52 protein-coding genes, 5 tRNA genes and 1 other RNA gene (1 of these 58 running past the window's edge) are annotated in these 57,671 nt (G+C 57.6%); 36 read left to right on the top strand and 22 right to left on the bottom strand.

Annotation, left to right across the window (positions count from 1 at the left end; translation table 11 throughout):
• The 7 genes from dxs to typA all read left to right on the top strand — a co-directional run.
• A protein-coding gene (gene dxs, locus SMC3_RS04470) for a 1-deoxy-D-xylulose-5-phosphate synthase (RefSeq protein ID WP_119089871.1) crosses the window boundary here: on the top strand, window positions 1-1,534 show its 3' portion. 314 nt of this gene lie to the left of the window's left edge; only the last 1,534 of its 1,848 coding nucleotides appear in the window; its start codon lies off the left edge, out of view; its stop codon occupies window positions 1,532-1,534.
• A 42-nt stretch (window positions 1,535-1,576) separates the two neighbouring features.
• The gene (locus tag SMC3_RS04465) at window positions 1,577-2,407 is read left to right on the top strand and encodes an NAD(+)/NADH kinase (protein WP_119087274.1); all 831 of its coding nucleotides are present in this window, start codon (window positions 1,577-1,579) and stop codon (window positions 2,405-2,407) included.
• 2 nt (window positions 2,408-2,409) lie between these two features.
• A complete protein-coding gene (recN, locus tag SMC3_RS04460) occupies window positions 2,410-4,119 on the top strand; it encodes a DNA repair protein RecN (protein ID WP_119087275.1) in 1,710 nt (569 codons plus the stop codon).
• Window positions 4,120-4,140: 21 nt separating this feature from the next.
• Window positions 4,141-5,199, top strand: coding sequence for a butyrate kinase (buk, locus tag SMC3_RS04455; RefSeq protein ID WP_119087276.1), 1,059 nt, complete (start codon window positions 4,141-4,143; stop codon window positions 5,197-5,199).
• A gap of 10 nt (window positions 5,200-5,209) precedes the next feature.
• Window positions 5,210-6,112 carry a bifunctional enoyl-CoA hydratase/phosphate acetyltransferase gene (locus SMC3_RS04450; RefSeq protein ID WP_165846570.1) on the top strand — a complete coding sequence of 301 codons (903 nt, stop codon included), beginning with the start codon at window positions 5,210-5,212 and terminating at the stop codon, window positions 6,110-6,112.
• A 10-nt stretch (window positions 6,113-6,122) separates the two neighbouring features.
• Window positions 6,123-7,025: a phosphate acyltransferase gene (locus SMC3_RS04445; protein WP_119087278.1), complete on the top strand. Its 903-nt coding sequence runs from the start codon at window positions 6,123-6,125 to the stop codon at window positions 7,023-7,025.
• Window positions 7,026-7,096: 71 nt separating this feature from the next.
• Complete coding sequence (gene typA, locus SMC3_RS04440; RefSeq protein WP_119087279.1) at window positions 7,097-8,926, top strand: translational GTPase TypA; 1,830 nt, start codon at window positions 7,097-7,099, stop codon at window positions 8,924-8,926.
• A gap of 66 nt (window positions 8,927-8,992) precedes the next feature.
• Here typA and SMC3_RS04435 read toward each other — a convergent pair whose 3' ends face one another.
• A complete protein-coding gene (locus tag SMC3_RS04435; RefSeq protein ID WP_279386330.1) occupies window positions 8,993-9,718 on the bottom strand; it encodes a TIGR03936 family radical SAM-associated protein in 726 nt (241 codons plus the stop codon).
• 163 nt (window positions 9,719-9,881) lie between these two features.
• Here SMC3_RS04435 and SMC3_RS04430 point away from each other — a divergent pair, with 163 nt between their 5' ends.
• Genes SMC3_RS04430 through scpB form a run of 4 tightly spaced genes read left to right on the top strand, consistent with a single transcriptional unit; the run spans window position 9,882 to window position 12,735 of the window.
• Window positions 9,882-10,511, top strand: coding sequence for a site-2 protease family protein (locus SMC3_RS04430; RefSeq protein WP_207799662.1), 630 nt, complete (start codon window positions 9,882-9,884; stop codon window positions 10,509-10,511).
• Window positions 10,512-10,518: 7 nt separating this feature from the next.
• On the top strand, window positions 10,519-11,502 hold the full coding sequence (gene trpS / locus SMC3_RS04425; protein ID WP_119089875.1) for a tryptophan--tRNA ligase: 984 nt from the start codon (window positions 10,519-10,521) through the stop codon (window positions 11,500-11,502).
• Window positions 11,503-11,504: 2 nt separating this feature from the next.
• Window positions 11,505-12,197 (top strand): segregation/condensation protein A, encoded by a 693-nt coding sequence (locus SMC3_RS04420; protein ID WP_119087282.1) that lies wholly within the window; start codon window positions 11,505-11,507, stop codon window positions 12,195-12,197.
• Complete coding sequence (gene scpB / locus SMC3_RS04415) at window positions 12,190-12,735, top strand: SMC-Scp complex subunit ScpB (RefSeq protein ID WP_119087283.1); 546 nt, start codon at window positions 12,190-12,192, stop codon at window positions 12,733-12,735. The genes SMC3_RS04420 and scpB overlap by 8 nt, the downstream gene beginning before the upstream one ends.
• On the opposite strand, the gene SMC3_RS04410 is transcribed toward scpB, so the two are convergent.
• A complete protein-coding gene (locus tag SMC3_RS04410) occupies window positions 12,715-14,613 on the bottom strand; it encodes an ABC-F family ATP-binding cassette domain-containing protein (protein ID WP_119089870.1) in 1,899 nt (632 codons plus the stop codon). The genes scpB and SMC3_RS04410 overlap by 21 nt on opposite strands.
• A 154-nt stretch (window positions 14,614-14,767) precedes the next feature.
• On the opposite strand from SMC3_RS04410, the gene SMC3_RS04405 reads away from it, so the two are divergent.
• Entirely contained in the window at window positions 14,768-16,054 is a 1,287-nt protein-coding gene (locus SMC3_RS04405) for a hypothetical protein (protein WP_119087286.1), read from the top strand.
• A 54-nt stretch (window positions 16,055-16,108) separates the two neighbouring features.
• Here SMC3_RS04405 and SMC3_RS04400 read toward each other — a convergent pair.
• The 8 genes from SMC3_RS04400 to rplU form a co-directional block, all read right to left on the bottom strand.
• Window positions 16,109-16,195 (bottom strand) — tRNA-Leu (locus SMC3_RS04400).
• A gap of 21 nt (window positions 16,196-16,216) precedes the next feature.
• A tRNA-Cys gene (locus SMC3_RS04395) sits at window positions 16,217-16,291 on the bottom strand.
• A 2-nt stretch (window positions 16,292-16,293) separates the two neighbouring features.
• Window positions 16,294-16,368: transfer RNA gene (locus SMC3_RS04390), tRNA-Gly, on the bottom strand.
• A 43-nt stretch (window positions 16,369-16,411) separates the two neighbouring features.
• Complete coding sequence (gene yqeK / locus SMC3_RS04385; protein WP_119087287.1) at window positions 16,412-16,996, bottom strand: bis(5'-nucleosyl)-tetraphosphatase (symmetrical) YqeK; 585 nt, start codon at window positions 16,994-16,996, stop codon at window positions 16,412-16,414.
• Between the two features lie 20 nt (window positions 16,997-17,016).
• On the bottom strand, window positions 17,017-17,604 hold the full coding sequence (gene nadD / locus SMC3_RS04380) for a nicotinate (nicotinamide) nucleotide adenylyltransferase (protein WP_119087288.1): 588 nt from the start codon (window positions 17,602-17,604) through the stop codon (window positions 17,017-17,019).
• Window positions 17,601-18,881, bottom strand: a complete 1,281-nt coding sequence (gene obgE / locus SMC3_RS04375) for a GTPase ObgE (protein ID WP_279386329.1) — start codon at window positions 18,879-18,881, stop codon at window positions 17,601-17,603. Before obgE ends, nadD begins: the two co-directional genes overlap by 4 nt.
• Before the next feature lie 41 nt (window positions 18,882-18,922).
• Complete coding sequence (gene rpmA, locus SMC3_RS04370; RefSeq protein WP_119087291.1) at window positions 18,923-19,219, bottom strand: 50S ribosomal protein L27; 297 nt, start codon at window positions 19,217-19,219, stop codon at window positions 18,923-18,925.
• Between the two features lie 15 nt (window positions 19,220-19,234).
• A complete protein-coding gene (gene rplU / locus SMC3_RS04365) occupies window positions 19,235-19,543 on the bottom strand; it encodes a 50S ribosomal protein L21 (RefSeq protein WP_119087292.1) in 309 nt (102 codons plus the stop codon).
• Between the two features lie 147 nt (window positions 19,544-19,690).
• Here rplU and pth point away from each other — a divergent pair, with 147 nt between their 5' ends.
• The 11 genes from pth to tpiA are packed head-to-tail and all read left to right on the top strand — an operon-like array spanning window position 19,691 to window position 35,033.
• On the top strand, window positions 19,691-20,290 hold the full coding sequence (gene pth, locus SMC3_RS04360) for an aminoacyl-tRNA hydrolase (RefSeq protein WP_165846569.1): 600 nt from the start codon (window positions 19,691-19,693) through the stop codon (window positions 20,288-20,290).
• Window positions 20,290-23,727, top strand: coding sequence for a transcription-repair coupling factor (mfd, locus tag SMC3_RS04355; protein ID WP_119089868.1), 3,438 nt, complete (start codon window positions 20,290-20,292; stop codon window positions 23,725-23,727). Before pth ends, mfd begins: the two co-directional genes overlap by 1 nt.
• A gap of 4 nt (window positions 23,728-23,731) precedes the next feature.
• Entirely contained in the window at window positions 23,732-24,877 is a 1,146-nt protein-coding gene (gene mazG, locus SMC3_RS04350) for a nucleoside triphosphate pyrophosphohydrolase (RefSeq protein WP_119087296.1), read from the top strand.
• A complete protein-coding gene (locus tag SMC3_RS04345) occupies window positions 24,853-26,118 on the top strand; it encodes a lysylphosphatidylglycerol synthase transmembrane domain-containing protein (protein ID WP_119087297.1) in 1,266 nt (421 codons plus the stop codon). The genes mazG and SMC3_RS04345 overlap by 25 nt, the downstream gene beginning before the upstream one ends.
• Complete coding sequence (locus SMC3_RS04340) at window positions 26,115-27,278, top strand: phosphopentomutase (RefSeq protein WP_119087298.1); 1,164 nt, start codon at window positions 26,115-26,117, stop codon at window positions 27,276-27,278. The genes SMC3_RS04345 and SMC3_RS04340 overlap by 4 nt, the downstream gene beginning before the upstream one ends.
• 33 nt (window positions 27,279-27,311) lie before the next feature.
• On the top strand, window positions 27,312-29,771 hold the full coding sequence (gene recG, locus SMC3_RS04335) for an ATP-dependent DNA helicase RecG (RefSeq protein WP_165846568.1): 2,460 nt from the start codon (window positions 27,312-27,314) through the stop codon (window positions 29,769-29,771).
• Window position 29,772: 1 nt separating this feature from the next.
• Window positions 29,773-30,381, top strand: coding sequence for a 16S rRNA (guanine(966)-N(2))-methyltransferase RsmD (gene rsmD, locus SMC3_RS04330; RefSeq protein ID WP_165846567.1), 609 nt, complete (start codon window positions 29,773-29,775; stop codon window positions 30,379-30,381).
• Window positions 30,365-32,452, top strand: coding sequence for an HD family phosphohydrolase (locus SMC3_RS04325; RefSeq protein WP_119087301.1), 2,088 nt, complete (start codon window positions 30,365-30,367; stop codon window positions 32,450-32,452). Before rsmD ends, SMC3_RS04325 begins: the two co-directional genes overlap by 17 nt.
• Complete coding sequence (gene ybeY, locus SMC3_RS04320; protein WP_119087302.1) at window positions 32,439-32,948, top strand: rRNA maturation RNase YbeY; 510 nt, start codon at window positions 32,439-32,441, stop codon at window positions 32,946-32,948. Before SMC3_RS04325 ends, ybeY begins: the two co-directional genes overlap by 14 nt.
• Window positions 32,945-34,231, top strand: coding sequence for a hemolysin family protein (locus tag SMC3_RS04315; protein WP_119087303.1), 1,287 nt, complete (start codon window positions 32,945-32,947; stop codon window positions 34,229-34,231). The genes ybeY and SMC3_RS04315 overlap by 4 nt, the downstream gene beginning before the upstream one ends.
• Window positions 34,232-34,271: 40 nt before the next feature.
• Window positions 34,272-35,033: a triose-phosphate isomerase gene (gene tpiA / locus SMC3_RS04310; RefSeq protein WP_119087304.1), complete on the top strand. Its 762-nt coding sequence runs from the start codon at window positions 34,272-34,274 to the stop codon at window positions 35,031-35,033.
• A gap of 98 nt (window positions 35,034-35,131) precedes the next feature.
• Here tpiA and rnpB read toward each other — a convergent pair.
• From rnpB to SMC3_RS04270, 8 genes are all read right to left on the bottom strand, one after another.
• An RNA gene (gene rnpB, locus SMC3_RS04305) (RNase P RNA component class A) lies at window positions 35,132-35,451 on the bottom strand.
• Window positions 35,441-36,169, bottom strand: a complete 729-nt coding sequence (locus SMC3_RS04300; protein ID WP_119087305.1) for a hypothetical protein — start codon at window positions 36,167-36,169, stop codon at window positions 35,441-35,443. The genes rnpB and SMC3_RS04300 overlap by 11 nt, the downstream gene beginning before the upstream one ends.
• A 30-nt stretch (window positions 36,170-36,199) precedes the next feature.
• A tRNA-Ile gene (locus SMC3_RS04295) sits at window positions 36,200-36,274 on the bottom strand.
• A 65-nt stretch (window positions 36,275-36,339) separates the two neighbouring features.
• Window positions 36,340-38,946 (bottom strand): CBS domain-containing protein, encoded by a 2,607-nt coding sequence (locus SMC3_RS04290; protein ID WP_165846566.1) that lies wholly within the window; start codon window positions 38,944-38,946, stop codon window positions 36,340-36,342.
• Complete coding sequence (locus SMC3_RS04285; RefSeq protein ID WP_119087313.1) at window positions 38,943-40,286, bottom strand: thymidine phosphorylase; 1,344 nt, start codon at window positions 40,284-40,286, stop codon at window positions 38,943-38,945. Before SMC3_RS04285 ends, SMC3_RS04290 begins: the two co-directional genes overlap by 4 nt.
• On the bottom strand, window positions 40,283-41,116 hold the full coding sequence (locus SMC3_RS04280; protein WP_119087307.1) for a purine-nucleoside phosphorylase: 834 nt from the start codon (window positions 41,114-41,116) through the stop codon (window positions 40,283-40,285). The genes SMC3_RS04285 and SMC3_RS04280 overlap by 4 nt, the downstream gene beginning before the upstream one ends.
• Window positions 41,116-42,753 carry a DAK2 domain-containing protein gene (locus tag SMC3_RS04275; RefSeq protein ID WP_165846565.1) on the bottom strand — a complete coding sequence of 546 codons (1,638 nt, stop codon included), beginning with the start codon at window positions 42,751-42,753 and terminating at the stop codon, window positions 41,116-41,118. Before SMC3_RS04275 ends, SMC3_RS04280 begins: the two co-directional genes overlap by 1 nt.
• A 20-nt stretch (window positions 42,754-42,773) precedes the next feature.
• Window positions 42,774-43,136, bottom strand: a complete 363-nt coding sequence (locus SMC3_RS04270) for an Asp23/Gls24 family envelope stress response protein (RefSeq protein ID WP_119087309.1) — start codon at window positions 43,134-43,136, stop codon at window positions 42,774-42,776.
• A 103-nt stretch (window positions 43,137-43,239) separates the two neighbouring features.
• Here SMC3_RS04270 and rpmB point away from each other — a divergent pair, with 103 nt between their 5' ends.
• The 4 genes from rpmB to SMC3_RS04250 all read left to right on the top strand — a co-directional run bounded on the left by rpmB (window position 43,240) and on the right by SMC3_RS04250 (window position 46,083).
• Complete coding sequence (rpmB, locus tag SMC3_RS04265; RefSeq protein ID WP_119088999.1) at window positions 43,240-43,425, top strand: 50S ribosomal protein L28; 186 nt, start codon at window positions 43,240-43,242, stop codon at window positions 43,423-43,425.
• A 16-nt stretch (window positions 43,426-43,441) separates the two neighbouring features.
• On the top strand, window positions 43,442-44,470 hold the full coding sequence (gene mtnA, locus SMC3_RS04260) for an S-methyl-5-thioribose-1-phosphate isomerase (RefSeq protein WP_119089867.1): 1,029 nt from the start codon (window positions 43,442-43,444) through the stop codon (window positions 44,468-44,470).
• A 230-nt stretch (window positions 44,471-44,700) separates the two neighbouring features.
• On the top strand, window positions 44,701-44,910 hold the full coding sequence (locus tag SMC3_RS04255; protein ID WP_119089866.1) for a hypothetical protein: 210 nt from the start codon (window positions 44,701-44,703) through the stop codon (window positions 44,908-44,910).
• A 357-nt stretch (window positions 44,911-45,267) separates the two neighbouring features.
• Window positions 45,268-46,083 (top strand): tetratricopeptide repeat protein, encoded by an 816-nt coding sequence (locus tag SMC3_RS04250; protein ID WP_119089865.1) that lies wholly within the window; start codon window positions 45,268-45,270, stop codon window positions 46,081-46,083.
• 356 nt (window positions 46,084-46,439) lie between these two features.
• On the opposite strand, the gene nth is transcribed toward SMC3_RS04250, so the two are convergent.
• On the bottom strand, window positions 46,440-47,096 hold the full coding sequence (gene nth, locus SMC3_RS04245; RefSeq protein WP_207799661.1) for an endonuclease III: 657 nt from the start codon (window positions 47,094-47,096) through the stop codon (window positions 46,440-46,442).
• A gap of 197 nt (window positions 47,097-47,293) precedes the next feature.
• Between nth and SMC3_RS04240 the strand changes: the two genes are divergently transcribed.
• The 7 genes from SMC3_RS04240 to SMC3_RS04210 all read left to right on the top strand — a co-directional run bounded on the left by SMC3_RS04240 (window position 47,294) and on the right by SMC3_RS04210 (window position 53,991).
• A tRNA-Val gene (locus tag SMC3_RS04240) sits at window positions 47,294-47,368 on the top strand.
• Window positions 47,369-47,390: 22 nt separating this feature from the next.
• Window positions 47,391-49,316: a threonine--tRNA ligase gene (thrS, locus tag SMC3_RS04235; RefSeq protein ID WP_119089863.1), complete on the top strand. Its 1,926-nt coding sequence runs from the start codon at window positions 47,391-47,393 to the stop codon at window positions 49,314-49,316.
• Between the two features lie 216 nt (window positions 49,317-49,532).
• Window positions 49,533-50,183, top strand: coding sequence for a translation initiation factor IF-3 (gene infC / locus SMC3_RS04230; RefSeq protein WP_207799660.1), 651 nt, complete (start codon window positions 49,533-49,535; stop codon window positions 50,181-50,183).
• Between the two features lie 12 nt (window positions 50,184-50,195).
• Window positions 50,196-50,555: a 50S ribosomal protein L20 gene (rplT, locus tag SMC3_RS04225; protein WP_119085720.1), complete on the top strand. Its 360-nt coding sequence runs from the start codon at window positions 50,196-50,198 to the stop codon at window positions 50,553-50,555.
• A 7-nt stretch (window positions 50,556-50,562) separates the two neighbouring features.
• On the top strand, window positions 50,563-51,672 hold the full coding sequence (gene dprA / locus SMC3_RS04220) for a DNA-processing protein DprA (protein WP_165846564.1): 1,110 nt from the start codon (window positions 50,563-50,565) through the stop codon (window positions 51,670-51,672).
• 1 nt (window position 51,673) lies between these two features.
• Window positions 51,674-52,996 (top strand): methylenetetrahydrofolate--tRNA-(uracil(54)-C(5))-methyltransferase (FADH(2)-oxidizing) TrmFO, encoded by a 1,323-nt coding sequence (trmFO, locus tag SMC3_RS04215; RefSeq protein WP_119087457.1) that lies wholly within the window; start codon window positions 51,674-51,676, stop codon window positions 52,994-52,996.
• Window positions 52,969-53,991, top strand: coding sequence for a 4Fe-4S cluster-binding domain-containing protein (locus tag SMC3_RS04210; RefSeq protein ID WP_119087456.1), 1,023 nt, complete (start codon window positions 52,969-52,971; stop codon window positions 53,989-53,991). The genes trmFO and SMC3_RS04210 overlap by 28 nt, the downstream gene beginning before the upstream one ends.
• A 65-nt stretch (window positions 53,992-54,056) precedes the next feature.
• Here SMC3_RS04210 and SMC3_RS04205 read toward each other — a convergent pair whose 3' ends face one another.
• From SMC3_RS04205 to SMC3_RS04195, 3 genes are read right to left on the bottom strand one after another with little or no spacing between them, the layout of a single operon-like run.
• On the bottom strand, window positions 54,057-54,626 hold the full coding sequence (locus tag SMC3_RS04205) for a GTP-binding protein (RefSeq protein WP_119087455.1): 570 nt from the start codon (window positions 54,624-54,626) through the stop codon (window positions 54,057-54,059).
• A gap of 21 nt (window positions 54,627-54,647) precedes the next feature.
• Window positions 54,648-55,127 (bottom strand): roadblock/LC7 domain-containing protein, encoded by a 480-nt coding sequence (locus SMC3_RS04200; protein ID WP_119087454.1) that lies wholly within the window; start codon window positions 55,125-55,127, stop codon window positions 54,648-54,650.
• On the bottom strand, window positions 55,128-55,670 hold the full coding sequence (locus SMC3_RS04195) for a DUF4388 domain-containing protein (protein WP_119087453.1): 543 nt from the start codon (window positions 55,668-55,670) through the stop codon (window positions 55,128-55,130).
• A 94-nt stretch (window positions 55,671-55,764) separates the two neighbouring features.
• Here SMC3_RS04195 and SMC3_RS04190 point away from each other — a divergent pair, with 94 nt between their 5' ends.
• Complete coding sequence (locus SMC3_RS04190; RefSeq protein ID WP_119087452.1) at window positions 55,765-57,153, top strand: aminopeptidase; 1,389 nt, start codon at window positions 55,765-55,767, stop codon at window positions 57,151-57,153.
• A 140-nt stretch (window positions 57,154-57,293) separates the two neighbouring features.
• Window positions 57,294-57,671 (top strand): 30S ribosomal protein S6 (gene rpsF / locus SMC3_RS04185; protein WP_119124234.1); only part of this gene is annotated, 378 nt, incomplete at its 3' end.

Genomic DNA, 57,671 nt, shown 5'->3' with positions numbered 1-57,671 from the left:
CCCGTATGACACATTTCTGGCGGGACATGCCTCGACGTCGCTTTCCATAGCAGCCGGCCTCCTTGCGGCGCGGTACCTGGATGGCGGGAACCAGCGCGTGGTAGCAGTCATCGGCGATGGCGCGCTGTCCGGTGGCATGGCCCTGGAAGCACTCAACAACCTCGGACGGGCGCACGGCCAGTGCCTGGTTATCGTCAACGACAACGCCATGTCCATCTCCCGCTCCGTAGGAGGCATGGCGTGGGCGCTCAACCGGCTGCGGACGCGCGCGTGGTACCTGCGCGTGCGCGAATCTCCGCTGGTGGGACGCGGACTTCGCTGGCTGAGGACCCTGCTGAAGCGACTGTACCTGCCTACGATCTTCTTCGAGGAGCTCGGGTTCCGGTACTTCGGGGTCGTGGACGGGCATGACATCGGCAAACTCATGGAAGCGATCAACATGGTCAAGGATATCCAACAACCTGTCGTCCTGCAGGTCGCGACCATCAAGGGCAAGGGATATGATCTGGCCGAACGACAGCCGGCTCATTTCCATGGCGTCGCACCGTTCCTCATCGAAAATGGGCTGAGCAAGGAGGAGAAGTCCATGCCGACCTACTCCGACGTCTTTGGCGAAACGCTGATACGGCTCGCGGAGACAGACCAGCGCATCGTCGCCATCACGGCTGCGATGATGGACGGTACTGGTCTTGCCGAGTTTGCCAGGCGCTTTCCCGATCGCTGCTATGATGTCGGCATTGCCGAGCAGCATGCTGTCGGCATGGCGGCGTCGCTGGCCAGCCGAGGGTACAAGCCGTACGTCGCGGTCTACTCGACGTTCCTCCAGCGCGCATACGATCAAATCGTCAACGATGTCGGCATCGGCAATCTGCCGGTGCGGTTCGCGGTCGACCGGGCTGGACTGGTCAGTGATGACGGGCCGACCCACCAGGGTGTCTTCGACGTCGGCTTTCTGAAGAGCGTTCCCGGCATGACCGTGTGTTCCCCGGGCGACCACAGGGACTTCCTGCGCATGCTGGAACTGTCAGTTGCTGCCACCGGGCCATTTGCTATCCGGTATCCCAAGGACGTCGCCTACGACCTCAGTGAAGAGATTGGTGAGCGCCCTCCCATGATTGCCGGGACTGGTGCTCTTGTGGCGGAAGGGAGTGATGTTGCCATTGTTTCGCTGGGACCTGTGCTTCGCTCGGCCCTGGAAGCCCGGAAGATCCTTGCAGGCGATGGAGTCCAGGCGTGTGTTGTGGACCTCCGTTTCGCCCAGCCGCTGGACACTGGTCTCCTCACACGACTAGCCGGCACGTGTCAGGCAGTGCTGGTTGCTGAAGAGACGACACGTTCCACAGGTGTCTACGACGCGGTCGTCGAAGTGCTCGTGCATGCGGGCATGAACATTGCGTACATCGGACGGTGTGGTGTTCCCGATGTGTTCCCTGTCCAGGACAAGCGGGCACACCTTCTCAGCTCCCATCAACTCGACGCCCAGGGGCTGGCGGGCGCGGCGCGGGCCCTCCTCGCCGGGGCAGAGAGACGGTAGCGGCTTGAAGCGTCGCACATCCGTCGTACACTGTACAGCGTGATGAAGAGCATCGTCTACTACCCCGCGGACTCGAAGGACGCGCGCGAAGTCGAGCGTGAGATTCGGCCCTACCTGACTGGCAAGGGGGTCGAGGTCGTTACTGTGACCTCGAAGGACGACCTGTCCACCCTCCCGTCGGGAGCGGCGGACGGTTCCTTCATTCTGAGCCTGGGTGGTGACGGGACCTTCCTGCGCGCCGCACAACTCAGCACCCAGCTGGGTCTGCCTGTCCTCGGTATCAACCTGGGCTCTCTCGGTTTTCTCACGGACGTCGAGGAGAACGAGGTCTATGCGTCGCTTGACGCTGTCCTCGCGCATTCGTACACGGTGGAGCACCGTCTCGTCCTTGAGGCCCGTGTTGTGCGGGAGGGTCAGGAGATCCTCACTACGACAGCTATCAACGACATTCTGGTGGTCCGGGACCTTACGGGCAAGATCCTCACGTTCGAGGTCTTTATCGGTGGCGTGCGCGCAGGGCAGATCACAGCAGACGGCATCCTGGTATGCACACCCACTGGTTCGACAGGATACTCCCTGTCCGCTGGAGGCCCTATCCTGGATCCTACCGTCGAAGCACTTGTACTCACTGCTCTTGCGCCACACGACTTCACGTCGAGGCCTCTGGTCATATCGGCAGGCAGTGAGATCACCCTCAAGGTGAAGCCCTCGCGAGACAAGGCGGCTTTCATACGTGACGGAGAGCGTGTCGGCGACATCCACAGCTTTGACACGATAGGCGTGAAGAGGTGCCCCCAGGACGTTGCTATCATCCGGTTGCGCGAGAAGAACTTCTACAAAGTCCTGGGTGCCAAGTTCCACTGGGGTGCCTGACGATGCTGCTGGAGCTGGACATCCACAATCTGGCCATCGCGCACGACGTTCACGTATCCTTCGATGACGGGTTGAATGTCATCACCGGCGAGACGGGCGCGGGCAAGACTATCCTCGTGCGAGCAATCAGCGCAGTGCTGGGGGGCAAGCTGACCAGTGACTTCATCAGCGTGGGGGCGGACAGTCTGCGACTGGATGCAGAGTTCGCGCTTCCGCGTGTCTGTTCACAGCGGGATATGCTGGGCGACCTCGTGATGGACGCCGATATGACCGTCGTGGCAACGCGCGAGGTGGACCGGACCGGCAGGCACAAGTATCGCATCAACGGACGCATCGTCCCCATCAGTACGCTGAGATTGCTCGGCGAGAGTCTTGTGGACGTCCACGGGCAGCACGAGCCACAGTCGTTGCTGGTACGTGAGAATCACCTCCAGCTTCTGGACTCTTTTCTGGGGCATGACACCCAGACTGCGCGGGAGCTCTTTGGCACGAGGCTCGCAGAATTACGCGCGGCACGCCGTGAACTGGAACAGATGGAGACGCGCCGGACAGAATGGGACAATGAGACCGCCTATCTGGAGTTCGCGTCGGAAGAGCTTGAACGTGCGCAGCTGAGGGTGGGAGAGGACGGCCTGCTCGTCGCAGAACAGCGGCTTCTGGAGAACGTCCGTGAGCTGCAGGAACAATTGGGCCAGGCGTCGACCGCTCTTGTCGGAGACGAATCCCGGGACAGCGAAGGGATCGTGCGGCAGGTTGGAAGACTGCACCACACCATCGATGCCCTGTGTACGATCGACCCGCGTCTGAACGATGTGGCATCCCTGCTGGATGGGGCGCAGGCGAGTCTCAAGGAAGCCGGATCCACTCTGAGTGACTACCTCAGCAGGCTTGAGCTGGATGACGCGCGACTGGCGCAGGTAACTGAACGGCTGGACGCCATTGCCAGGCTCGAGGAGAAGTATCACAAGGACCTCAATGGTCTGCTTGCATTTGAGACGGAGATCGACGGCAAGTTACATGAACGCCACGAGCGGGCGGGCGACGAGGCCGGCATGCGTGGCCATATAGCGCAGCTGGAGAACGAGCTTTCGACCATCGGCGCATCGCTGACGGCGAAACGCAAGCAAGGTGGGCCCGTCCTTGCGCGCAAGGTCGAGGAACAGTTTGCTGAGCTGGCCATGTCCAATGCCCGGTTCGTCTGTTCCATCGAGGAGAGTGTCGACGAGCAGGGCATCGCTGTTGGGGATGAGCGGTTCAGAGCATCTGAGACGGGTCTGGACGTGGTCGAGTTCCTTATTGCTCCCAACCCGGGAGAGGGACTGCGTCCTCTCAGGGAGATCGCATCCGGCGGAGAGCTTTCGCGTGTCATGCTCGCGCTCAAGACGGTGTTCGCCGAGACCGATCAGATTCCTACCATGGTGTTCGACGAGGTAGATGCCGGCATCGGTGGTGCAACGGGACTTGCAGTTGCCAGCAAGCTGGACAGCCTCGGCAAGCGTCGCCAGGTCATCGTCATCACTCATCTGCCCACCATCGCGGCCAGGGCTGGAACGCACCTCGTCATCTCCAAGGAACAGAGTGAGGATTCGACCACGGTGGCAGTGCGCCGCGTCACGGGTGAGGAGCGAGTCCATGAGCTGGCGCGGATGGTGTCAGGCGATCGGGCGTCCGAGGTCGCGCTGGCCAATGCCCGCGAGTTACTGTTTCCCTAGTAATCTGCGGAGATATAGCGCATGATCCTTGCTATCAATCCTGGTTCCACTTCCACAAAGGTTGCCCTGTACGAGGGAAGCGAACTTGCCGCCCAGGAGTCTTTGAACCACAGTGCTGAAGAGGTCGCGAAGTTTCCGCACATCGTGGATCAGCTGGGCATGCGGACGCAGGCCGTTATGGATTTCCTGGACCGACAGCATGTAGCAGTGTCTTCTCTGGAAGCGATCATGGCTCGCGGCGGCTTGCTGCATCCCGTGCCTGCGGGCATCTACTCAGTCAATGATCGCATGCTGCAGGATTCGCGCGAGATGCGCGCAGCCGAACACGCGTCCTTCCTGGGTGCCCTCGTCGCACATGAACTGGCTGCCGGCACGAACATTCCCTGTTACATCGCCGACCCCGTGTCGGTGGATGAATTCGATGATGTCGCCCGGATATCCGGTCTCAAGGAACTGCCACGCTTCTCGTTCCTGCATGCCCTTAACATCCGCAAGGTGGCGTACAAGACGGCGGAACGGCACGGCAAGGACCTGAGCGATATGAACATGATCGTGGCGCATCTGGGAGGGGGCGGTTCCATCGCCGCACTTCGCCATGGCCGCATGGTTGACGAGAACGACGCCAACAATGGGGGGGCTTACGCGCCCGAACGATCGGGATGCCTGCCTGCGTGCTCGCTTGTGAAGTTATGCTTTTCTTCCGGAGCGACGGAACAGGGCATCCTGCGCCAGGTGACGCAACAGGGGGGACTGGTCTCCCATCTTGGAACGAGTGATGCGCGGGAGGTGCGTCGCCGTATTGATGCGGGAGAAGCCGAAGCCAAGCTGGTCTATGAAGGCATGGCATATCAGATCGCGAAACAGATCGGTGGCATGGCCACAGTGCTTGAGGGTGATGTGGATGTCATCGTGCTGACAGGCGGGCTGGCTCATGATGACGTGCTCATGCAGTGGGTGACTGATCGGGTGGGCTTCATCGCTCCCGTCGAGATCATGCCGGGAGAGAATGAGCTGGAGGCTCTCAACGAGGCGTACTTGCGTCTCAAACAAGGGCTTGAGGCGGAAAAGACGTACGAGTAGAGGAGGTTCCATGGAGATCAGGACGTTTGACCAGTTGCTGGAAGAGGCGAAGAAGCGCGGCCGGAAGAAGCTGGCGGTCGCATTCCCCGAGGAAGTCTCGCTACATGCGGCTCTGCTGGCGCATGAGGCAGGTATTGCGGTACCTATCCTGGTGGGCGTGCCCGAGAAGATCCGGGAGCTGCTGGTGCAGGCCGGAGCCGACTCCGGCGCATTCGAGATCGAGGAAGCCGGCTCGCCTGCCGAGGCGTGTGCTGTCGCGGTGGCGCTTGCGCGCGACGACAAGGTGGACGTCATCCTCAAGGGTGGGGCGCAGACGGCCCAGATGCTGCACGCAGTGCTGGACAAGGAGAATGGCATCCGGGCCAGCAAGGTGCTGTCCGAGTGCTCGCTGTACGAGGATACCCGCGTGCGCCACTCGCTGCTGGCTGTCGTCGACGGCGGCATCCTGATTGCTCCGACGCTGGAAGAGAAGGTGGAGGCGATCAGGAATACGGTAAACGTGTACCACAAGCTGGGGTACGAGAACCCCAAGGTAGCAGTGCTGGCTGCCGTCGAGACAGTGACTGACAAGATGCCATGCACGGAGGACGCAGCAATCATAGCGCGGATGTGGGAGCGCGGACAGATCAAGGGATGCGTCGTGGACGGACCTCTTGCGCTGGATAACGCTATCTCCGAGCGTGCGGCAGCCATCAAGGGCCTGAGTGGCCCCGTCGTGGGCAATGCGGACATTCTCATCGTGCCCGACATTGAGGGCGGCAACCTGCTTGGAAAGTCCATGAGCTACTTTGCAGGATTCACGTCTGCGCACGTGACGATCGGCGCCCGGAAGCCAGTCCTCGTACCCTCAAGGGCCGACGACGGACGAACCAAGCTTATGTCCGTGGCGCTGGGCATCGTAGCCTACTACTAGGGGGATTGGCATGGGACCAATGATACATCTGTCAGACATTGCGGCTGCAGTGAAAGGCTTGCCGCGTAAGCGCATGGCAGTGGCCTATGGCGAAGACGCCCACACGCTGCAGGCGATACAGCGCGCAGTCAGGGAGGGCATTGTCGACGCTGTCGTCGTGGGCAACGCGGCGAAGATCGCGGAGGTGGCAGCGGCGAGTGACGTCGACACCAGTCTCTTCGAGATCATGGACGTCCAGGGCGAACTGCCCTCGGTCAAAGCAGCCGTGAAGCTGGTCCGTGATGGAAGCGCGCATATGCTGATGAAGGGCCTTGCTCACACGGACAACTACATGCGGGGCATCCTTGACAAGGAGAACGGCCTGCTACCCGAGGGCGGCCTGCTGTCGCACGTGGCCGCGTTCGAGGCTCCCAACTACCCGCGCCTTATCATTGTGTCAGACGTCGCCGTAGTGCCGCTTCCATCACTGCAGGACAAGGTGCGCATCACGAAGCTGACCGTGGGTGTTGCGCGCAGCCTTCGCATCGACGTCCCGAAAGTGGCGTTCCTGTCGGCCAGCGAGAGTGTGTTGAAGTTTGCAAGCAGCCAGGAGGCCGCAGTGCTGGCCGGAATGGCGGTCCGAAAGCAGTTTGGCGCCATCATCGGCGAGGGACCGATCTCCATCGACTGCGCGCTGTTCCCTGACGCTTGCCAGATCAAGGGTTTCATGGGCCGCATCCAGGGGGATGCAGACATCATCATTGTACCGAACATCGAGACTGGAAACGTTTTCTACAAGGTGCTGTGCAGGTTTGGGAGCGGTGAGGTCGCGGCCATGGTGACTGGCACGACTGCGCCCTGTATCCTGGCCAGCAGGGGGGATTCCGAAGACTCCAAGTTCTACTCCATCGCACTCGGGGCATTGAACGCCTGAGAACAAGGGTATAATAATAGTTTGAGGCCACCCCCGGCCTCCAACCATGCTTGTTTGAAGGGAGTGCTTCAGTGCGCAGAAACGATCTCCGTAACATAGGTATTATTGCACACGTCGACCACGGAAAGACGACGCTGGTCGATGCCATGATGCGGCAGTGCAAACTGTTCCGCAATATCGACCAGATGGGGGACTGCATCCTCGACTCAGGGGACCTTGAGCGGGAGCGTGGCATCACCATTATCTCGAAGAACATGTCGCTGGTGTGGAAGGGTGTCAAGATCAACATTGTCGACACGCCTGGCCACTCGGACTTTGGTGGCGAAGTGGAGCGCGTCCTGAGAATGGTGGATGGAGTTCTGCTCCTGGTCGATGCCTCCGAGGGGCCGATGCCACAGACTCGCTTCGTGCTCAAGAAGGCTCTCGAGCTCAATCTCAGGCCGATCGTTGTCATCAACAAGATCGACCGGCAGGATGCTCGTATCCAGGAGGTCATCAATGAGACCTTCGACCTGTTCGTTGAACTCGACGCCACCGAAGAACAGCTGGATTTTGCGGTTGTCTATGCTTCGGGTCGCGACGGCAAGGCGACCATGGACCTCAACGATCCACCGCAAGATCTGACGCCACTGTTCCAGCTGATGCTCAAGAAGGTCCCTGCTCCCGAGTATGACGCCGCGAGTCCTCTATCGGTCCTGGTCACGAATATCACCCATGACGATTATATTGGACGCATCGGCATCGGCCGTATGTTCGGGGGACAGCTGAAGACCGGAGACAAGGTCAAGGTGTTCTCCGATGGCGACAACGAATACCTGGGCCAGATCCTCAAGCTCTTCATCTTCGAGGGGCTGGAACGCAAGGAAGTCCCCAGTGTGGAGGCGGGCGAGATCTTCGCGTTCGCAGGAATACCTGCTATCACGATTGGAGATTCGGTCACTGATCCGGAACGTCCAGTGAAACTGAACATGCTGACAATCGAACCGCCGACAGTCTCGATGATGTTCATGGTCAACGATAGTCCATTTGGAGGTACGGAGGGCAAGTTCGTGACCTCCAACAAGCTGCGTGAGCGTATCGAGAAAGAGCTGCGGACCAATGTTTCCATCGCCGTCGACTGGGGCGATCTGCCCGACCGGTTCACCGTTGCGGGACGAGGCGAGCTCCAGCTGGCGATCCTCATCGAACAGATGCGCCGCGAAGGCTATGAGTTTCAGGTCTCGATGCCACAAGTCATCACCGAGAAGAAGGGCGGCAAGGTCCTCGAACCGTATGAGACTCTTGTCCTCGACGTTCCCAAGGAGTACCAGGGAACGGTCATCAACATGCTGGGTGAACGGCGTGGGACCATGGAGAAGATGCTCGACCTCAAGGGAGCGTACGTCCGCCTCAGTTATACGATTCCTCTTCGTGGCCTGTTTGGCTTCCGGTCCGAGTTCCTGAGTTCGACCAAAGGCAACGGCGTCATGACTCATACGTACCTGGGATACCTGGAGTGGGCAGGCAAGATTGGCGGCCGCAGGAACGGCGTCCTGGTCTCAGACCATACCGGGGCCGTTTCAGCCTACGCTATCGCGCACATCCAGGACCGCGGCAAGCTGTTTGTTGCGCCTGCGGAAAAGGTGTATGCCGGCCAGATCGTCGGCGAGACCATGCGCGATCACGATCTGAAGGTGAATCCGACGAAGGAGAAGCACCTCAGCAACATGCGGTCCTCCACGTCAGAGATCTCCACAAAGATCGACCCGCCGATCCAGTTCGCTCTCGACCAGTTTCTCGATTACATCAACGAGGACGAGCTGCTGGAGGTCACACCCAAGTCCCTGCGCATTCGCAAGAGGCTCCTTGATTTCAAGGAGCGGAAGCGTTCTGGGCGCGAGGAAGACGACTACGGCGATTAGCCGGACTACTATGTAAGAAACGGAAAGCTCCCCGGGTGACTGGGGAGCTCTTGTTGTTGCTGCATCTTAGTCGTGGTGATTGCTCTTCGGTCGATGAGGCGGGACGGCCTGAGCCGCAACGTCCATAGGGTCGACGAATACGTCGCTCATATTGAGCAGTACGCTCTGGCGCGTGATAATCGGCATGGGAGCGACCTTGGCATCGAGGCCGAAGATGTACTTGATGACCTCGTCCATGCGGATCGTTCCCGACTGGTCGAAGAAGACGCCCACGTGGGCGCGCAAGGGAGTCCGGGTCGAGATCTGCGCGGTAAGAACGTACTTGCGAATGTCTTTCGGCGCATGGGACTTGCTGTTCTCGCGCTCAACCATCAACATCGGCAGGGCGAGGAACGACGTCATGCGGGCCTTCATCTGCTCAGCATCAATGTCCGCCCGGTGTGCCCATGTGTATTCGTAGCGAAGGATCATAGGTTGTCCCATGAGAGACGGGGCAGTGAGCGGGATGTCGACCGCAGCCAGGAACCTGAGGCCGGGAGGCGCCGTACGCTCCAGTGCATTCGCACGGTCGGCGACGGGCGACCAGGCGTCGAGGAATACGTCCACATATTCCTGGAGGCTGACCATGCCAACGCCCGTGGGAATGCCGGTTTCGATCCGTACGCGCTGATTGAACCCTTCGCTGTAGACCAGAGGCAGGTTACTACGCCGCAGCCATCGCACCAGGGCCGCCTGGACCTCGTGGTGTGAAAGCAAGCAGGCCTCTTCTTCCTTGCTGTATCGCACGCGCATCTTGATCATGCGTTGATTGTAGCAGGAAAGCAGGCATCCGCAATGAAGAATCGCTGGTTGCCAAGCGATTGCGTAAGGCGGAAACCCGACTACTATGACTCCATGATACCAGCCGGCAAGACCGGCGTATTGTCGAGAAAGGACAGAACATATGCAGGGACTCTTGAACTACATTCGCAGCGAGATGCCCATCTGGATTGTCCAGGTGCCGGTCGTCCTGATTGTTATTACGATTCATGAGTATTTCCATGCCTGGATGGCTTGGAAACTTGGAGACATGACCCCCGTCGAGACAGGGCGTCTCAGCCTGAACCCTCTGCGCCACCTGGACCCGCTTGGGACCCTCGCTCTCCTGTTGTTCCATGTTGGATGGGCACGCCCCGTGATGATCGATTTCGGGGCGTTCAAACACCCTCGCCGCGATACTGCTCTTGTTTCCCTGGCCGGGCCCGCCTCCAACTTTGTCACGGCCATCGTCGCCTACCTGCTTCTGCTGCTCGTAAGGATCTGGCCGGCGTTCGTCACGCAGTTCAGCTATGTGAATAGCGTCCTGTTGAGTCTTGTTGAGTTCTCGGTAGCACTTGGCGTGTTCAATCTCCTTCCCATCCCCCCGCTCGATGGCTCCAAGGTTTTTTTCGCACTCTTCTTCAAGAGACCGGAACGGTTTCTGTACGACCGCGCGGTGGACCTGTATGGGACCGTCATCCTGCTGGCTCTTCTCTGGTTCAACATCATCACTAGTGTGATGAACAAGGTCCTTGGCTTTATTCTGAATACTGTAATGAGGCTGTGAGGTGCCCATGAAAAAGCGTATTTTGAGTGGCATGCGTCCAACCGGCAAGCTCCACCTTGGTCACTACCTGGGTGTGCTGGCAAACTATGTGAAGCTGCAGGACGAGTACGACTGCTACTTCATGGTCGCCGACATGCACGCTCTGACCACCAAGTGGAACGAGAGTGGTTCGATTCGTGACTACCGGCATGAGATGGCGCTCGACTGGCTGGGGGCGGGACTCGACCCGCAGAAATCCGCCATCTTCTGCCAGTCCGACGTGCCGGAGCATGCCTATCTGTTCACGCTCCTGACGATGATCACGCCCGTATCGTGGGTCGAACGAAACCCGACGGTGAAAGAGATGATCCGGGATATGGACCTCAAGGACAACGTGAACCTCGGCCTGCTGAGTTATCCTGTCCTGATGGCCGCCGATATCATGGTCTACCGCGCGGACGCAGTACCGGTTGGCAAGGACCAGGTCCCGCACCTCGAATTCTCCCGTGAACTGGTGCGTACCTTCAACCACACGTATCACGTCGACCTCTTCCCAGAGCCTCAGCCTATCCTGAACGAGTTTCAGAGACTGCCGGGCCTCGATGGACGCAGGATGAGCAAGTCTCTCGGTAACGACATCGTGATCTCCGATCCGCCGGAAGTGACGGCAAAGCGCATGATGACTGCCTACACGGACCCCCTGAAGGTACGCAGGGATGACCCTGGTCACCCGGAAGCCGGCTGCGTCATCTACGAGTACCACAAGTTGCTTCAGCCAGATACCGCGCCAGAAGCCAAGACTCAGTGTGAACAGGGCTGCCTTGGCTGTGTCGCCCACAAGCGCTCGGTCGCGGCCATGGTCTCGGAGCGGCTGGCCGGGTTTCAGGAGCGTCGGGCCGTCTTTGCCGCCGATCCTGTGTTGGTCGACCGTATTCTGGCAGAAGGCCGCGAGAAGGCATCGGTGGTCGCAGCCGAGACGGTGCGCATGGTCCGGGAGGTCATGGGGATCTGATCGTGCCGGGCCTGACGGATTCTGTGAACAACCTGAGACTTCTTGGGCGGGCCGGGCGGGCCGACGTCGCCGACGTCGTCGTCGAGCGCCTGGTAGACTTCTGTAGCATGACCATTCGGCGCGACGCCGGGGTTGAGGAGCATGCCGAGCTCGTCTACATGCTGGCTGATCTTCTCAAGCTGAAGAGCGAATTCATCCTGTTCGGACACGCGGCTGCGCAGGAGAAATCGTTGCAGGAAGGCATCAGAGCGCTGGACGAGGCAGGGTTGTACGCCAGGCCTATCATCGAGGTCCTCCAGGAGGTCAATGCCGGCAGAGCGCCATACAAGAGGCCGAATGTCCGGACGACGCTGCCTCCGGCGGAGGAGCAAACGGGTGACGAGGTGTCGGACGCTCTTCTCGAGGCACTTGCTCGCATTGTTGAACGCATCGCAGCGCGCAAGCCCGTCAAGAGCGAGGACCAGCGACCGGTCTATCTGAGCCTTCAACAGGTCATGCGGGAGCTTCGCGAGCTGCTGCAGGAGAGGGGAACTATGCTGTTTGAGGATATCTTCGACTCATCTGATTCCCGAGAGCGTGTAGTATTGAGCTTTCTTGCGGTCCTCATCCTGACTAAGATGGGAGTGCTGCACATCGCTCAGCAGAGCCGGTTCGAGGGTATTGCCGTCGAATACGTGGAAAAACCGAATGACTGAGCGCACAGAAAGTCAGGAATTCATTACGGGGCTGGAGCTTCAGGCTGCGAAGCAGCGACTCGAGGCTATCCTGTTTGCGGCTGAGGGCCCCGTGGGTGTCCGCTATCTGGCGCGCCGAGCGGGACAGAGCTGCCAGGCGACCCGGCGTCTCCTGGAGAGTCTTCAGGCTGACTACGCCAATCGTGGCGTCCGTCTCGTTCAGGACGGCCAGAAGTACTGCTTTTCTGTTCCAGACAAGCTCACGCCTGAGCCGGCTCAACCCAGACCCAAGGTCGGCCTCTCCAGACAGGCCATGGAGGTCCTCGCTCTCATCATTACCAAGGGGGCGCTGGCACGCAAGGAGATTCTGCAGCTTCGCGGGGTCACGAGCGACAAAGCTCTGGTGTCGCTCCTCGAACGCAAGCTCCTGACGACGAAACGGGACTATCTGAAGAAGGTTCTTGTGTATGACCTCTCGGAGGAACTGCTGGAGCGGTGGGGATTTACATCCCGCGAGGAGCTGCTCCAGGAAATCGAATCACGACGCCGAGGCCTGTAAGAACTGCTCTTCTGCCACTGCCAGATCCTCGAACAACTCCTCCCGTCGTACCTGCAGCTCGTGGATATGTACCGACAGTGACGCGATATCCGTTCCCTGCATGGCAGGCCCTTCTTCCTGCAGTCTCCGGGTGAGATCAGCTTGTTCCTGTTCGATCTCGCCAATCTGGCGCTCAAGAAGCCGTACATGGGCTTCGAGGGCCACGAGCCTGTTGTGTGACGTCCGCGTGGACCTGGTATTGTCCTGGACATTCGTACGACCAGGCGGCGGGGTGCGGCTGGCGCGCTCGTTGAAGAGCTCCTGTCGGTTTGCCGAGTAGTTTCCCTCCAGCACCGACACGTTGCTGCGCTCGATGAGGACGACACGGTCGGCAACAGCATCGATGAATGTCCGGTCGTGCGATACGAACACGACTGTACCCTCGAACGCCCGGAGCGTCGAAGCGAGAGATTCTCGTGTCTGGATGTCCAGGAAGTTCGTCGGCTCGTCAAGGATGATCATGTTGGCTGTTTCCTTGGAGAGCAGTGCCAGCAGTAGACGCTGCTTCTCTCCACTGCTCATTGCCCCGGTCTGCTGGTCCATCTGGTCGGCGGAGAAACCAAAAGCGCCCAACAGGGCCTTGACCTCCGAGATGATCATCTGCGGGCGGCGCGTCATGATCCACTCCATGGCAGTCTCTTTCTCGAAGAGCGTGTAGTTCTGAGGGAAGAAGGAGTACCGTACACTTGGTCCCCAGTAGATGTCGCCGTCGTCGGGGACGATCTGTCCCATCGCTATGCCCAGTAGTGTCGACTTCCCCGCCCCGTTGCGGCCAAGGATGGCCACATGTTGACGAGAGAGGATCGTGACATTTGCCTTGCTGAGAATCGCACGGTCGCCGTACGACTTGCTGACGTGCTCGAGGCGAAGCGCGATCTCTCCACTCTCTCCTGTGTTGCGCAGCCGCACGTGAACGCGTTTGCGCGTCGAGGTGGGTTCAGTCTGAACCTTCAACTTGAGACGCTCCATGGCTTTCTCGCGTGAGGCAGCCTGGCTTGCGCGCGTGCCATAGCGGTACTTTTCGACGTACTGCCGCATACGTTCGATCTCCCGCTTGAGCTCAGCATCGTGCTGGGCGCGATCGGCTGCTTCGGCGTCCCTGACGCGGACATAGTCGGTATACCCTCCGCTGAAGAGGCGCAGCGTCCCATTTTCAATAACAAGAAGTTTGTTGCACACCTGGTCCAGAAACCAGACATCGTGCGATGCCACGAGAACCGTGGCCTGGAGCCCCTTGAGCTGGCGTTCGAGCCACTGCACGCCGGGAATATCCAGGTAGTTGGTGGGCTCATCCAGCAGCCAGATGTTTTTGGTATCGCTGACCAGCCGCGACAGGCGCAGTCGAGAGATCTCTCCAGCGCTCATGGTCCCTGCAAGGCGGTCAAGATCCCCTGTGGCGAACCCGAGGCTGGAGAGCGCCTTGTTCATGTTGACAATGTAGTCGTAGCCGCCCTGTGCCTCGAACTGCTCGGTCTGCCGGGCGAGCTCGGCGAGGTAGTCATCGGTCTCAGCAGCAGTAGACAGAAGGCGTTCCAGCTCGCGAATCCGCGCATCTTGAGCGCGGAGATGCTCGAAAGGCTCAGCGACAATCTGCCGGGCAGTACGCTCGGGGTCCACGGGAACAGCATCGATGAAGCAGGAACTGTCCCCACCGGTGATCTGAACCGTTCCGCCGTATTCATCATCATCTCCGGTAAGGATGCGGAGGAGTGTTGTCTTGCCGCTTCCGTTGGGACCAACGATACCGACCTTGTCTCCGGAACCAATGGCACAGTGCTGACACCGAAACAGGAGGCGGTCGCCGTACATCTTTTCAAGGTTTTCCAGTATGAGCGGCATGTTGTCGGGGACATCCTATCAATTTACAGATTGCCCGTTTCGCGTATCATAATTTGCGGTACGGAACGAGTCTCGAAACTCATTATAGCAGTGAAACTGCAGGTATGTACAGGAGCACCAACGCTTCTATCACGATCAGCGCCCCGGAGGAACCATGAAAACGACAGTGACAATCGAGCGACTGATCTCCCGGCCGGCCTCAATGGAGGGATCCTTTCCCCTGCCAGTCGCCAAGCTCAAGAAATTCGTCAACGTGGCCTGGAGCATCCCCTTCTACAGTGCTGCCGAGTCGCACAAGGTCATGCCTATTCTGGCTGCGGAGATGAACGACCTGAACCCCGACCGCAACTGGTGGAAGAAGAAGTTCCCCGGCGCCAACCCCTTTTTCCATCATTGTTCATTCCTACAGTACTACGTGGCCCATAAGAATGGTAAGCCCGTCGGACGTATCGCAGCCTTCATCGACCGTTCCTATAGCGAACGCACAGTTCAGGGCGAGATTGGGTGGATTGGATTGTTCGAGTCGTTCGACAATGACGAGGTTGCGGCTGCACTGCTTGACGCGGCCACTCAGGATCTGCAGCAGGCCGGCACCGTCAAGATCATCGGCCCGGCACGGTTCAATGCCAACGGTGAGGCTGGTCTTCTTGTTGATGGGTTTGACGAGCACCCCATGGTCATGGAGCCCTATCAACCTCCATACTACACGCACTTTCTGGAACAGTGGGGAGTCAAGGAAAACGACTGGTATGCTTTTCGGATGACGCATGAGAGTGCTTCTCTGTACATGGAGCGCCTGGCTGACATGCGACAGCGCGGGCAGGACCTCGAGCAACGGCTGGCACGCCAGGGGGTTGCTGTCAGATCCGTCAAGATCAGCGATTGGACAAATGAGATCGCTCGAGTGAAGACCATCTATAACACCGCGTGGGACACCAGCGTCCACCCACAGTTTGAACTTTTCTCCGAAGAGGAATTCGACTATCTCGCGAGCGGATTGAAGATGATTGCCATCGAGGACCTGGTCTTTGTGGTCGAAGATATAACGAAACCGGATCATCCTGTCATCGGCATGGCCGTAACGCTGCCCGACCTCAACGAGGTGATCGAAGAATACGATCGGCTTCACGCGGCGTACGTCCCCAGCACTCACATCTATGGGTTGTCGGACATCCGGCGTGACCTGGGAATTTTCAGGTTGCTCAAGAATCGTGTCAAACACCGGCAATTCAGGCAATGCCGCGTCTTTGTACTGGGGACAACACGCAAGAAGAATGGTATCGATGCCATGTTGTATGAGAAGACGTATCTTGCGACCATCAAGATGGGGGTTCAACTCGCGTCAGGGTCGCAGATTGCCGACACCAATCCCGATATATACATCCCTCTATCGCATATGGGCAAAGCCGACATCACATGGAGGGTCTACCGTCATGCGTAGGTTCAGCGATCTCATGTCAGATACTGAAACGTTGTGTCATCACGGAGACTACCGTGGTGCCGGGAGTGGGAATTGAACCCACACAGTGTTGCCACCGCGGGATTTTAAGTCCCGTGCGTCTGCCAGTTCCGCCATCCCGGCAGGGATGCCTGGATATAAAAATGGAGGCAGCACCCGGATTCGGACCGGGGTATGAGGGTTTTGCAGACCCTTGCCTTACCACTTGGCTATGCCGCCTCTGGAGCGGAAGACGGGATTTGAACCCGCGACACTCGGCTTGGGAAGCCGATGCTCTACCCCTGAGCTACTCCCGCACAATCATGTACACCTGTATTCTACACGGCGCGGGGGCTTCTGTCAACCCTGGTGAAGGCGCTGCGAGTCTTCTGCAGCCAGACGTGCGAAAGCAGCCATTGCGTCGAGTGTATGTCTGTCGATCGGACGGGAATTCTGGCGCAGATAGAGCAGCGTCTGCTCAAGCGCGCGCAGCATTGCGGTTTCGAGACTGCTGAACAGTACAGAGCGGACTTCCTCGACGCCGGCAAAGTGGCGGCCCGACTCACAGTAGTCGGCAAGGAAGACGATCATCGCCAGTCGGTCCATGTGAGGGGCACCGGTCGTATGCAGAGCAATTGCCCGAAGAATCTCAGGATCATCCACACCAAAGTCGCGTCGGGCGATCAGCGCCCCAACTGGGGCATGGAGGACTACCGGGGCGAACGTCTCAGCCATCTCACGAACCAGAGGGTCATCCGTGTCCTTGACCAGCTCGAGCAGGAACGATTCGGGCTCATCCCTCGCGATGTCGTGCAGCAGAGAAGCGACGCTGGCCTTCTCCTCGGATACTCCCCAGAAACGGGCAAGTCTCACTGCCAGCGTCTCCACGCGGAGCATGTGCTTCAGACGTTTCTTCGGAACACGCCCGGCAACGAGGTCGACCAAGCGGGCTCTCTCCTCTGGTATCACTGACCTCTGTACAATCCGTGCTCTGCAATATACGCAGCAACAGACGCAGGCACCAGGCCATCGACAGACAAACCCTGCTGCAGCCTGTTGCGAATCAGGGTCGACGACAAGCTGTCGAAGGGGTTGATATCGAACAGAGCCCTCGCAGGGATCTCCAGGTTGCCTGAACGATGCCGACCGGCGCGCGGGACGAACCATAGTTCAACTTGATCGAGGATATCCTGGTATCTGTGCCACTGCGGGAACGACAAGAGCTGGTCCTCACCGAGAAGCAGCACTGGCTTGCCCGTACCCAGCCCCGGACGGAGACCTTCCAGCGTGTCCACGAAATAGGATGGTCGTGGCTCACGGCGTAATTCGACGTCAGAGATTTCCACATCGGGCACCCCTGCGAAGGCAAGCTGCAGCATTGCCACACGATCAGCATCGGATGCGGAGAGGCACTTGTCAAAGTCCGGGTTGGGAAGACCAGTGGGGATGAGAATGAGCGTAGAAGAGGCCATGAGACGAAGAGCCTCATGGCCGACAAAAACGTGGCCGGCGTGGACAGGGTCGAACGCTCCCCCATACAGCACGGTCTTCATCGCTTGGTGGTTGTCTCTTCCCCCAGAGTGAATACGTGGCCGCCGATCATGACGCTCTGTCCGTCACGGGCTCCCTTCTTGCGGAGAGCCTTTTCGACGCCGATCTTACGCATCCTCTGGTCCAGCAATGTGACCTGGAACGGCTTCTCGAAGTCGGTCGTGTGGATAATCCGGTCGAGATAGCGTCCTGATGCACTGAGCATGCCGTCGGGAAGCCGGGAGATTTCGAATGTCTCATCGGACAATTTCAGCTTGTAGATCCTCGTCACCTGTTCACGGGGAGGCACAGGCGCAGACTGCACGAGAGCCAATCCACGTTCGATGACGGCATCAATGCCACGATTTTCCAGTGCGGAAATCATCAAAGGCTCGATACCTTGATGGACAAAGCGGGTACGAATCCCTGTGCGCTTCTGCGCGGAAATCAGGTCGATCTTGTTGACGACAATCAATCGGGGCTTGCCTGCGAGCTGTTCACTGTATTGTTCCAGTTCACGGCAGAGCAGGTGATACGCCTGAACCGGGTCGGGGTCGGACGAACTACCGTCAACCAGAAACAGCAGAACCCGGCTGCGTTCGATGTGGGCGAGAAACTTGTTGCCAAGTCCGCGACCTTCCGCGGCTCCTTCCACAAGCCCTGGGATATCCGCAAATGTGATGCGCTCACTGTTTGGCGAGAATGCTACGCCCAGGTTGGGGGACAACGTCGTGAAGGGATAGTCGGCAATCTTCGGGTGTGCCGCAGAAAGCTTGCTCAACAGTGTGCTCTTGCCTGCGTTCGGAAAGCCGACAATGCCGACGTCGCCAAGGACCTTCAGGCGCAGCCTGATGCGACGTTCCTCCGCAGGGATACCCTGTTCGCAGTACCTCGGGGCACGGTCGACGGATGTGGCAAAAGATGCATTACCTCGGCCACCGCTTCCGCCATGGGCTACCGTGACAGTCTCGCCCTCGTCGACCAGATCCGCCAGGACTTCCTCCGAGACAATATCCGTCAGGACGGTGCCCAGCGGGACGAGGATGGTAATGTCCAGTCCATCGCTCCCATGCTTGTTGCGTCCAGCGCCTGGCTCTCCAGCCTGGGCCCTGAACGTCCGCTTCTTTGCGAAGAACTGAAGACTCGAGTATCGGCCGGTAGAAACAAAGATGACGTCGCCACCTCTGCCACCCTCACCGCCATCCGGCCCGCCTTTCTCTACATACTTCTCACGGCGGAAGCTCATTGCTCCGTTTCCGCCGTGTCCCGAGGTGACTCGAACTATGACCTCGTCGAGAATGCGGTCAGCTGAGTCTCTAATGGAAATGCTCCTTATGTGTGCTAGTTCGCCTGTTCAGGAACAGTGACTTCCGAAACAGGGAGCTCGGGGACAGGAAGCACATGAACGCGCTTCACGGTCTTGAGCGACTCGAACTTTACTGTTCCGTCGACGACGGCGAACAGGGTATAGTCTCGGCCCATCATGACGCCCTTGCCGGCTTTGAAATGCTCGCCACGCTGACGTACGATGATGTTACCTGACCGAACAACTTGGCCATCATACAGCTTGACGCCGAGATATTGCGGGTTGCTGTCCCGCCCGTTACGTGACTTACCGCCTGCTTTCTTATGTGCCATTGTTCACCGCCCCTCTTACCCGATCTCCGTGATCTTCACGTAGGTCGATGTCTGTCTGTGCCCTATGAGCTTCTTGTGCGTCGTCTTGTTCTTGTAGGTGAAGACACGGATCTTACGGTCACGCGTGGTACGAAGGATCGTACCGCTCACCTTCGCGTCCAGAACGTAGGGCTTGCCAATTTGAGTGCCGGCGTCAGTGGTGACGACGAGGACTTTGTCAAACACGATCGGCGTGCCGGGTTCGCTGGCGATTTTTTCCATCTTGACGGTCTCGCCAAGCTCGACCCGATACTGCCTTCCTGCTGCTTCAATTACAGCGTACATAGACTACCTCCACGAAGAATTGCTCGGTCGAGGCGGCCTTGCGGCACTTAGGGAACCCGACCAATGCGAAGAAAGTATACGGTGTTCGAGGCCCCTGTCAACCGTTCACAGCTTGAAATCGGGCCCCTCCCGAGTAGTATACCATCTGTGAAAACGATTATGATCGCAGGACTGGGAAACCCGGGTGCCGAATACGATGAGACACGACATAACGTGGGCTTCATGGCCCTCGACGCTATCGCACATTCGTTCAAGGTTCACAAGTTCAACCACAATCGACTTGCGCACTGGGCAGCCGTCGACCTGGCTCTCTGTGACGAGCCGGAACCCGTCAGGATAGTCCTGGTGAAGCCTCAGACGTTCATGAACAGTTCCGGCGTCGCTATCGCTCCAATGATGAAGGAACGCAACATTCTTCTCGAAAATCTTATCGTGATCCATGACGAGATGGACTTGCCGGTCGGCGCTGTCAGAGTGAGCTTCAACGCCACAGCCGCAGGTCACAATGGGGTCCGATCGATTGCCGACAACTGTGGTGGAAAGGGATTCGTGCGGGTTCGTATCGGTATCGAAAAGCCACGCAGCAAGGACGGCGTCATCGATTTCGTGCTGTCAAGATTCTCCAGGTCCGAGTGGCCAACCATCATCGATGTTATTGCAAAGTCGCCGACTGTCGTCCGAACCATCGTCTGTGATGGGCTGATGGCTGCGCAGGAAATGTTCAACCGCAAGGTGGCAAAGGACTGATGCAGTCCGGCTCGTTCGACCTGCTGCTGCAGCAGGCGCAGGCCAGTTCTCCCGAACTGTTCGTCCGATTCGCGCAGCTGCTTGAACGACCGGACTCCATTACGGTTTCCAGTCCATCCAGCGGCTATCGGCAGCTGTTGCTGGCGGCACTGGTCGCTGTCTGCCCTCGACCCATCGTCGTCGTTTGTCCGAGCGTCGACCGTGCGGAGGAACTGTCTTCGATGGTTCGCGGCATGTCCCCGGCGATCACGGGCACGCGCCCCTTCGTGATCCTGCCCGAGTTAGGCGTCGAGATCATGGAGTACACCCAGTACTCGCGTCCACTGTCGTTCGCCCGAGCCCGAGCCCTTGATCAAATCTATGCGCATGCAGAGACCGTCGTTTTCACGACGGCCCAGGGGCTCATCGACCCCTCCATCCCCGCTTGCGATTTTACGGAGCTTGTTTCTACGCTGACTGTCGGGGATCGCATCATCCCACATTCCCTGGGACGCCGGCTTTTGGAGATGGGGTACGAACCGGTTTCATCGGTCACCGAGATGAGTCAGTTCAGTATGCGTGGCAACGTATTCGATCTGTACTCGCAAGTGGGAGAGTATCCAGCGCGCATTGTGCTTGAAGGTAATATCATAAGCCGTATCAAGCTGTTCGACCCCGTAACGCAGCAGTCAGTGGAGCCCGTGTCGTCAGTCGGGATCCTGCCACCGTATCCCGTCGTGCTGGACCAGGAGGCCCGCCGGAGTTTTGCCGCTATGGCTGCGGAGCGATGGAAGAAGGAGCGCAAGACGGCTGAAGGAAGTGAGGATCAGGATGCCGAGCTTCTCGAAGATCTGGAGTCCTTCATTTCGACGACGAACAGCAAAGGGGTCAACTACTTTCTGTATCAATATATGAATTCGGAGCGCATGTGTGGAGGTCTTGCCGGCTTGCTTGGACCCCGCGCCATAGCAGTGTTTGCCGACGTCGACCCTGAAGCCGAACTGACGCAGATCTTCGACTCTGCGCGGGAACTCTATGACCGAAGCATTCAAGCTGGCCTCGTACCATCCTCCAGCGCGCTCGATCAGGTGGAGCACACTGCCAGACTGGCTCTGGGCAATTTTGCCCGGTCGATTTCGCTCACCGCTACCTCAGCCCTGGGCGCCATGACTCCGGCTTCCCGCGAGTTGCCTCCACTGACGCTGTCGGGTTCCCTGAGCGAGTACCTCGGCCTCCACGCCCCCGGAGAGACCGCTATCGACGTTGTGTCGTGGAATCCTGAGAAGGCCCAGCATCTGGTGATGGATACGATCGAGGATCCGCGTGTCATGGCAAGACTTGCTATTATCAAGGGCTCCCTGTCGGTGGGGTTTGCCGCAGAGGGATTCATGGTTCTGACGGACAAGGAACTGTTCCCGAAGGCCACGATGAGCCCCAAGAAGACGACCCGCTTTTCCCAGGCCATCTCTCGTCTCGAGGACTTGCACGAAGGCGACTACGTCGTCCATCGGGACTACGGCATCGGCGTGTTCAGGGGCATAAATGCCATGACGGTCGATGGTGTCACCCGGGACTATATCTCTCTGGAATACAAGGATCACTCATTGCTCCATGTGCCTGTCGAACGCCTGGGATATCTCGAGAAATATGTTGGCGATCGCACGGAGATAACCTTGGACGAACCAGGATCGCGGAAGTGGAAACGGGCACGCAAGGAGGCTGCAGAAGATGCCCGGCGTATCGCCCATGAACTGCTCGAGACGGCAGCCAAGCGCCATGCGCGCGAGGGCTATATGTTCAAGCCGAATCCAGAGTTGGAGGTACCGGTCGTCGACGCTTTCGCCTACGAGTTGACCCCCGATCAGTCCAAGGCTATCGCCGACGTCCTCAGCGACATGGAGGCGGGAAAGCCGATGGATCGCCTGGTGTGTGGAGATGTCGGCTTCGGGAAGACCGAGGTGGCCATACGGGCGGCGGCGCGCGCGGTCGCAAACGGCAAACAGGTCGCCATCGTCGCTCCGACGACCATCCTGGCGATGCAGCACTTTCGCAACCTGGAGGCCCGCTTCGACCCGATTGGCTACAAGGTCGCACTATTCTCAAGGATGGTAGGCTCCAGGGAACTCGCGGCCGACCGCAAGCTTTTGCACGAGGGTGGTGTCGACATCGCGGTCGGTACCCACAAGGTCCTGAATATGGCAGGCGACTTCAAGGACATTGGTTTGATGATTGTCGACGAGGAACAACTTTTTGGTGTTCTGGACAAGGAGAAGATCAAGAAGATGAAAGCTGAGGTCGATGTGCTGACTCTCAGTGCCACGCCCATCCCGCGCACATTGGAATCGTCTATCGTAGGTATCCGGGACATCTCCCTCATCAACACGCCCCCGGTCGGCCGGTATCCCATCAGGACGTTCCTGATGCCCTTCGACGAGGAGCAGTTGACGCGGGCTATTCGTGCCGAGCTGCAGCGTCATGGACAAGTATACTTTGTCCACAATCGCATCAATGACATCGAGGCCCGGTTTGCACTGCTCAGTCGACTGTTTCCCGAGGCCCGCATCGCGGTAGCACATGGGCAGTTGAGGAGTGAAGTTCTGGAACAGATCATGCTGGACTTCTACGAAGGCAAGTACGATATCCTCGTGTCGACCACCATCATCGAAGCAGGACTCGATTTCCCCAACGTCAACACGATCATCGTTGACGAGGGAGAGCGTTTGGGACTTGCTCAGCTCTATCAGCTTCGTGGCAGGGTAGGTCGTGCTCAACGTCATGCCTATGCTTATATTTTCTATTCCCATGGCATCATGCGTGAATCAGTTGCTTTCAAGCGTCTGGAAGCCATTGCCTCGGCCGTGGACTTCGGAGCCGGCCTGCAGATCGCTCTCAAGGACTTGGAGCTGCGTGGCGCCGGTGACGTCCTTGGCGTAAAGCAGAGCGGCCGCTTCTCCGACGTGGGGTACCACATGTTCCTCTCAATGGTTGAGGAGGAGATCATGAGGGTACGTGGCCAGTACTCGGAGCCTGTGGCGAAGCCTGTGATCATTCTTGGCGTGTCCGCGTTCATCCCCGAGACCTATGTGGCCGACTCGGGTGAACGGCTGGCGCTCTACAACGCTGTTGAACGGGCTGGCGGGCAGGATCTGACAGCACTCGAAGAGCGGACCATCGACCGCTATGGAACTCTCCCTTCTGAGGTAGAGGGGATCTTTGCGCTGAAACGCCTCGAACTGTCGCTGATTCCGCTCGGCGTGTCGTCCGTCAAAGAATCGGGCCACGTGCTTGTTCTTGAATTCGGCGCTGAGGAAGCAGCCACACGGTTCCTTCGCACCCATGTCGATCAGGTCGCGCACGCCCGAACCGTGCGGGACTCGGTGGTCCTTCCCATGAAGGCGGACCAGAAACCGCTCACTCTGCTTTCATCCTTGCTTTCGGGGTCGGAAACGGTACACTAAAAGGATGGAAGAATACGAAATACGCGTCATTACGGAGCAAGACCTTCACCTGCAGTCCCTGATCGACACTGGACGACGCTTTGCCCTGGCGGTGCCGGCTGGAACGGATGCTCTGGTCTATGCGTCGGCCTCCAGTCTCCGGTTGCTGCCAGCCTCGGCCCGGACCCTGCTGGATCCGGTAGAGGCTATCGGTTTCCTGACATGGATGCGTTTTGCCGGTCGGCACTATGGCATAATCATCTGCTTGTGCCCCGTCGACATGGTGTCTGTTGTTACAGGGCTTCTTGGCCGGTTACCTGGGCTGTCTCGTGCTCCGACAATCGAGCCCGACGACCTGGCTCGGGAGGCGATACGGCTGGCCGACGTTCTCTGGCCTCTTGTTGGCACCCAATATACAACTCTTGAGGAGTTCAGGCTGCTCATCGCCGAGTTGCGCCAAAAGTGTCCCTGGGACCGCCAGCAGACGCATGTATCGCTTCTGGACTCGCTTCTGGAAGAATCCTATGAGGTAGCTCTCGCCATACAGAGAGACAGTGCCAACAACCTCGAAGAGGAGCTGGGGGACCTGTTGCTGCAGGTGTTCATCCAGTCGGAAGTCGCCCGTGAGGAAGACGGATTCGACATCTGTGACGTGGTCCGGACCGCTGACGACAAGCTGACATTCAGACATCCGCATGTGTTCGGCAGCATGTCTGTGACGTCGAGCGACCAAGTGCTGGAGAACTGGCAAAAGCTTAAGATCCTTGAGGGCCGGAAGAAGCACTTTGTCGACAGTGCGAAACTGCTATCGTCCATCGAGAACGCCTTGCTTTCGCAGGAGACTGCCCGTTCCGACGGGTTCGATTTCGAATCGGCGGATCAGGCTTATGGCAAGCTGCTTGAGGAGACCAGCGAGTTGGGAGAGGAACTGAACGCTCCATCCAGGGACGAAGATGCGCTGGCCATGGAGCTGGGCGACGTCCTCTTTTCTGCCCTCAACGTCGCGCGGCTCTCAGGTGTCAACCCTGTGAAGGCCCTGCAACACTCATTCGACAAGTTTCGCGACCGATATGGTCGTGTCCGTGACTATGCAAAGCAACAGCAAGTCGACATTTCGACAGCACCTCCCGAGGAACTGGAGCGGTTATGGCAATTGGCGAAAAACACATAGACGACAACCTCCCAACGATGGACAAACAGTGCGACCACACCGAGCCCATCATGTCTGGCCGAGAGGATCACGTCGTCAGCCAGCCCGAGGTCGTTACCAGGCAGTCTCAACCTCTACCGCCGGCGCCCGATCGCCCGGAGATCACCAACGTCTGGAGTATAGTCTGGAAGCTTCTCGCAGCATTGGGATTTGGAGCGCTCGGTATTTTTGCTCTCTCACTCATTTCGCACCAGATGAACGTCGTGACAGTGGTGAGGTCCCTCAATCCCGGATATATCCTGGCCGCGATCGCTCTCATCTTCCTTGAAATCGTCTTTCAGGCGCTGCGGCTGCAGGCGATCCTTCGCTCGGTCGGTCTGCGGATCCCGTTTCGCACCGCCATGCGTAACATCCTCGTGGGTGAGTTCTTTGCCAGGGTGACACCGTTCGAGGCGGGCGGGGGTGAGCCGGCGCAGATCTACATGCTGTTCAAGGACGACTCGATCAACGTGGCAGATTCGACGATGGTGTTTGCCATCAAGGCGATCCTGTCGGGTGCTTCCCAGATGGTCGTCCTCGTTTTTGTGCCGGTCTGGCTGATCTTCTCTGGCCGGAGCCTGGGGGTCGACAACCGGTTCCGTCTCATTCTCTATATCGGCATAGCAGCCTACGTAGCTAACTTCGGTTTCCTCGTGTTCTGTCTCACTCGCTTGCAGTGGATCAACGATTACATCAACAGGCTGGTCCTGCGTGGGGCGCAGACCCTCACGGTGCGAGGAAGGTTCTGGCAGCGAATTGCGCGTCGTATACAGAAATTCACAAATGATACGCTGCGCGCACGAGAGACAGCCATCAAGGCCAACCGACCAATGCTCGTCGCAGGCCTGGCCTACAGTTTTGTCTCTTGGGGTCTCCTCGTGCTGACGCCGATCATCCTGCTGTACGGTCTTGGCATTACATCGTCGATCACCCAGATTGTTGTGGCAACCCTCATCTACTACATCGCCGTATCCTATTTCCCCACCCCCGGCGCCTCTGTCGGAGCTGAGCTCGGGGCGGTGGCCCTGTTTGCGGCGTTTGTTCCGAATGGTATCCTGGGGGCTTTCATCCTTATCTGGCGTTTTTTCGATCACTATGTCAAGATGGGCGCCGGCGGCATTACGGCCCTCGGCGAATTCATATTGGGCCCGGCTCGTCATCGCAGACAGCGTCGACGGGCGGACAAGGACACGAGCGCAAAGGAAGGGACGGATAAACCATGAAGAAGAGAGCCATCGTTATTGTTCTGGACAGCGTCGGCATCGGGGCAGCCAAGGATGCATTTATGTACGGGGATGGCGGTTCGGACACGCTTCGCCACATCTATAAGAGTGTGCCGGGTTTTCGCCTTCCTCATCTCGAGGAACTTGGCCTGAAGTATCTGCTCGACCTGCACTTCAACAGTCCCATAGGTTCGTTTGGGATCATGGAGGAGAAAGCCAAGGGGAAGGATTCTATAAGCGGTCACTGGGAGATGATGGGACTGACGTTGACAAAGCCGTTCCCCACGTACCCGAACGGATTCCCCCCTGAGGTCATCGACGCCTTCGAAAAGCGCTTCGACACCAAGGCTCTGGGCAACCGACCTGAGTCTGGGACTACAATCATTGCAGAACTGGGCGAAGAACATATGCGTACCGGCTATCCGATTGTCTACACGTCGGCTGACTCGGTGTTCCAGATCGCTGCGCACAACGACATCATCCCTCTCGACAAGTTGTATGAGATGTGCGAGATCAGCCGGCGCGAGATCCTGCAGGGTGAGAACCTGGTGGGGCGCGTCATTGCGCGTCCGTTCACCGGGACGCCCGGGAATTTCGTGCGAACATCCGACCGCCAGGACTATGCCGCTCATCCGCTGGGCCCTACCACCCTCACCCAGGTGAGCAAGGCCGATATGGATGTCATCGGCGTCGGCAAGACCTACGATCTGTTTGCTGGTGAGGGGTTTACGCAACATTTCCACACCCACAACAATGAGGAAGGCATCCAGAAAACGATCGAGCTGATCAAGACCAGCAACTGGGAAGGGTTGCTGTTCACCAACCTGGTCGACTTTGACATGCTCTTCGGTCACCGGCGCAACGTGGCCGGCTATGCCGTCGCGCTGGAGCGCTTCGATGAGGCGGTTCCCGAGTTGCTGAGGTCAATGAAGCATGATGATATCCTGTTCATCTCTGCCGATCATGGCTGCGATCCGACATTCACTGTGGATACGGACCATACGCGCGAGTACGTGCCCGTTCTCGCATATTCGCCTTCGCGCCGTGGCGGAACATACCTGGGAGTCCGCGAAACATTTGCGGATCTTGGAGCCACAGTGTCGGAGTACCTCGGAGTAGCGCCTGTGGCGGGTTCGAGCTTCCTTGCGGACATCTCCTAGGCCTGTGCACGGATCCGAGGAATCAGTGACCCAGTGAGCAGCGGAGGCAGTCCAGCCGAATCAGATACGTGGAAAGAGCTTCTGCGGGGCCTGGTGCGTCTGGAACTCAAGCGCGGCTGTCAGGATGACGCCGCCGTAGGTGGGTTTGCGCGGCTCGCCCTGGTGACTGTGGAAGGTTCTTGCACACGAACACAGCCTGCAGCGGAGCATGGCGTATCGAACGAGCTGAGGTCCTTGCTGGTCGACTATCAGTTCCTGCCGAATCATACGCGGGCAGACAGATGTTCGGCGCTTCTTGCTCTTCTGGATGACTCGAAGTCTCCGCTTGCTGGGTCGCCATTGCCTGCAGGCGTGCCTCCGGCACGTGCAACGTCGATGTCGAAGCCTCCTGCCGATAGCATGAACGCCTTGCTGGAGATACTCGAGGAACCGGTGTCCAAGTTATGGGGAGTCGGGCCCCGTGTTCAGGAGATCATGGGGAAACTCGGTGTCCACAGCATTGCCGACCTTCTCCAGCACGCGCCCAAAGGCTACCTCGACCTGCGCTATCCCGCTGAGCTGTCGCGGGAGTCGCTTGGGCAGATGGTCCTCATCAAAGGACGTCTGCTGACGGTTACTGAGATCCGACGAAAAGTACTGTTGGTCAAGGCGTCAGTCCGGGATCCGGGCGGGCGTGTGTTTCATCTCGTCTGGTTCAACAACAAGTTCGTGAAAAGCAGACTTCAGGCTGGACATGACTACGATTTCTACGGGAGACTGGAGAACTCGTTCGAAGGGGCTCAACTGATGCAGCCGGCTTTCGAAGAGTCTGGAACGCCGGCTGCTCAACTACATATGAACCGGATCGTGCCGCTCTATCACCTCACTTCGGGCATTACTCAGAAGGGACTGCGGGCTCATGTGTGGCGTGCCGTAGGCCGGATACCTTCAGCGGCGGCTGAGTATCTGCCACGGGACGTTGCGTCGCACTTCAAACTGCCCGACTTGGCATGGAGCTACCGCTCTCTGCACTTTCCGACCGATGAACATGAGGCAGAAAAGGCGCGGAGCCGGTTTGCGTTCGATAGCCTGTTTCTCTTTGAACTGAGAGTCCTGATGCGCAGGCATGCTGAGCAAGATGTCCCGGGAAACCCATTCGACCTGCCCACAGGAACGGTCGAGCGGTATGTCGGGGTGCTGCCGTTCGTTCCCACTGGTTCTCAGGCAGCAGCCATGCGAGACATCGAGGGAGACGTGCGCAGACCGAGGCAGATGCACCGGCTGCTCCACGGCGACGTTGGTTCAGGAAAGACGGCAGTGGCCGGGTACGCGGCGTACGCGGCCAAGGTGGCCGGATACCAGAGTGCCGTCCTTAGTCCCACTGAGATTCTCGCGGAGCAAACGGGACGTGTCCTTCAGGAGCTGCTTGCTCCTCTCGGGGTGCGAGTCGCTACGCTGACCGGAGGGATGACCAAATCTCAGCGCAGGAGCATCCTGGGCGCAGTTGCGACCGGGGAAGTCGACTGTCTCGTAGGCACGCATGCCATCCTCGAGGAGGGCGTAGCATTCGAGCGTCTCGGCCTGAGCGTGGTCGACGAGCAGCATCGTTTTGGAGTTGCTCAGCGCGTGGCTCTGGGAACGAAGGGCAACGTGCCACACTCACTTGTCATGAGCGCGACCCCGATTCCGAGAACACTGGCTCTGACCATATACGGTGATCTCGACATCTCCGAACTGGTGGAGAAGCCTGCAGGGCGGTTCCCGATCCAGACGCATCTCCTGACGGTCGCCACACGCGACAGCGCCTATGCCATGGTGCGTGAGCAGGTAGCTCAGGGCAGGCAAGCGTTTATCGTGGTCCCCGCCATCGATCCGGCTTCGGACGAGGGTGATGGCACCGCGTCAGTCGAGGAGACCATGCGGGACCTGACCGAAGGCAGTCTGAAAGGCCTGCGTGTTGCGTCGTTGCACGGGCGCATGAAGAGTAGTGACAAGCAGTCGACCATGGATGCCTTCCGATTGGGGAATCTGGACGCACTGGTTGCGACGACTGTCGTGGAGGTTGGTGTCGATGTGCCGAATGCAAGTGTCATGGTCATCGAGGATGCGGAGAGGTTTGGGCTTGCTACGCTCCATCAGCTTCGTGGAAGAGTCGGCCGAGGGTCCTCCGTCTCCCATTGCATCCTGATCCAGGGCAATGTGACCGCCGAGGGTACCGAACGCCTGCAGGTCCTGGTCCACTCTGACGACGGGTTCCAGATCGCAGAGGAAGACCTGAAACTGCGGGGGCCCGGTGACATCCTTGGGACGGTCCAGCATGGTTATGACGTTCCACTGTTCGGATCTACGGCACTGCTGAGTTACCGCGACCTTTCCGCTCTTCCGGACATCCGAAAGGCTGCCTCGGAGCTCCTGGAACACGACCCGTCACTTGGTGCTCCGGAACATGCAGATCTGGCCTGTATGCTGTCTCTCCGGTACCCTGCTTCAAAGCCAGGCATGGAGGACAACTGATATGATCATTGGGTCAGGCTCACTGAAGGGCCGTTCGCTGAAGACACTCGGCAAGGAACCATGGCTACGCCCTACGTCCGACAAGGCGCGAGAAGCTGTCATGGATATGATGCGACCGATTCTTGCGGGAGCGCGGTTCATCGACGTCTGCAGCGGCACTGGTGCGGTCGGCATAGAAGCGCTCAGCAACGGAGCGACACATACAACCTTTGTCGATGTCGACAATCGCTCAGTGCGTCTCATCATTGACAACCTGCGAATGCTTGCGCTTCAGGAGCAGGCTTCTGTCGTCAAGGGCGACGCCGATGGATACGTGAGCGGATTGCAGGGAGCTGAGTTCGATGTCCTTTTTGCAGACCCGCCCTTTGACTCTGCATTGCAGGAAGGACTCCTGGTTACCCTGTCCGAGCATTTGCGCGACGCAGCAGACGGCTGTATCATAATCATGGAGCATCCATCCAGGCGACCTGTGCATGAACGGTATGATGGCCCAGAGGTAGACTTGGAGAGCTACAAGGAAAGGCGCTATGGAGATGTGAGCATGACATTTTTCCGTGCAACAAAGCACAGAAACGAGGTGGACAGCAGCACCCATGACCAGACAAAATAGAATAGTTCACTTCCTGCGAAGTGCTCGTCATAGCCTTGTCCTCCGGGTCACGCGGTTCAGACGGACCGGGACGCTGGTGTTCATACTGGTAGCGCTTCTGTCCGCCATATTGTGCGCCCTTCCCTTCATCCCCGTGCGCAGAAGAGTGTCAGAAGGTACAGTTGTCAGCGCGGACATGGTCTCCAGGCGAGATATCGTCTATCTCGATAATGCCCGAACTGCGGATCTTCGCAAACGTGCAAGCGACGAAGTCGCTCCAATCTACAAGTTCGACAGCTCACGACTGCCGGCGGCAATAACTGTCCTCGAAAGCGCCATGACAAAGGTCATCGGCATACGCGCGCAGGACACCACCGTGGACCAGGAGTCTCAGCGGATCGCGGCATTGCTTATGACAGCGGCAGGTGCAACGACGAAGTACCTTGCGACGTGCTCCGAGTCGGAGCTTCAATCGTCGAAGACGGCGGCGCGTGAGGCACTGACGATAGTCATGGGTCGCGGCGTACTCGAGGGAAGCCTCTCTGCCGCTCGCGAAAGCATCAATACGGAACTCAAGAGCTATGGTATTTCCGACAACCAAGTACGCTCTGCATACCTCCTGGCAGCCCGTTTCGTGTCTTCGAACCTCATATACGATCAAGAGGCCACTCAGCTTGCCCGTGACAAGGCTGCGTCGTCGGTATCACCGGTCGTCTCAACCATCCTCGCCGGAACCGCCGTCGTGAAGAAGGGGAGTGCCTTGGACCAGAGTACCGCAGATCTGCTCTTGAGTACTGGTCTGGTCTGGGGACCTCGCGCGCTCCAAAATGTCGTGTCTCAGATGCTGGTGGCGTTGCTCGCCTGGGGAACGATCGCACTGGCAGTCATGCTCCTTGGGTCAGCGAAAGGTCGGACCGAGCATTTGTTGATGGAGACAGCTGTCATAGGTGGCTCCTGCATCGTGATCGGCTGGCTCGCTGGTGGCGTGACGGCAACGATGACCCCGTTCTTCCTCTGCATGTTGCTCGGGTTTGTCTTCTTTGAGGGCGCCCTTGCCACGGTCTTTGGTTTTGCCCTGATGGTCCTGACGTGGATCATGGTTCCTATGCCCGCAGAAGTGCTCTCGGGGCTCGTTGTGGGCGCCATTGTCGTATTCATCGTCATACGGAAGGTGAACAAAGTGAGCGCCCTTCTCATCGCCGGACCGATTGCCGGCGCATCAGCCGCGCTTGTCTATAGCGCTCTTGCCGGACTCAGCGAACAGCGGCTACCTGTGATTGTTGCCAACGCCGGGTATCTGATCGCAGGGGGGGTCATTGCAGCTGTGTTTGCACTGGGACTGACCCTGGTTTTCGAGCGACTGTTCAACGTCGCTACGGTCGTGAGGCTGCGCGAGCTTCTGGATACGGGAAGCAAACTCCTGGCGCAGCTCTTCGAAAGCGCTCCAGGGACTTACCATCACAGTCTCAACGTGGCCAATCTTGCGGCAGGCGCCGCTCAACGTATCGGTGCAAACTGGCTTATGGCTCGCGTTGGGGGTTACTACCATGACATCGGTAAACTGCTGCATCCACAGTTTTTCGGCGAAAACCGTGGGGAACTGCCGAACATCCACGAGGATATCTCACCCGAATTGAGTACCAAGGTGATCCTGGAGCATGTCCAGGCTGGTGTTACGATTGCAAGAAGCAATCACCTGCCGCCCGAGGTGGTTGATATCATCGCCGAGCACCATGGCACGACTGTTGTCCAGTTCTTCTACGACAAGGCGTCCGCCGAGCAGGCAAACCTCTCGCCTGACACATTTCGGTACCAAGGGCCCAAGCCACACACAAGGGAGTCCTCCCTTGTCTTCCTCGCCGACGGCGTTGAAGCCGCGGCGCGTTCGCTTCCCAAGGTGGACAAACCAGCTCTGGAAGGACTCATTGATGCAGTTGTCAACGCTCGCATTGCCGACGGTCAACTCGCCGAGTCACAGCTAACGCTGGGTGAGATCGCCGCCGTCAGGGACTACTTTCTCACATCTCTCATCTCATTCTATCATGTTCGCGATGCCTATCTGACGCTCGAGGAGACAAATGAAAGAACCTGACCTATCTGTACACTGTCGTGCCGAACTGTCGGATCCCGGATGGCAGGTGGACAATAAGGCTCTCATAGCGCTCGTCGTCCACATAGTCCATCTGATACAGCCGGAGCTTACCGCTATTCCGGGTGTTCGACGCGCTGTCGCCCTCTCATGCTATTTTGTCCCTGTGTCTCACATGCGGGAGCTGAACCGTGACCACAGAGGCAGCGACTCGACCACTGATATGCTGTCGTTTCCGCTGGGCTATGCCGCGCCCGGCACGGGCTGGGTACTGGGGGACATCGTCATCTGTATGGATGCGGTGGAAAGCAAAGCTATCTCTAGTGGGAACAGCCTTGAAGACCAGCTGGCGTTCTCTCTCATTCACTCTGTGCTCCACCTGGTGGGCTTCGACCACATCGAGGAGCATGACCGCACTCTGATGGAGCACCGCGAAGAAGAGGTTTTTGCAAAGCTGGCGCAGGGGCACTGCCCCGATGTGGCGAGAAGGCCTGCATGACTGGACCGATCGTCGGGTTGCTGGTCCTCCTGGCTCTCTCGTTCCTCTTCTCCATGGTGGAATACGGCTACGTGACCATGACGCCGATGGCTTTGGAAAAGGCAGCTGAATCTTCTGTTCTTGCTGATCGGTTGAGCACCAAAATGGCTGCTGGCCATTCGATGCTCATCGCGGTGGTGGTCCTGGGCAACAACATGGCCAATCTTGGGGCATCCTTTATCTTCGCGCGGGTCGTACTCACTGTGTTCATGCGTGTGAACCCAGCTCTGCTTGCGGTGGTCTCCACACTCGCCTTGACAGTCGTTGTCGTCATCTTCGCCGAGACTATCCCGAAATCGATCGGCAGGGCATTCCCTGAACAGGTCATGCGCGCCACTGCTATTCCGCTTTACCCCTTCTACCTGCTGCTCTATCCAGGCGCACGTGCACTTGCGGCAGTCGCGGGGGTCTTCACGGGACCACTGCTGCGGCGTGCCAAGCACACGGGTCACCTCAACGATTCCGAGGACTTCCGTTACCTGCTGAAGATGGGGCAGGAGGACGGCGTGATCGACAAAGAGGAGGAGCGACTCATCCACAATATCTTCGACTACACCAGCACGCTGGCATATGAGATCATGACGCCGTTTGTAGACGTGACAACAGTTGAGAAGAATGCGCCGATCAGTGAGGTGATCAAGGCAATCGACGAAACCGGTCACTCGCGTCTGCCGGTCATGGACGACGACAACGTGGTGGGGCTCGTTTATGCCAAGGATGCGTTGAGAGCTATGGCAGGCGGTGCCGGGCCCAATGTCAAGGCAAGCGACATCCTCCGGCAGCCGTTCTTTGCTCCCGATACCAAGAAGATCAGCAGCTTGCTCCAGGAGATGCAACGGCAGCGCATCCAGATAGCTGTTCTCTTCGACGAGTACGGTGCCGTTTCAGGGCTCATCACCGTCGAGGACATCCTGGAGGAGGTTTTCGGCGAGATCCAGGACGAGTATGATAAGGAGGCCGCTGAAATCGAGAACGTGGGGGCGGATGCGTTCCTCATCAAGGGTTCCGTCTCGACCGACAAAGCTTCGGAACTCTTTCAGTCGGAGTTATCGGGTGAAGACTACGATACCGTCGCGGGGCTCATGCTGTCTGAAATCGGACGCCTTCCGCGTGTCGGGGACAAGGTCGAGCGTGCCGGCATCATTTTCACAGTAGTGAACGTTGTCGGGAAGAGAATTTCCAGAGTGCGTGCAGAGCGATTGCCCACGGCTCCGCCGCACTCGACCGAGGATGAAGAGTCATAGTGGGCGTGTGTGTCAAATGTCACGTCAAAAGGAGAACAACATGAAAATCGTCGCAGGAAACTGGAAAATGTTCAAGACTATTGAGGAGGCCAGGACGTTCTTTGCCGAACTGGCCAGCACCACACCCCCGCAGGGGGACAAGGTGTGGGTCATCGTCTTCCCCAACTACATCGCATTGGGAGCCTTGGCAGAAACCGGTTCGGTCCCGGCCTGGGTGCTGCTCGGCGCTCAAGATGTCGCGGCTGAGGTAGAAGGCGCATTCACCGGAGAAGTCTCGCCGGCCATGATCCGTTCGACAGGAGCGACCCACGTGCTCATAGGGCATTCGGAACGAAGGCACATCATTGGCGAGTCGGCCGACCTGCTTCATCGCAAGCTGGTCAACTCCCTGGAGGCGTCCCTGATTCCCGTATTATGCGTTGGAGAGACACTCGAAGAGCGCAATGCCGGCAAGATTGAGGAGGTCGTATTTGGGCAGCTGGATACCGCCCTCAGTGATGTCCGGCTCTCCGATGGCGCTCAACTCATTGTTGCCTATGAACCAGTATGGGCCATTGGAACGGGGGTGAATGCCACGAATGAGCAGATAGAGCAAGCGCATCACCTCATCCGGGAACATCTCAAGCAGCTCCTCGGAACGGCAATTGGTGGTTCCGTCGCGATTCTGTACGGCGGCAGCGTCAAGCCTGCCAACTTCGCATCCATCGCAGGCCTCCCTTCGGTAGATGGTGGATTGATCGGGGGAGCCAGCCTCAAGCCGTCTGCATTCGCCGAATTGATCGAGATCGCAGGGCAGGTGTAGCTCTCTGCCGTACGTTTCCCGCGAGGTGAATGCCGAGACGTCATCGGCAAAAACGCCTGAAAATAGAGAGACCCCTTCCGTGAGGTCGGGGTCTCTTACTATTCCGCGAATGATAAGCCAGGTTCTGTCGTGGTCAGTCATTTATCTAAGCGACATACCCGAAGGCAGGGAGAAGCAGCCCTATTTGCCTTCCTATTTTGTCTTGCTCCAGTTGGGGTTTGCAATGCGCAGCCCATCGCTGGTCTGCCGGTGGTCTCTTACACCGCCATTTCACCCTTACCCCTTGCGGGGCGGTATATTTTCTGTTGCGCTTTCCTTGGGGTTACCCCCACTCGGGTTTCCCGAGCAACTCGCTTCTTGGAGCCCGGACTTTCCTCAAGCAGGAGAAACTCCTGCCTGCGACTGACTCATTCGCGGTCTTTGGTGCCGACGTACAGGATCTTGCCGCAGATCTCGCAACGGATAAGCTCTTCAGCATCACCGCCACTCTCTGCATTACGAAGACGGAACAATGTCTTCTGGGAAAGCCTCACGTGACAGTAGTCACAGGTCGAACTAACCGCTCTTGCAATAGGAGCTCCGCTGAACTTCTCCGACAGGTTTTCGAAAATCAGCTTGGCTTTGAGTGGCAACTTCGACTTGCGAGTTTCAATGTCCTTGCGCAAGGTCGGAAGAGACTTCTTTACGGCTGCTCTCGAGGTTGTGTCCAACTTAGGAATGCTTTCGAGCTCCTTGCGAAGCTTCTCTACCAGCAATTCCGAGGCCCTGGTCTGGTCCTCGACGTCCTGCCGGTCATGGAAATTCTTCCCCTGTGCATCCTCGACCTTTTCTTTCTCGAGGGTGAGCTTCTTCATCTTCTCCTCAAGCTTCTGAACCTTGTCTTCGGACATTTCTTCTTTCCCGAGCTTGGCGCCGGCTTCGTGAACCTTCGCCGAAAGATCGTCCAACTTCTCACTGATCCTGACCTCGTCGGCCCTGAACGTTTCCAGCTGCCCTCGTAACGCGGCCAGTTGCTCCTCGGTCTCGTCGATCTTGTGACTCAGCAATGAAGAAAGATCCGACTCCTGCAGAAGACGTTCCTTCTGACGATAGGCCAACTGGAGTTCTTGAAGTTCCCAAAGCTTGTCTATTAGCATGAATACACCTCATCGACGATTCTGACATCATGGTGGGCCCACCTGGATTCGAACCAAGAACCAAGTGGTTATGAGCCACCTGCTCTACCGTTGAGCTATGGGCCCCTGCGTTGTGCGCACGTCAGGAAAGGGCCTGCGTGGGTTTTATTATAGGCGGGGACGGCTGTGCGTCAACCTTTCGACGCGCACAGATACGCCACAGCCTCCTCTCTGGAGCCGATCATGCCGTCCAGCTGGAGGCGTCGTACCTGGTCGAGAAGCAGTCCGACCTGTCGTCCCTCGGGGATACCGAGGTTCACGATGTCCTCACCTGAGGCCAGCAACGGCTCGTCCATCCGTGAAAGGACTGTCATAAGGAGGTCACGGGGTCCGGTGGTCTCCAATCCGGCAAGGTGGGCCTCCAGGATCGAGAGAACAGGCAAGGGGATGCCCCGAAGTTCTTCTGCTGCAGTGCTCACCTTACATGCTCCTTGCTCGAGAAGGCGGCGCAGTGCCCGTTCCTTTCGCTGCCATGACCGGCACGCCGATGCCAGTCGGTCACCCAGTCCGAAGTCCTTGAGGACCTCCTGCAATTCTCCAGAAGGAATGTCGCCTAGCCACACGAGAAGCGGTGCAACCCACCGAGGAGCGTCCAGGCCGTTCAGGGACGGTTGGAGTCCCTGCTCGAGGGCGGATAGGAGTCGGACTTTCGCAGCCCGCGGCGGAATCAGCGGAAGGCCAATGAGCCCGCATCCGAGGAAGCAAAGCGCTTTGATGCATGCGACGCTCCTGCCTCCTAAGAGCAGCTCCTTGAACTCCTCCTGTGCACGTTTGTTGCGGCGGACATTCAAGAGTCCGAGCTCAAGAGCATCTCTCGCTTTCTCATGGGTACCATCCTCGAGAGTGAAACCCAGACGTGTCTGGGCTGCCACCGCACGCAGTATCCGCGCGGGGTCCTCGATGAAGCTGTCGGAATATGTCATCCGGATCGTCCCGGCTTCAAGGTCCTTCAGCCCTCCGGTGGCGTCGACTATGGTGCCGAAATCGCTCTCTGAGAGGGACATGGCAAGAGTATTCACGGTAAAGTCTCTCCTCAGTAGATCCTTCATCAATGATGCAGGGGCGACCGTGGGCAACGAGCCCGGAAAATCGTAGTACTCGAGGCGAGCAGCAGCAAAATCGTACTCCCGCTCTCGGATACGAACCTTGTGTGTCATGAAGCGTCCATAAGAGATCACGTTGGTATCGAAGGACTTGGCGACTGCCGCGGCAATGCCCGAGACGTCTTTCTCCGTGACAATGTCGAAATCGTTGGGATGTCTGCCGAGGAGGACGTCGCGTACCGAGCCACCGACCAGATACGCTCGGTTTTCCTCCGCATCGCCAATCTGACCAATTCTGGCCAGTGTCGCAGCCGTGTCGTTTCCGCCCAGTCGATCGAGGTCGGAACGCGCGATGACTCGCACGCTTGCTGTCCCCACGATGTTCTGTGGATGTGCCGTGCTGTTGAGGTAGCGCAGGATGTCGGATCTCGATACCACACCCAAAAGCTGGTCCTGTTCCATGACCAGCAGGAGGCCTGTGTTGTACGTACCGAACGCCTGTATCAGCTCCTCGACGGTTGCAGTGAGTGGGACGGCTGCAATGCGCGTATTCAGGAAGTAATGCACAGGCTTCTGCTGGAGTCGCGTGAGGGAAGTTTTCTCGAGAGCTTTCTTGGACACGACGCCGACAATGCGGCCATCACGTTCAACCGGCAGCACCGAGAACCCAAGATTCACCATTGTCTGTAAGGCTTGTTCGGCAGACCGGTTCTGGGAGACTGTCGCGGGATGGGGCGTCATGATATCGCGGACGACCTGGTGCCATTGGGTATGCCTCGCGGCTATCGCGGAAACAATGTGCTCCTGTGCAGTCTCAGCGGATGTTCCATCTCGCAGGATGGATGCTGCTGCATGGATCCGACCTGCTCCCCCCAGAGGAGCAAGCAACTCTGCGACATTGAGCAGACGGTCACTGCGCCCAAGAACATAGAGCGCCTGGGGAGTCTGGTAGATGAGAAACAACGCTTCTGCCTTGATGATCTGAGCCAATCGGTGGACGATGACCGAAAGGTTGCCGACGTTCCGCTCTGCATGCACAATGGCAAAAGCTATCTGTGCTCCAGCCACCGTCCTGACCTGTGCATTGTTCAACGCAGTCTCGAGAGCAGTTTGTTGCTCTGGAACCAGGTAGGTGGTGACATAGCGGGCGACCATGGAAAGACTTGCCCCGGCCTTGAGCAGATAGGCTGCCTGTTCGACGTCGAATGCCGTCGTCTCGGGGAACAGCAGCGAGCCCGTGTCTTCATAGATGCCAAGCGCAAGAAGTGTAGCCTCATCCGGGTTCACGGGAATCAACTGCTCGCGGAGCACGGCGGTCACAAGCGATGCGGTCGCTCCACACTTCCGGATATGCCCCTCGTCAATATGTGCCAGGCTCGCGGAGTTTGGTTCATGATGATCATAGGCAACCAGCCTTATCCCCGGAAGCGAGAGGACCTCTTTGTACTCCCCGAGGCGAGCTGCGACAATCGTGTCGGCCAGGACGACTGTCCCAATGTCTTCTTTCAACAACGTGGGCGCAGGCATGCGTACAAAACGAAAACGTCCCTCATAGAGCCGGAGGAACTCCTCCACGTTCGGCTCGAGGGACCCGGGCAACACTGGGACCGCACCGGCATACAACCGAGACAGTCCTGCCATCGAGGCTACACAGTCAAAGTCTGCACCTGCATGGCCGAGAATAACCGTTTTCACGAGCGCTCGTAGGTCACCACACCGTCCGCACGGCTGATCTTTGCTACGACAGTCTGCCACCGAGGGACGGGCGCCTGCCCGACGACGATGGCCCCCAGGATCTCCTGCTCGCACGTGCGTGCGTCGTCGTCCGTGCGCGCGTAAACGGTCGCAATCTGGTGCGTGGCAGTCACTGTATCGCCGGTTTTGACGTCCAGCACGAGGCCGACGGCCAGATCGATGACGTCCTCCTTCGTGCGGCGCCCTGCGCCGAGGTGCATGGCGGCCAGGCCAATGCCTTTCGCATCAATGCTCGTGACGAATCCACTGCGCGGAGCATAGACCGGCAGCCTGACCGCGGCTTGTGGCAGGACTTCGGGCCGGTCGATGAATGCGGGGTCACCTCCCTGCGCCCTGACGATATCCGCAAAGCGTTGCAGTGCGTTCCCATTCGCGATGGCGTTCATCGCCATTGTTCTGGCGTCTTCGCGCTTCTGAACGATGCCGCTCTGCATGAGGATCTCGTCGCAGAGCGTCAATATGACATCGACAAGTTTGGCCGGGCCATGCCCCTTGAGAACCTGGACGGCCTCGACGATCTCGAGGGCATTACCTACGGCGTTGCCCAGCGGCTCATTCATGTCCGTCACATAGGCAACTGTCGTCTTGCCATTGTCCTCTCCTATGCCAACCATGGTCTTCGCCAGTTCGATGGCCTCCGACTCGCTTGACATGAAAGCTCCAGATCCCCACTTCACGTCCAGGACGATCACGTCGGCACCGGACGCCAGCTTCTTTCCCATGATACTGGATGCGATAAGAGGCACAGAGTCCACCGTTGCCGTCACGTCGCGGAGGGCATAGAGTTTCTTGTCGGCTACAGCTACATCGCCGGTCTGAGCCATGATGGCTCCACCTAGTCGGTTGACAATCTCCATGAACGCCAGTGGCGTCAGGTTCACGTCAAAACCCGGAATCGACTCGAGCTTGTCGATTGTTCCGCCGGAGTGTCCGAGGCCCCTTCCAGACATTTTGGGCATCACAGCACCGCAGCTTGCGGCAATGGCGATGAGGGGGATGGACACTGTGTCGGCAACACCCCCCGATGAGTGCTTGTCACACTTCACTCCCTTCAGTGAAGAGAGATCGATGACGTCTCCACTTGTACTGATGCAATGCGTGAGCCAGGAAGTCTCATGAGCGTTCATCCCTCTGAAATAGATGGCCATGAGCATTGCCGACGTCTGGTAGTCCGGAATGGAGCCACTCACAAGACCATCAATCCACCACGAGATCTCTTCTTCCGAGAGCTCGCCACCGGATTTCTTCTGCTCGATAAGTTCTGCGAAGTTCCTGTTCACCACTCGGGCCTCTCGATGACACCGGCCAGCAACTCTGCCAGGTGTTCATCGGCACGTTGCGCCGTGGCGAGCACCTGGTCATGGCTGAGCTCGGTGACCGTATCGGTCGCAAGGTCCGTAATGACCGAGACGCCGCCAACGCGCATGCCAGCCTGGTTTGCCACAATCACCTCGGGAATCGTGGACATACCGACTGCATCAGCTCCTAGAATCCGCAGCATTCTAATCTCTGCACGGGTCTCGAACTGAGGCCCGGACAGCGCTGCATAGACGCCGGACGCAATCGGCAACGAACGATGTTCACCGACCGATTTGAGCGCTCGCGTGACCGCGGGATCATACGCAGTGTACATGTTCACGAATTTGGAGCCGAAAACCTCATCGGCGAGACCTCGAAGTGGGCTGTCTGCGGTAAGCAGGTTGAGATGGTCTTCGATGACCATGAGATCCCCCAGTCGCAGACGATCCGCAATACCGCCCGCCGCATTCGTGAAGAGGGCGATACGAACTCCCAGGGCCTGGGCAACTCGAACAGGGATGGTCACCGTGGCAGCGTCATAACCCTCGTAGTAATGAAAGCGACCTGCAAAACACAAAACTCTGTGTCCACCGATGCTCCCCGCAACAAGCTTGCTGGCATGCCCCTTGACTGTCGACACAGGGAACCCCGGAATCTCGACGTAGGGAACGATTGTCCGCCCATCCATCCGGTCCACGAAGCTCGACAGACCAGATCCGAGGACGACAGTAATTTCGTACGACTGCCCAATACGCCGCATCAGGCTGTCGACCGCGATGGTCACCTGCTGTCTCAGCTGAGCGCTGTCCATTACTCGACCGACCCCACGACGCTGTAGAAGGCCTGCCCTCCGTAATAAGGCTGGATCTCAAGATCAGGGAACTGTCGGGTCAACGTCGCAACGAGCACATCGAATGACGCCTCAGCAAAGTCGGCGCCCCGGTAAACCGATACCAGAGACTTGTCATCCCAGGTGATGGGAGATTCGCTGAGGTGCATCAGTGCTCCCTCGACCGACTGACCAAGCCCCACAAGCTTGTCGTCGACGAGCAACATATAGTCGCCTTCGTGGACAAGCATTCCAGAGACCGAGGCATTCTTGGTTGCACACGTGACCGCAAAGAAATCTGTCGCCTCGATGGCCTGGTTTGCGACCGCCAGACAGTCGTCATCAGGACCACAGGAAGCCAGCTGGACCAGCGCACTGATAGCCTGCACCGGGTGGCGAGCGTTCAACACGTGCACGTCCTTATCAATGAGGTCGGCGGCCTGTTGTGCGGCCATAATGATATTTTTGTTGTTTGGGAAGACAATGAAGGACTTGGCGTTGCATGCTTTGATGGGATCGACGAAAGCCTCAGTCGGCGGATTCATCGTGTCACCGCCGCCCACGATGATCTGTGCTCCAAGTTTGCGGAAAATTTCGTCAAATCCGACCCCCGGTGACACTACCACGTATGCATGCTGCACGTACTCGTCAGCGCAGCCCTCCGTCGAAGCGAGTGTCTTTGAGGAAGAACCTGCCCCGGATGCCGGGCCGCCGGCATACTCGTTTGCCTGGTATTGCATATCCTCGATGCGCCCCTCCCGTATCGGGGCAAACTTCATGAGGTACTGGATAGTATCGTACGGCTCGTTGGTGTGGACATGGATCTTGGTAAGGCCGCCCGCCGAGGCCATGACAAGGCTATCGCCACGTTCGGTCAGTTTCGCACGGACTTCCGCTTCCGGCAGCGTGTCGGAAGCCACCAGGATCACAGTGTCATAACGGTACGTCAGGTCCTGCGGGCCGACATGCTCCTCGGTCTCATCCTCGACTGTCAGTTTCCCGGAGGCGACCGTCTCACCCCGGAGGCTCATCAACATGCCTTCCAGGAGGGTCACAAGGCCCTCGGCGCCGGCATCCACCACATGGGCTTCCGCCAGTGCGGGAAGCTGCCCAGTCGTCTCCTTGACCGCTTGTCTTCCTGTCCTGATGACCTCGGCCAGGTAATCCGTATAGTCTTCCTGGTGCAGCCCGGCCGCACTCTCGGCCATGCGTCTGACGACGGTCAGGATGGTTCCTTCTACAGGCATGACCACCGCTTTATATGCTACCTCGGTCGCTTTGGTGAGCATCTGTGTGAAATCTGTCGTGGTCAGTACCGGCTTGCTGTCAGCTGCCGTTGCCATGCCGCGGATGATCTGTGACAGGATGACGCCTGAATTTCCGCGCGCCCCAATGAGGGATCCGGCGGACAATGTCGAGACCAACTCTTTCATGGACTTGGGCTGACTCTTCTGGACTTCCTCCAGAGCAGTTCGGAGGGTGAGAGACATGTTCGTGCCGGTGTCTCCGTCGGGCACGGGAAAAACGTTCAGACTGTTGATAAAGGCTTTGCGGGATTCGAGGCTGGCGAGAGCAGCCGTGAACAGCGCCTCAAGCTCACTGTAACCGATTTCTTTCAAGATATCCTCCGGAAGTATTGCTATTCGTTTTCGTTTTCGACGCGAATGGACCAGACCACGACGTTCAGTTCGACTCTCTCCTGCGCAATCCCCGTCATACTGCAGAAGACATAGCGAACCTGTGATACAATGGTACGGGCGACTTCGGAAACACGAAGACCATATTGGAGCCGAACATGAACGGTCACCTCGATCGTGCCGTCTTTTCTGATCTGAGCATCGACGCCCTTCGGTGTCGACAGAAGCGCAAGAGCGCCAGTGAAGCGTTCGGCGAATGTGACGGGAGCCAGCCCTGTCACGCCGTAAACATTCAGGGTAGCCAGCCGGAGGATTTCCTCCATTGCATTCCTGCTGAGAACGACTTTACCTTTTGTATCAGTCATATCCACTCTCCAGGCAAAATGTGGTATTCGATTATACCACCAAACTTGAATTCGTTGGCCTTTGACGTAGAATTAACCTACTTTTTCATGGAGGTTCATCGAAATGAGCAGAGTATGTACTATTTGTGGCAAGGGTCCAATGGTAGGCAACACGGTTAGCCATTCCATTCAGCGCAGTTCTCGTCGTTTCCTGCCGAATCTTCACACAGTACAGGTAGAGATGAACGGCAGGGTTCAGAGGATTCGCGTGTGCGGAAAGTGTCTCAAGAAGCTGAAGGCCACAGCCTGATTCGACGCTTCGACCAATGAGTGAAGAACTTCGGAGCCTGTTGTGGACAGGCTCTAGTTTGCGTGTACTCGACCAGCTCAGGCTCCCCTTCGAGATTGAGTGGATCGAGTGTAGGTCTTACAGAGATGTTTATTCGGTCATCAAGAATATGAACACTCGCGGGGCTCCCGCAATCGGCGTCGCTGCCGCTTATGGTATGGTTCTGGCTGCCCGAGAGGCGGTGACGACTCCGCAGCCCACACAGTTTGTTCTCGACGCTGGCGCCTATCTCAAGAGCGCCCGGCCCACTGCCGTGAACCTTGCCTGGGCCGTCGATCGCTCTCTTGCCGATGGAGCGCCGAGTCTTGGCAAGAACCCACAGGCAGCGGCCGATGAACTGGCTGCGTTCGCGGACAGGCTTGCCCAGGACGACGAGGACCGCAATCTCGCCTTGTCGAAGTATGGTGCCGAACTGTTTCAAGACGGAGATACCGTCATGACCATCTGCAATACCGGCGCTCTTGCGACCTATCGGTATGGCACAGCGTTCGGCTCTATCAACGAAGCGTTCAAGCAAGGCAGGAAGATTCAGGTCATTGCCCTCGAGACACGGCCGTACCTTCAGGGAGCACGATTGACGGCTCTGGAACTCGTGACCGCAGGTATCCCATTCCATCTTATTACTGACGGAATGGCCGGCTTCATGATGTCGCATGGAATGGTCACCAAGATCATCGTGGGTGCCGACCGCATCGCCTCGAACGGTGACTTCGCCAACAAGATTGGGACCTACCAGCTGGCCGTCCTGGCCAAGTACCATGGGCTACCGTTCTACACGGCGGCACCGTTGAGCTCCTTCGATTTTTCGATTGCTTCGGGCGCCGAGATCCCCATAGAACAGCGCGACGAGAATGAGGTCCTGTCATTTGCAGGCCAGCGTGTTGCCGCTGAAGGCGCACATGCCTTCAACCCGTCGTTCGACGTGACCCCCAACGAGCTGCTTTCGGGTATCGTCACTGAACGTGGTGTTTTCAGGCACCCCTTCGGCAACTGGGAGCGACCCTGACCAGAAGGAATCTTGGCACAACCAGGCCACGGATCGCCACCAGAGAAGGTATCGGGACCGTGGCCTGTTGCATTCTGTCGGACGTGGCTGGTTCCTTGACCTGCTCGCACAACTGGGAATTCCTCCTGTCAGTGCGGAGTCTTCGCTGCCGGCACCCCGTTCTTCGGACAAAGTCCAGTAATGGTGCAGGCGTCGCAATCCGGTCTGCGAGCATTGCAGGTAGATCGCCCGTGGGCGATGAGTGCGTCACAGAGCGAGTTCCAGTGGCTCTCGGCAACGGTAGCCATGATATCCTGTTCTACTTTTTCCGGAACGAGGCTCTCGCTCAGTCCGATGCGATAAGTCAGACGCTTCACATGCGTGTCAACAACCACAGTCTGCTTGCCGAATGCATGCGCAAGGACGACGTTGTCATTGGAAGAACTGGCGATAACGCGTGAACGCCATTGATCAGCATCGTTGTTCCTTGCCCGTCAGATGATGGATGAGTGGGGGTCCCAGCTAATAGATCGATTTGGGACAGATCCCGGGATGACTAACGACTTCTTGCGGCGAAGCTAGAGAGATGCCAAGCGAAACCGTAGCCCCGGAGTCCGACGGACAGGATTGCAGTCATCGTAGACGCATCGGCCAATGAGCGCCTGAACTGGCAATAATCGGCAAATGTGATACATAGTAGAGATACTGGCATGCTGACCGCGTTTGGCACTACGTCTGGGTTCTCCCTTGGAGGACTTCAGATACGTTCTGACCTTCTAGGGATTGCTGAAGCGACATGGGGGAGGAGAGCTGCTCAAATGAACATCAAACAGACGACTATCGAACCGGTAGCACTGGTCATGGGGCTCGTCCTGGGGTCAGCTATGCTTGTCAGCGTTACTGCAGCATTCTTGCTTGGGTATGTGTTTGGTCTCGGGGGAGCCACTCTCACGCTCGTCGGAGCACTCCTGACGGGGCTATCGATCTGGAGTTCCGTCCGAATTCGCGTCAGTCCAGAGGGAGGCTTTGAAGCGAGCTTCGAGAGTTTCAAGCAGGAAGTCAGAGAAGACGTCACATCTCTCCGAAGCGATACCAAGGGTGTTGTGCACGAGTTGACCGAGTTCAAAGGGGAGATAAGGGCATCCATCCTTGAAGCCATTTCTCCAGAGGTTCTTGACGACTTGAGGCGAAGCGAGAAGGTGGATCAACTAATCGAACGAGGAGAACTGGAAAAGGCTTTGGAGTTGGACCCCGGGAACACAATTGCGATCGAGCAACTGATTGAGAACTTGGTTGACAAGGGTCAGTTCCAACAAGCATCAGAGCTATACCCGGAACTCAAGAAGTCGAACGAGAGCGGAATCGGATACTCGGTATACCCCCACCTCGCACTTGCCTTTGATAGGAATGGAAATGTAGCACAGGCTCAGGCGATCCTAACTGAGCTCGAAGAGGGGATTCGGACTGACATTGCCACTGGCTATGGATATCTGTCCAGGTCACAGCAGATCGGGTGGGTGCTCCATGATATTCAGAGGATTGCCAAGAAGGTGAAGGATCCCTCGGTTGCTGCGCGAATTCGAGAGCTGGAGGCAAGCCTCAAAGACACAATTGATGCTCTGACAAAAGGGTAGAAGGCCGCAGTACCTTCGGACGACATGTTAGCCGTGCCGCTTCCGTAGGAGCGCTGCCCTTGGTCGTGCTCCGTGCGCACGCGAAGCGTTGTCGGTTTCAGCGGGGAAGTCTAGTCGTGAAGTAGACATGAATGTGCTGTCTCTGGTTCTGTGCGAGTGAAGTAGCGGTTCTTTGTCTTTGCAGAGATACGAAAACACCAACCAGCCCACGCCACAGCAGGCACAGTATGCGAGTACTAGACTCTGGGCTGTGGAACGGTGCCGTCTCTCAAGGAATCACGTTGGTTACTTCGTCGGACTAGACTAATACTTCGCGTGATTCGCTGATGTGCTTGCACATCGCGGAATGCCTCCCCTCAGCGTGGAACCTTCGCCTCAGGCACCCCGTTCTTCGGACAAAGTCCAGTAATGGTGCAGGCGTCGCAATCCGGTCTGCGAGCATTGCAGGTAGATCGCCCGTGGGCGATGAGTGCATCACAGAGCGAATTCCAGTGGCTCTCGGCAACGGCAGCCATGATATCCTGTTCTACTTTTTCCGGAACGAGGCTCTCGCTCAGTCCGATGCGATAAGTCAGACGCTTCACATGCGTGTCAACAACCACAGCCTGCTTGCCGAACGCGTGCGCAAGGACGACGTTTGCGGTCTTCCGTCCGACGCCAGGGAGTCCCGTGAGAAAATCCATCTCAGGAGTCACCGTGCCTCCCCATTTCTCACAAAGCTCCAGTGACTCGGCAATGATCGCCTTCGCCTTGTTGTGGAAGAAGCCGGTCGGCTTGACAATCGCTTCGACCGCAAGAATATCGGCGTGACCCAGAGCGCATACGCTGGGATAAGCAGCAAAGAGACGTGGGGTAACCTTATTGACCATGACGTCTGTGCACTGGGCGCTGAGTATCGTTGCCGTGAGCAACTGCCATGGGTCTTTGAACTCCAGAGCGGTGCCTCTCCCGGGATAGGTCTTCTCGAGTGTGGCCACGACCTGTCGAACGTGCTTCTGCGCTGTGAATGCCATTTCCATATCTCCTCACTTGACGTCTACATGTAACCAACAGTATACTCATATGCTATAGTAGCAAGATGGCTGTTCTGACCTTCGGCTGAAGACCTCGTGGGTCGAATGCCTTTTGGACCGCGGTATACAGGCCGTCTCGAGTCAGAGGACTTGCAGCCGAGCGTGTTCTGTGTATACTACAGCAAGTCCGGTTTTGTGGGCGGTTAGTTCAGAGGTAGAACGCTTCGTTGACACCGAAGAGGTCAGAGGTTCGATTCCTCTATCGCCCACCATTTGAGTTTTCAGGGAGCGGACATGGATATCAGAATTGTCTTTGATGACGTATCGTCTCAATATTCTTTCACTGATGGCGAGTCCATCCTCATGGCTATTCAGAAGCTCTTTCCCCAGCAGAAGCGATCTATCGTTGCTGCCAGGATTGGCGGTTTGCTCGTGGACTTGACGACGATCCCATCCACGACCGACGACATCCAGCTTGTGGGTACCGCCACCAGCGACGGGCTCGAAATCCTTCGCCACAGTACGTCACATATCATGGCCGAGGCGATCAAAGAGCTCTATCCGGATGCCAAGCTTGCCATCGGACCATCTATCGACACTGGTTTTTACTACGACATCGACATGCCGAAGACGCTATCTCCCGATGATCTCGTTGCAATCGAACAGAAGATGCGCGAGATTACCGAACGCAGCGAGCATTTCACCCGGCAAGACAAGCCGATAGCCGAAGCCATCGAATTCTTCAAGGAACGCGGCGACCAGTATAAGGTCGAGATCCTTTCGGAGATACCAGCGACGACTGTCTCGCTTTACACTCAGGGATCGTTCACAGACCTCTGCCGTGGACCGCATATTCCTTCCACCAGCTACCTCAAGCACTTCAAGCTTCTCTCCATCGCAGGCGCGTATTGGCGAGGAGATGAGAAGAACAAGATGCTTCAGCGGATCTATGGCACGGCTTTCCCATCGAAGGAAGAGCTGGTCGGTTTTGTCACGGCCCGGGAAGAGGCTGCCAAGCGCGACCATCGCAAGCTCGGACAGCAGCTGGACCTCTTCAGTATTCAGGAGCAGGCTGGCGCTGGACTAGTTTTCTGGCATCCCAAGGGTGCCATTGTTCGCAAGGAGATCGAGGATTTCTGGCATGCTGAGCACATCAAGCGTGGATATGAATTTGTCTACACCCCCCACATAGCGAATCTTGAACTCTGGAAGACCTCTGGCCACTGGGGCTTCTACCAGCAGAACATGTACTCACCGATCCAAGTCGATGAGGACCAGTACATGCTCAAACCAATGAACTGCCCCTTCCATATTCTCATCTATAAGTCGCAGGTTCGCAGTTATCGCGATCTTCCGCTTCGTTGGGCTGAACTGGGCACCGTGTATCGCTACGAGAAGTCGGGAGTCCTTCATGGCCTTCTGCGCGTGCGCGGGTTCACTCAGGACGATGCTCATCTCTTCGTCCGTCCGGACCAGCTTGACGCTGAGGTCAAGGGAGTACTCGACTTCACTCGTCACATGATCGAGACGTTCGGGTTTACGAAGTACAACATCTATCTCAGCACCCGCCCGGAGCACTCTGTCGGAACGGATGAAGGCTGGCAGATGGCGACCGAGGCTCTGAGAACGGCTCTTGAGGACATGCATCTCGACTACAAGGTCGACCCAGGTGAAGGTGTCTTCTACGGGCCCAAAATCGATATTAAGCTTGTGGACGCCATTGGCCGTGAGTGGCAGGGGCCGACACTTCAGGTCGACTTCAATCTACCAGAGCGTTTCGACATCACCTACATCGCCGAAGACGGCAAGGAACACCGGCCGATCATGCTGCACCGCGTCGTGCTGGGTTCCATGGAGCGGTTCTTCGGTACTCTCATCGAGCAGTATGCTGGAGCATTTCCGCTCTGGCTTGCTCCCGTGCAGGTCGAGGTGGTCCCCATCACGGACGTGCAGGAGGAGTATGCCAGGACAATCACCGCCAGGCTGCTTGATCGTGGCATCCGGGCCAAGATGGATCTCCGCCGAGAGAAGATGCAGGCGAAGATCCGCGATGCCGAGATGCAGAAGGTCCCGTATATTGCCGTCATAGGCGCCAAGGAAGCAGCAGTGGACTCGGTAGCCGTGCGCATGCGGCATGAAGGCGATCAAGGTGTGGTGGCCGTCGACCAGTTCATCGAGCGTGTGCTCGGGGAGATCAAGAGCAAGGTCATCTTCCCCTAGTTGCTTTGCACGGAAACGTTGCTATACTCGTGGAGGCTCGAAAGAGTAGAGCCACTGTAAAACGAAGCCGGTAAGGCTTCTACCTCCAGCTTTAAGCAAAGAGGTTCTTGAGTTCGCCAATGTGATACTATGTGGCGGCCGTTTTACAGCGGCCGCCATTTTTCTTTTTGGAGGTGTGGAATCAATAGGGATTCAGATCTGATTTACAACGAGAGAGTGCGCTGGAAGGAAGTCCGCGTCATTGACGAGAACAATGGTCAGCTGGGCTTATTGACGTCCGAAGCAGCTCTTGAACTTGCGTACTCGAAGGGGCTCGACCTGATCGTCGTGGCGCCCAACGCCACTCCACCCGTTTGCAAGATCATGGACCTGGGAAAGTACCAGTACGAGCAGATGAAGCGGCAGAAGGAAGCCAAGAAGAAACAGGTCACAGTCGAGATGAAAGAGATGAAATACCGGCTGCGCATCGACGTTGGCGATCTGACCGTAAAGAATCAGCACCTCAAGGAATTCCTGTCCGACGGAAACCGTGTTCGCGTGACCATCATGTTTCGCGGTCGTGAGATGGCTTTTCCGGACCAGGGGCGTGCGCTGCTCAAGAGGGTTGCTGCTGATCTTGCCGAGTACGGCACAGTCACGCAGGAACCAAAGATGCAGGGACGCAATATGTCAATGATGATGGAACCATCCAAAGAAGTGCTNNTCAAGATAACCGGTACCGGCAAGATCATGGCGTATGGCGCCAACCATGGCCACAAGCTTGGTAAGAAGTCCATGGCGAAGAAGAAACAGATGCTGAAGAAGCGTGTTCTTCATGGCGCAGATGCTCGCAACATGAAGAGACTTGTGCCGTATCTCAAGGGTTAATGGAGGCTCACTATGTCGAGAGTTAAAGGTGGAAGCTCGATCCGCAGAAGGCACAAGAAGATACTGAAGCTCAGCAAGGGCTATGTCGGCGCACGCTCTATACGGTACAGGGCTGCACGGGAGGCCGTTCAACAGGCTGAGCGCCATGCTTACTTCAACCGCAAGGAAAAGAAGCGCGAATATAGAGCACTCTGGATTGTGCGTATCAATGCGCTTTGTCGCTCTAATGGCATCACGTACTCCAAGTTCGTGGGAAGCCTGAAGAAGGCCGGCGTAAAACTCGACCGCAAGGTTCTGGCTGACATGGCTGTTCATGACAAGGAAACATTTGCCACCCTCGTCGCCGAGGCGAAGAAGCAGCTGACTGCCTAGTCCTTTCATGATCTCGCCATTTGGTCGAGCTGCTCTTGCTCTCGACCTCCTGCCTCTTGGCGTCTGTAAGTGGGACCTCGCGGCCCTGCTTGAGGCGCCGGGTGAATTGGAGGCCGTGTCACAGGAGAGGCTCGACCAACTGTTTTCTGCGTCGCCTTCGGCGCGAGGAAAGCACGTGTCATTGGCTGAACGGGACAGTGCCCTGGAAAAAGCCGACAAAGAGATTGCCGAGCTTAACAGCCTCGGGGCTTCTCTTATTACGATGTTCGACGGACCGGAGACCTATCCGGGTTGCCTCCTCGAATGCTACCGTCCACCAATCTTCCTTCAGATTCTGGGTGACGCAACAGTTCTGCTCAGGGATTGCATTGCCATCGTGGGCAGCCGCAAACCGACGCCTGAAGGTCTTAGAGCAGCTTCCGACCTTGCCGGACAACTGGCAACGGCAGGTCTCGTGGTGGTCAGTGGCCTTGCCTATGGAATTGACAAGGCAGCCCACGTTGGATGCCTTGATGCTGGGGGTCAAACGGTTGCCGTCCTGGGATCCAGTGTAGATGAGATCTACCCGTCTATTCATGCTCCAATTGCGCGGACCATTGCAGGAAACGGCGGGGGAGCCGTCATTTCTGAGTTTCATCTTCATATGCAGCCAACGGTCTATACATTCCCGCAGCGCAACCGCGTCATTTCTGGTCTCTCGCTGGGGGTCCTCGTGGTAGAAGCTGCGAAGGAGAGTGGATCTCTGATTACGGCCAACTTTGCTCTTGAACAGAATCGTGAAGTCTTTGCGATTCCAGGTTCTATCTACGCTCCGCAACACGTTGGAACGAACGCGTTGATCAAGTCTGGTGCCAAACTGGTACAATCTGTACAAGACGTTCTCGATGAACTTCCGGGATTCAAGGCCGCTCCCGAGGAACACCCGTCCGAGGCACTGTCGCAGCAGGAACTGACGATCGCAGGCTGCATTCAGACAGGCTGCACCTCAGTGGATCTGCTGTGCGAACGCCTTGCCTGCACCGCGCCTCAGGTGCTCAGCGTTCTGACCAGTCTTGAACTGCGGGGCCTCCTGGTACGGCGGGGACCCGACAGCTTCGCTATCGTCCAGCCACTGTAGCATGGACATTGACATCCGCGTTGTCGGGGGCGGCCTGGCAGGCAGTGAGGCTGCGCTGACTCTGGCTCGCCTTGGCCTGACGGTGGAGTTATGGGAAATGCGGCCTTTGCACCAGACCGACATCCACGAAACCGACCGATTGGGAGAACTTGTCTGCAGCAATTCCCTTGGCTCTGACGCCTTGCGGGACGCGAGAGGCCTTCTCAAAGCCGAACTTCGACTCCTGGGCTCCGGTATCGTGCGGTGCGCTGATGCGAGCCGTCTTCCTGCAGGCAAGGCCTTCGCGGTCGACAAGGACCAGTTCAGCTCCCTGGTGACTGAGAGTATCCAGAGCAATCCGCTCATTTCCATTCGCAGGGAGGAATACAAACGGATCGATTCCTCGGTACCAACGATCCTTGCCACAGGGCCTCTTACCAGTCCGGATTTTCTCCATGAACTCCGGGAGCGCCTTGGGTGCGAGAATCTCTTTTTCTACGATGCCGTCGCTCCATCCGTCTGGGCTCATTCGGTTGATCGCAACTCTTCGTTCTTGAGCTCCCGTGGGGGAGATGCCGCCGACTATCTGAACTGTCCTCTGACAAGGGAGGAGTACTATGCATTTGTGCATGCGCTCCAATCTGCCAGACAACACCTCCCCGAGACTCCTGATGAACAGAAGTACTTTGAGGGGTGTTTGCCCGTCGAGGAAATTGCGCGAAGGGGCGATGACACTCTCAGATTTGGTCCGATGCGCCCCGTCGGTCTCCGGGAGAGACCTGCAGACTGCTTCGCCGTTATCCAGCTTCGCAAGGAGAACCGTGAAGGAACCGTCCTTGGCTTGGTTGGATTTCAGACTTCTCTGGCCGTCGCCGAGCAGCAACGAGTGCTTGGCATGATACCAGCCCTTCGCAACGCTGAATACGTGCGGTATGGCCTCATTCATCGGAACGCGTTTTTGCGCGGCCCCTCAGTGCTGTCCGCAGACCTCCAACTGGGAGCGTTTCCACACGTATGGGCAGCGGGGCAATTGTGCGGCGTCGATGGATACATGGAGTCGACCGCACTGGGACTCGTTGCGGCACTGAACGCTGCTGCCTCACTTCACGGCTTCCCGCGGCCAGTCTTTTCTGTCCAGACGATGATGGGTCTTCTGGTCGACTACGTTACGCGCGACAGAGAGGATTTCCAACCCACGAACGCCAACTACGGGCTTCTCCCGCTCGAACCCGGCCCCAAACAGAAGGCCGTCGACCGTGAAACATTCGCTGTTGTGGCTCTGGAGCACATCCGACAGGTTGCCGACCAGGTTGGAGCATGGACCGCACAGAAAATGAGCCTCTAGACTCAGGTGCGGTTGCCGTGCCGAGGCAGGAGTTCGCGACGAGTCCGGAAGTGGTCGCTGAAGCTGACGGGTCGTATCTCCGGCTGTCGGATGCAGAGTTCCGAGCCCGGATCCAGAATGCGTATCGCCGCATGGCGGCCTGCGATCTTTGTCCTCGACGTTGCGGAGCCCATCGGCTTGCTGGAGACACTGGCTACTGCGGCGCCGCTCTCAAGCCCAAGGTCTTTGTCTGGAATCTGCATCGTGGCGAGGAACCTCCCGTCAGTGGGACACGAGGATCAGGTACGGTCTTTCTCAGCGGTTGCAACCTGAATTGCTGCTATTGCCAGAACTATCCGCTGAGTCAACTGCACCATGGAACGCAGATGCCGGTTGGGCAACTCGCAGGTGCGCTCGTCGAGCTTCAGACAAAGGGAGCCCACAATATCAACTTTGTCACACCCTCCCACCAGGTACCCCAGCTACTGGCAGCAGTATTTGCTGCGCGACAACAGGGACTGCACATTCCCATCGTCTACAACACGAGCAGCTACGACGAACCATCGACGCTGGCTCTTCTGGATGGAATCGTGGATATCTACCTGGGCGATCTTCGATATACGGACGAGGCTGTCGCCATGCAACTCTCGGGAGTCGCTGATTACGTTCAGGTCGCTGAGCGTGCGCTTATCGAGATGCATCGCCAAGTTGGAGACATCAGCTTGGACGAGCAGGGCAGATATGTCCCGCGAGGACTCATTGTGCGGTACCTCATTCTCCCGCACCATACCGGTATGGCTCGAGAGGTCTTTGGCTTCGTGTCCCGCCGACTGTCACTTCAGACATACGTGAGTGTCATGACGCAGTACTTTCCTGCCTACAAAGCATTTGACCCTGCATTGGGCATTTGGCGGAAACTCACCGATGCGGAGTGCGACCGGGTCATGAGAACGTGGTCGCGATCAGGGTTGGTCCATGGATGGGTGCAGGACATGGGCGACAACGGGGGAGCCTGAGCGAACGCAGAACGGACAGGGTGCCAGGCTTGGCACCCATCCATCTCTCGGGCAGGTGCGACAGATCAGATCTTGCTGACAACCTCCCGAGTGATTCCTTTGAGGCATTCCATGACAGATACTCCGCTACTGGCCATGCCAAGGTAGATGGCTTTTCCCTTGAGCTGCAGGTCATCGACAATCTCACGGACCGGCATGATGGCGGGCATGTCCCGTTTGTTCAGCTGATAGATGATAGGCGTATCCGGCGACTCGTAGTCTTCGAGATTCTTGAACATATCGGCAAGGTTATTGACGTTGTCCTCTCGCCGGTCGCGATTCGAGTCTGCGACGAAGACGATGCCGTCGACAGATTTGAGCACGGACTTGCGTGTCAACTTGTACAGTTCCTGTCCCGGCACGGTATAAAGGCTCAGGCGGATCTTGAAGCCCTTGACGGTCCCCAGTTCTACTGGCAGGAAGTCAAAGAAGAGCGTTCTCTCTGTCTCAGTTGCGATGGACGTGAACTGACCCTTCACCTTCTCCGGGATTGTCCGGAAGATCCAGCTGAGGTTCGTCGTCTTGCCGCTCATTGCCGGGCCATAGTAGACAACTTTGAACGTAATCTCAGACTTGGAGAAGTCGATCAGAGACATGTAGTGACTCGCATCAATTTGCTAGAAGAGGTTGTCAATCTCATCCTGCAGTCCCTTCCTGAGGTCCTGAGAAGGTTCTTGACGCGGGCCGGAGGCCATTTTCTCGAGAACTGGCTTGATCGAACCCGAGATCTTCTTGGCCCAAAACCTGATGGCGCCGATGGGCGCCTTGTTGTCGAATATGACGGCGAGCAGGATCAAGGGGTCTACGAGGGAAATGTGGATGTTGGTCTCTTTGCCCTGGTGAAACGTCAGGGTAAACTCACGTTCGCCGAGCAGTTTTGCCAACTCATTCGTGGCCGAGAAGACACCAGCCGCCAAGGCAGACACGGCAACTGCCGACTCTCGCGTGACAGCACCACTCTTCGCCAGGAGCTCGCCGCTCTTGTTGAGGAGGATAAGGTCCTTCGCCTGCGAATCCACGAGGTACTGTGAGAACAGTTCGTCGATGGTTTCGATATCTTCCTTTGTGACCACCAGTGAAGACAGTTGACCTTCCATCTATGCCTCCGATTTCGACAACGTAACCATCTTTTTGTCCGCAAGACTGTTAAGAGCTGTCCATGTGCGGAAGAACCCAAACTCAGCTTCCTTCAGTATCCTGTCGAACGACTCCAGGTCGCCAGCCTTCTGCAGGAGTAGAAACTCATCGGCGGTCAGCGTAACAGCTGCGTCGGAGTCATTCTCGCCCAGGCTTACCTGCAGTTCGGACGGTTCCGTCTGGATTCCTGACCGCACGTATTCGTCAGCAAGTCCCGTGGCCTCTATGAGGAGGCTCGTATTGTTCTGGGTGATCCTTCGAGGCGGCATGATGACACTAGATACAAAATTGAACGTACCGTCACGCTCGAGAAAGGCATCAAAGAAAGCGGGTAATCCGCTGCTGTACGGTGACTGCGCATGGATGACCTTGCCTTTCTGGAAAAAGATGGCAAAGCTACCCAGGTGTCCCTTTATGTCCAACTTTCCAGTCCTTTGAGCGTTGTCCAGAGTCTGAATAAGCTGGGCAAGTGGAAAACTCTGCAGGTCACCGCGCAATTCCATAGGACTCCTCCATTCCTCTGACTTAGCATGCTATTTGATTTTGGTCCAATTTCAAGGTATGCTAGGTTTTCTACACACTCGGAGGTGAACCGTGATGAAGTCCAAGGAAATCGGGTTGAACAAGACATCTGCCTGGAGCAGCATCGATCGCAAAGCAACCGATAAGCTGGCTGCAGAGTACATGTCGGTTATGAAGGATGCCAAGACTGAACGCGAGTTCGTCGAGGCAGCGACGGTTATTGCCCAGGCCGGCGGTTACAGGACTGCCGACGCTCTCTCTGCCAAAGCATTGCCCAAAGGTGGGAAACTGATTTTCATCAACCGGGGCAAGAACGCCGTGATCGTGAGGCTGGGCAAGCGTCCTCTCGGCGAGGGCCTCAACATCGTAGCCGCGCACGTCGACGCTCCGCGCATCGACGTGAAGCAAAACCCGCTTTTCGAGAGCACTGGTCTGGGCCTCTTCCAGACCCACTACTACGGTGGAATCAAGAAGTACCAGTGGGTGACGATCCCCCTTGCCCTGCATGGCGTGATCTACGACAAGGCAGGGAAGAAGCTTCAGTTGCGCATCGGTGAGGACGATACTGATCCTGTGTTCAACATTTCCGACATTCTTCCACATCTTGGGCAGGCTCAGGCAGAGAAGAAGCTGAGCGAAGGCGTTTCGGGCGAAGCGCTCGATGCAATCGTCGGTCACGTACCCGCTGATGACAAGGACGACAAGACGCCTGTTCGTACGAACGTCCTGAAGATGCTTGCCGAGCAGCTCAACGTCGAAGAGCGAGCTTTCGCCGGGTCTGAGTTGGAGCTTGTGCCGGCAATGAAGCCTCGGGAAGTCGGTTTTGACCGCGGACTCATCCTCGCCTACGGACACGACGACAGGATCTGTGGCTACACGGCCTTGCGTGGCCTGCTGGACCAGAAGAAGGAGCCTGAGCGCACGCAGGTCGTTTTCCTCGCTGACAAGGAAGAGATTGGCAGTGACGGCGACACCGGCATGCAGAGCGAGTTCCTTGAACTGGTCATTGAGCGGCTCATCCTGGAAACTGGAGAGAAGACCACGGCCAGACAGGTCTTTTGGAGCTCCATGGCGCTCAGCGCCGACGTCGCCGCCGGCATGGACCCCAATTATCTGGATGTGTTTGAACCGACAAACGCTGCCACTGTTGGCAACGGCATCGTGATCACGAAGTTCACCGGCTCGCGAGGCAAGGCCGGAGCCCATGACGCCTCCGCCGAGACTCTCCACAAGGTGCTCGGCTTGCTGGACGAGACCAAGGTCCCATGGCAGGTGGCTGAGATGGGCAAGGTGGACGTCGGCGGCGGCGGCACTGTAGCAAAGTTCCTTTCGAAGCGTGGCATCGAAACGCTCGACGCCGGCCCAGCGCTTTTGTCGATGCATGCGCCACAGGAGCTGGCGAGCAAGGCGGATCTGTATGCCTGCTATCTGGCCTATAAGGCGTTCCTGGAGAGGGCCCGCTAAATCATCTCACTTCAAGGCGATACAGCCGGATGCTTCCGTGAAGGGTTCCCCCAGTTGTATCGCTTCAGCTCCTGCATATACTGTTACCGCTCTCTGCCGTTGCGAAGACGGCCGAAATCTAAGTCCAAAGGGAGGAACTGTTGAGAGAGTTTGAATTGATGTTTATTGTGGACGGGACAATGCCGGAGGAAGAAGCTACGGCTGTCGCCACTACCGTTCAGTCCTTCATCTCATCGAAGGGCACGATTCTGAAGGCAGACCCATGGGGTCGTCGTCGCATGGCATATCCGATCAACAAAAAGCAGGATGGCTATTACTGGGTGATCGCATTTGAGTGCGAGCCTGGCGAAGTCGATGCCCTCAAGCAGCAGCTGAGAGTGAACGAAAACGTCATCCGCTGGATGGTTACGCGACCCGAGCACAAGAAGACTGTCGTTCCAGTTGAGACCGTCATCGCTCAGGAAACTGCCCCTGAACCCGCTCCAGTAGCTGAATCCGCTCCAGTAGTTGTACCGGTA

The organism is Candidatus Cryosericum hinesii (assembly GCF_003570985.1).
GTDB lineage: Bacteria > Caldisericota > Caldisericia > Cryosericales > Cryosericaceae > Cryosericum > Cryosericum hinesii.
This window is presented reverse-complemented; position numbering and strand designations above follow the sequence as displayed.

What these genes read in the sequence shown, in the direction of transcription:
- SMC3_RS04465 (WP_119087274.1), top strand. Translation starts at nt 1,577, where the DNA reads ATGAAGAGCATCGTCTACTACCCCGCGGACTCGAAGGACGCGCGCGAA.
- recN (WP_119087275.1), top strand. Translation starts at nt 2,410, where the DNA reads ATGCTGCTGGAGCTGGACATCCACAATCTGGCCATCGCGCACGACGTT.
- buk (WP_119087276.1), top strand. Translation starts at nt 4,141, where the DNA reads ATGATCCTTGCTATCAATCCTGGTTCCACTTCCACAAAGGTTGCCCTG.
- SMC3_RS04450 (WP_165846570.1), top strand. Translation starts at nt 5,210, where the DNA reads ATGGAGATCAGGACGTTTGACCAGTTGCTGGAAGAGGCGAAGAAGCGC.
- SMC3_RS04445 (WP_119087278.1), top strand. Translation starts at nt 6,123, where the DNA reads ATGGGACCAATGATACATCTGTCAGACATTGCGGCTGCAGTGAAAGGC.
- SMC3_RS04435 (WP_279386330.1), bottom strand. Translation starts at nt 9,718, where the DNA reads ATGCGCGTGCGATACAGCAAGGAAGAAGAGGCCTGCTTGCTTTCACAC.
- trpS (WP_119089875.1), top strand. Translation starts at nt 10,519, where the DNA reads ATGAAAAAGCGTATTTTGAGTGGCATGCGTCCAACCGGCAAGCTCCAC.
- scpB (WP_119087283.1), top strand. Translation starts at nt 12,190, where the DNA reads ATGACTGAGCGCACAGAAAGTCAGGAATTCATTACGGGGCTGGAGCTT.
- SMC3_RS04410 (WP_119089870.1), bottom strand. Translation starts at nt 14,613, where the DNA reads ATGCCGCTCATACTGGAAAACCTTGAAAAGATGTACGGCGACCGCCTC.
- SMC3_RS04405 (WP_119087286.1), top strand. Translation starts at nt 14,768, where the DNA reads ATGAAAACGACAGTGACAATCGAGCGACTGATCTCCCGGCCGGCCTCA.
- nadD (WP_119087288.1), bottom strand. Translation starts at nt 17,604, where the DNA reads ATGAAGACCGTGCTGTATGGGGGAGCGTTCGACCCTGTCCACGCCGGC.
- rpmA (WP_119087291.1), bottom strand. Translation starts at nt 19,219, where the DNA reads ATGGCACATAAGAAAGCAGGCGGTAAGTCACGTAACGGGCGGGACAGC.
- rplU (WP_119087292.1), bottom strand. Translation starts at nt 19,543, where the DNA reads ATGTACGCTGTAATTGAAGCAGCAGGAAGGCAGTATCGGGTCGAGCTT.
- mfd (WP_119089868.1), top strand. Translation starts at nt 20,290, where the DNA reads ATGCAGTCCGGCTCGTTCGACCTGCTGCTGCAGCAGGCGCAGGCCAGT.
- mazG (WP_119087296.1), top strand. Translation starts at nt 23,732, where the DNA reads ATGGAAGAATACGAAATACGCGTCATTACGGAGCAAGACCTTCACCTG.
- SMC3_RS04345 (WP_119087297.1), top strand. Translation starts at nt 24,853, where the DNA reads ATGGCAATTGGCGAAAAACACATAGACGACAACCTCCCAACGATGGAC.
- SMC3_RS04340 (WP_119087298.1), top strand. Translation starts at nt 26,115, where the DNA reads ATGAAGAAGAGAGCCATCGTTATTGTTCTGGACAGCGTCGGCATCGGG.
- rsmD (WP_165846567.1), top strand. Translation starts at nt 29,773, where the DNA reads ATGATCATTGGGTCAGGCTCACTGAAGGGCCGTTCGCTGAAGACACTC.
- SMC3_RS04325 (WP_119087301.1), top strand. Translation starts at nt 30,365, where the DNA reads ATGACCAGACAAAATAGAATAGTTCACTTCCTGCGAAGTGCTCGTCAT.
- ybeY (WP_119087302.1), top strand. Translation starts at nt 32,439, where the DNA reads ATGAAAGAACCTGACCTATCTGTACACTGTCGTGCCGAACTGTCGGAT.
- SMC3_RS04315 (WP_119087303.1), top strand. Translation starts at nt 32,945, where the DNA reads ATGACTGGACCGATCGTCGGGTTGCTGGTCCTCCTGGCTCTCTCGTTC.
- tpiA (WP_119087304.1), top strand. Translation starts at nt 34,272, where the DNA reads ATGAAAATCGTCGCAGGAAACTGGAAAATGTTCAAGACTATTGAGGAG.
- SMC3_RS04300 (WP_119087305.1), bottom strand. Translation starts at nt 36,169, where the DNA reads ATGCTAATAGACAAGCTTTGGGAACTTCAAGAACTCCAGTTGGCCTAT.
- SMC3_RS04280 (WP_119087307.1), bottom strand. Translation starts at nt 41,116, where the DNA reads ATGGACAGCGCTCAGCTGAGACAGCAGGTGACCATCGCGGTCGACAGC.
- SMC3_RS04270 (WP_119087309.1), bottom strand. Translation starts at nt 43,136, where the DNA reads ATGACTGATACAAAAGGTAAAGTCGTTCTCAGCAGGAATGCAATGGAG.
- rpmB (WP_119088999.1), top strand. Translation starts at nt 43,240, where the DNA reads ATGAGCAGAGTATGTACTATTTGTGGCAAGGGTCCAATGGTAGGCAAC.
- mtnA (WP_119089867.1), top strand. Translation starts at nt 43,442, where the DNA reads ATGAGTGAAGAACTTCGGAGCCTGTTGTGGACAGGCTCTAGTTTGCGT.
- SMC3_RS04250 (WP_119089865.1), top strand. Translation starts at nt 45,268, where the DNA reads ATGAACATCAAACAGACGACTATCGAACCGGTAGCACTGGTCATGGGG.
- nth (WP_207799661.1), bottom strand. Translation starts at nt 47,096, where the DNA reads ATGGCATTCACAGCGCAGAAGCACGTTCGACAGGTCGTGGCCACACTC.
- thrS (WP_119089863.1), top strand. Translation starts at nt 47,391, where the DNA reads ATGGATATCAGAATTGTCTTTGATGACGTATCGTCTCAATATTCTTTC.
- rplT (WP_119085720.1), top strand. Translation starts at nt 50,196, where the DNA reads ATGTCGAGAGTTAAAGGTGGAAGCTCGATCCGCAGAAGGCACAAGAAG.
- dprA (WP_165846564.1), top strand. Translation starts at nt 50,563, where the DNA reads ATGATCTCGCCATTTGGTCGAGCTGCTCTTGCTCTCGACCTCCTGCCT.
- trmFO (WP_119087457.1), top strand. Translation starts at nt 51,674, where the DNA reads ATGGACATTGACATCCGCGTTGTCGGGGGCGGCCTGGCAGGCAGTGAG.
- SMC3_RS04210 (WP_119087456.1), top strand. Translation starts at nt 52,969, where the DNA reads ATGGACCGCACAGAAAATGAGCCTCTAGACTCAGGTGCGGTTGCCGTG.
- SMC3_RS04205 (WP_119087455.1), bottom strand. Translation starts at nt 54,626, where the DNA reads ATGTCTCTGATCGACTTCTCCAAGTCTGAGATTACGTTCAAAGTTGTC.
- SMC3_RS04200 (WP_119087454.1), bottom strand. Translation starts at nt 55,127, where the DNA reads ATGGAAGGTCAACTGTCTTCACTGGTGGTCACAAAGGAAGATATCGAA.
- SMC3_RS04195 (WP_119087453.1), bottom strand. Translation starts at nt 55,670, where the DNA reads ATGGAATTGCGCGGTGACCTGCAGAGTTTTCCACTTGCCCAGCTTATT.
- SMC3_RS04190 (WP_119087452.1), top strand. Translation starts at nt 55,765, where the DNA reads ATGAAGTCCAAGGAAATCGGGTTGAACAAGACATCTGCCTGGAGCAGC.